The following is a 55112-nucleotide window of genomic DNA, read 5'->3' as shown; positions in this document are numbered from 1 at the left end:
GACCGAAATGCCCGGCCTGATGGCGCTGCGGGCCGAATACGGCGCGGCCCAGCCGCTGAAGGGCGCCCGCATCGCCGGCAGCCTGCACATGACCATCCAGACCGCCGTGCTGATCCAGACACTGGAAGCCCTCGGCGCCGAGGTTCGCTGGGCCTCGTGCAACATCTTCTCGACCCAGGACCACGCCGCGGCCGCCATCGCCGCCTCGGGTACGCCGGTCTTCGCCACGAAGGGCGAGACCCTGATCGAGTACTGGGACTACGCCCACAAGATCTTCGAATGGGCTGACGGCGGCTACCCGAACCTGATCCTCGACGACGGCGGCGACGCCACCCTGCTGTGCGTGCTGGGTCCGAAGGCCGAGCAGGACGCCTCGGTCCTCGACAACCCGCAGAATGAGGAAGAGGAGGCGCTCTACGCCGTCATGAAGCGGTACCTGAAGGAAAAGCCGGGCTTCTACTCGGCCATCCGCGACGCCATCGGCGGCGTGTCGGAAGAGACCACCACCGGCGTCCACCGCCTGTACCAGATGGCCGAACGCGGCGAGCTGCCGTTCCCCGCCATCAACGTCAACGACAGCGTCACCAAGTCCAAGTTCGACAACCTGTACGGCTGCCGCGAGAGCCTGGTCGACGCCATCCGTCGCGGCACGGACGTCATGCTGTCGGGCAAGGTCGCCGTGGTCTGCGGCTACGGCGACGTGGGCAAGGGCTCGGCCGCCTCGCTGCGCCAGGGCGGCGCCCGCGTGAAGGTCACCGAAGTCGATCCGATCTGCGCCCTGCAGGCGGCGATGGAAGGCTATGAGGTCGTCACCCTCGACGACGCCGCCTCCGAGGCCGACATCTTCGTCACCGCCACCGGCAACAAGGACGTCATCACCGTCGACCACATGCGGCAGATGCGGAACAACGCCATCGTCTGCAACATCGGCCACTTCGACAGCGAAATTCAGGTCGCCGGCCTGAAGAACTTCAAGTGGGACGAGATCAAGCCGCAGGTCCACCACATCGAGTTCCCGGACGGCAAGAAGATCATCCTGCTGTCCGAAGGCCGCCTGGTGAACCTGGGCAACGCCACGGGCCACCCGTCGTTCGTGATGTCGGCGTCCTTCACCAACCAGACGCTGGCCCAGATCGAGCTCTGGACCAACGCGGCGAAGTACGAAAACAGCGTCTACACCCTGCCCAAGCATCTCGATGAGAAGGTCGCCTTCCTGCACCTGGCCAAGCTGGGCGCGAAGCTGACCGAGCTGAAGCCGGAACAGGCCAAATACATCGGCGTCCCGGCCCAGGGCCCGTTCAAGCCGGAACACTATCGCTACTAAGAAAACGGATCCGGGCGGCGTCGCCGCCGCCCGGACGTCCGCCTATTTGGCGAGGACCACCAGTTCGGTGCGCCGGTTCTGCGCCCGACCTTCCTCCGTATCGTTCGAGGCGATCGGATTGGTTTCGCCGGCGCCGCTCGCGTCGATCCGCGAGGCGGCGATGCCTTGCTCCTGCATGGCCGCAGACACGGACCGGGCCCGATCCTGCGACAGCTGGAGATTGGCGGCGTCGTCGCCTTCGGAGTCGGTGTAGCCGACGACCCCGACGCGCGCGTTCGGATGCTCCTTCAGGACCACCACGATGGCCCCGACGACATCACGGGCGTCAGCCGCCAGCCGGGCGGAATCGGTTTCGTAGTTCAGATTGTCGAAGATGAACCGGCGCGGGGTCGGCTCATTGCTGTTGAGATAGCCGACCAGTCCGGTGCTGGCGGCGGTCGGAACCTCGATCTTCGGCAGGGCAGGCGTTTCGATCTTCGGAACCTCGATGGCGTCGGCCGCCGGAGGAACCACGACCGCAGGCTTGTTGCAGGTCTTGAACAGCAACAGCGCCAGCAGAAGCGCGGCCAGCAGCAACAGCCATGGCAGCCATTTGCGCATGCCCCCCGCGGCGGCCGGCGCCGCGGTCGACGCCCATGGATCGGCGCGGTCATGCTCGACCCAGCCCTGGGTCGTGGCCGGACCGCTGCGGAAGCGATTGATGCCGTCGTCGTTCAGCGCGAAATGGTAGGCGTTGTCGACCTGCCGCTCGCCGACGATGTTAGAGGTCCCGACCAGTTCGGCCAGCCGTCTGCGGTTGTCCGCCAGGGACGTCTGCAGCCCCGCGGTTTCCTGCAAAATGTAAACCCAACGTGTCACGCCCAATCCTCCCGTCACCGCCCGGGCGAGGATCGATCGGGCTCCTGCGACCCTTCAAGAACGTGTGAACCGCCGTGTGCGATGCGTTCTCAGGGTTTGCACTGAGGCTGGCGCGTCGCCGTGGGCGGGCCTAGAACCACGGCATGGGTATTTTCGACATTCTGATCCTTGCGGCGATCCTCGCCGTCGCCGTCACGCTCGGCTTCGGCCTGCGCGCGCTCTACCAGGACGGGCCGGAAGCGCGCTCGCGCTCCAACAAGCTGATGCGCCTCCGCGTGCTGCTGCAGGCGGTCGCCGTGGTGTTGCTGGTCGCAGGCATGTGGTGGAAGTCCACGCACGGGGCCTGACCCGATGGTCGTGCTCAACCGCATCTATACGAAGACCGGCGACGGCGGGCAGACGCGTTTGGCGTCGGGCGCCACGGTGTCCAAAAGCGACCTGCGGGTCGAGGCCTATGGGGCGGTCGACGAGCTGAACGCCGTCATCGGCGTGGCCCGGCTGCACTCCGGCCAGAACGACCGCATCGACGCCATGCTGGGCCGCATCCAGAACGAACTGTTCGATCTCGGCGCCGACCTCGCCACGCCGCTGGAGCCGGCCCCGAAATGGGAGGCCCTGCGCATCGTCGACAGCCAGGTCGAGCGGCTGGAGCAGGAGATCGACTGGATGAACGAGAGCCTCAAGGCGCTCGACAGCTTCATCCTGCCGGGCGGCGCGCCGCTTTCAGCGCATCTGCATCTGGCCCGCACCGTGGCGCGGCGGGCCGAGCGCGAGGCCGTACGGCTGGTCGAGAGCGGCGAGGCCGTCACCCCGGCGGCCGTCCGCTATCTGAACCGCCTGTCGGATCATCTGTTCGTCGCCGCCCGCCGCGCCAACGCCAACGGCGCCGGCGACATCAAGTGGAAGCCGGGCGCCACGCGCTAGTGGCGTAGACAGGCCTGCGACCGATTTCGACGTAGCCGTCGTCCATACTGCGATCCTCCCCGGCGCGACCGCGCGGCAAGGATTGAGTCCGTTATGTCCGGAAAGTCCGCAATTTTTGAGACCGGACTCCGGACTCTAGCGGCCGCGCTCGGCGGCCAGGGCGGCGCGCTGGCGTTCGGTCTCGACGTCGCGGGCCTTCTGGCGGGCCTCCAGCACGTCCTCGATGGCGATCAGTTCGCGGTTCTTGGCGTCCGAGGCCTCGGCGCGGGTCTGGCCGTTCGGCCGCCCGGTGATTTCGGCGATCGAGATCGGCTTGGCGCACTGACGGCTCTGCGAGTCCCACCACATGCCCGCCGCCTCGCAACGCTCGCCAGGCGCCTTGACCAGCGCCTGCCAGGCGAAGGTAGCACCGACCAGCACGGCGAATGTGCACAGGAACAGGACGCTGAGCCGCTTCATGGTCAGGAGACGGTGCATTGGGGCGTTCCGGGGTTCTGGCGCGTTGACGCCACGTTACGTTGACAGGTCGGGCAAGGGGTACCTATTGCCTGACCCAACATTCCGGCGACTTTGTGGATAGCGCAATGAAGGTTCTCGTCCCCGTCAAACGGGTGATCGACTCCAACGTCAAGGCCCGCGTCAAGGCGGACCAGACCGGCGTCGATCTCGCCAACGTCAAAATGAGCATGAATCCGTTCGACGAAATCGCCGTCGAAGAGGCTGTGCGCATGAAGGAAGGCAAGGAACACCACGCCGCCGGCACCGCCGACGAGATCGTGGTCGTCTCCATCGGCGTCACCCAGGCGCAGGAGACCATCCGCACCGCCCTCGCCATGGGCGCCGACCGCGGCCTGCTGATCCAGTCCGACGCCGACCTTGAGCCGCTGGCGATCGCCAAGCTGCTCAAGGCTGTGGTCGACGAGGAGAAGCCGGACCTGGTCCTGCTCGGCAAGCAGTCGATCGACGGCGACAACAACGCCGTCGGCCAGATGCTGGCCGCCCTGCTCGACTGGCCGCAGGCCACCTTCGCCGGCAAGCTGGTGATCGAGGGCGGCAAGGCTGTCGTGACCCGCGAAGTCGACGGCGGCCTCCAGACCGTCTCCGCCAGCCTCCCGGCGGTGGTCTCGGTCGATCTGCGCCTCAACACCCCGCGCTACGCCTCCCTGCCCAACATCATGAAGGCCAAGAAGAAGGAGATCGCCGTCAAGCCGGTCGCCGACTACGGCGTCGACACGGCTGCGCGCCTCAAGGTCCTCAAGGTCGCCGAGCCGCCGAAGCGCTCGGCCGGCGTGAAGGTGGCTGACGCCGCCGAACTGGTTTCCAAGCTCAAGTCCGCGGGGGTCCTGTAATGGCCGTTCTCGTCATCGCCGACCACGACGGCGCCCACGTTCGCGACACGACGAACAAGACCGTCACCGCCGCCCTCGCGATTTCGGGCGACGTCGACGTGCTGGTCCTGGGCCAGAACGCCAAGGCCGTCGCCGACGCCGCCGCGAAGATCACCGGCGTCCGCAAGGTTCTGCTGGCCGAGAGCGCCGGCCTGGGCAAGATGCTGGCCGAGGCCGTCGAGGCCACCGTCCTGCCGCTGGCCGCCGGCTACGACGCCGTCCTGACCCCGGCCAACACCGACGGCAAGAATTTCGCCCCGCGCCTGGCCGCCAAGCTGGACGTCGCCCCGATCTCGGACATCGTCGAGGTCGTCTCCACCGACACCTTCGTGCGCCCGATCTACGCCGGCAACGCGCTGGAGACCGTCCAGTCCTCCGACGCGAAGAAGGTCATCACCGTCCGCCCGACCGCCTTCGCGGCCGCGGCTGAAGGCGGCTCCGCCCCGGTCGAAACCGTCGCCGGCGCCGACGCGGGCAAGGTCTCGTTCGTCAGCGAGGAAATGGTCAAGTCGGACCGCCCCGAACTGGGCGCCGCGAAGATCATCGTCTCGGGCGGTCGCGCCCTGGGTTCGGCCGAAGAGTTCCACGCCGTCATGGACCCGCTGGCTGACAAGCTGGGCGCCGCCGTCGGCGCCTCGCGCGCGGCGGTCGACGCGGGCTACGCCCCCAACGACTATCAGGTCGGCCAGACCGGCAAGGTCGTCGCCCCGGCGCTTTACATCGCCATCGGCATCTCGGGCGCCATCCAGCACCTCGCCGGCATGAAGGACTCCAAGGTCATCGTCGCGATCAACAAGGACGCCGACGCCCCGATCTTCCAGGTCGCCGACTACGGCTGGGTCGCCGACTACAAGACCGCCGTGCCGGAGCTGATGAAGGCGCTGGGCTAACACCCGCCTGAACGGATTGAGAAGGGCGCGGCGCCGCAGGGGGCCGCGCCCTTTTTCGTGGGCGAGCTTGGCTGTGCGGGATTATGTTCGGTCCGATGACCCCGCTGACCTGGACCCATGGCTATTCCGCCGTTGAGCTCGAAAGAGCGCAGGAGCGGTTCCGCCTGACTTTCCCTCCCGATCTCATCGAACTTCTCCGCGATCGACGTCCCGTCGGCGGGCCGGATTGGAACGACGAGGGGGTGGTGCGGCCTCTACTGGCCTGGCCTTATGAGGGTCTGCTCTTTGATGTCGAGGACAGCGGACTGTGGTGGACCGAGTGGGGCGATCGGCCTGACAGGGCGGAGGAACGCGCAGAAATTCTGAGAGACGTCCTCAGCCGCGCACCGCGGCTAATTCCGATCTTCAGCCACCGGTACCTGCCAGCGACACCCTGCGACGCTGGAAACCCCGTCTTTTCGGTCTACCAATCCGACGTGATCCACTACGGCGCGGATCTTGGCGACTACATCGACCGGGAAGAGAACGGGTCGGAGTGCCAGCCGTGGCCGGAAACGTTCCGGGAGATCGACTTCTGGTCCGAACTCGTCCGACGTAACAATCTTCCACCACTATGGCCCATCTCCCCGTCCGCCTGACCTCCGGCGCATCCGCCGACCGCATCGACGGCTGGGACGTGGACGCTGAGGGCCGTCCCGTTCTCAAGGTCCGCGTGCGGGCCCGGCCGGTGGAGGGCGAGGCCAACGCCGCCCTGCTCAAACTGCTGGCGAAGGTCCTCGGCGTGCCGAAATCGGCGGTGTCGCTGGAGCGCGGCGGTCAGTCCCGCACCAAGCTGATCGCCGTCGCCGGATTGTCTGACGACGACGCGAGATCCCGCCTTACGGACTTGTAATGTTTCCGGCCTTGTCCGGATGACGCCGAGGCCCTTGTAATCCGCCCCGACTTTGCGCCGACGGCGCATCAGGGGAGCTTCCGAATGAGACTTCGCCGCCTGCGGGGCCCAAGCCTCGCCGTTCTCGCCGTGCTGGCCCTCGGGGCCTGCGCCACGACCGGGACCGACACGCCCGCCGCCGACGGATCGTCGAACGCGGAAGCCCGTGAGCCGCTGGCGGCCGGCCTCGACTATGCGGCCAATCCGGATCCCTTCCCCTCGACCTATCGCGGCCTGCCGCGACAGAACATGGCCATCGTCGGCGGCACGGTCTTCGACGGCGCCGGGCGCAAGATCGAGAACGGCGTGGTCATCGTCACCGACGGCCGCATCGCCGCCATCGGCGACGCCTCGACCCCCGTCCCGTCGGGCCACCAGGTCGTCGACGCTCGCGGCCGCTTCGTCACCCCGGGCATCATCGACGTCCACTCGCACCTCGGCGTCTATCCCTCGCCGGGCGTCAGCGGCATGAGCGACGGCAACGAGGCCACCAGCCCGAACACCGCCCAGGTCTGGGCCGAGCATTCGCTGTGGCCCCAGGATCCGGGCTTCAACACCGCCCGCGCCGGCGGCGTCACCACCCTGCAGATCCTCCCCGGCTCGGCCAACCTGTTCGGCGGCCGCGGCGTCACCGTCCGCAACGTGCCATCGGTCACCATGCAGGGCATGAAGATGCCGGGCGCGCCCTACGGCCTGAAGATGGCCTGCGGGGAGAACCCGTCGCGCGTCTACGGCGGCCGCAACCAGAGCCCGGCCACCGGCATGGGCAATATGGCCGGCTACCGCGCCGCCTTCATTGCGGCCCGTGAGTACAAGGCCAAATGGGACAAATGGCGTGAGGACGGCGAGGGTTCGCCCCCGACCCGCAACCTCCAGCTCGAAACCCTGGCCGGCGTCCTGGACGGCACGGTCCTGGTGCAGAACCACTGCTACCGGGCCGACGAGATGGCCATGATGATCGATCTGTCGAAGGAGTTCGGCTACAAGGTCACCGCCTTCCACCACGCCATCGAGGCCTACAAGATCGCGCCGCTGCTGGCTCGCGAAGGCATCTGCGCCGACATGTGGACCGGCTGGTGGGGCTTCAAGATGGAGGCCCTCGACGCGGTCGAGGCCAACGCCGCCCTCGTGGACGCCCAGGCCAACAGCTGCGCCGTCATCCACTCCGACGACGCCGAACTGACCCAGCGCCTCAACCAGGAAACCGCCGCGGCCGTCGCCGCCGGTCGCCGTATCGGCATGAACATCCCCGAGGAGCGGGCGATCAGCTGGATCACGCTGAACCCGGCCCGGTCGCTCGGCATCGCCGACCAGACCGGCTCGCTCGAGGCCGGCAAGCGCGCCGACGTGGTGATCTGGAGCGCCAATCCGCTCTCGGTCTACGCCCGCGCCGACCAGGTCTTCATCGACGGCGGCCTCGCCTTCGACCGTACGAACCCGGCCTACCAGCCGGTGTCCGATTTCGAGCTGGGCCAGCCCGGCTTCGGCGCCTCCGCCGCCAACGTCCCGCAGGGAGCCCGCTGATGCGCCTCAGGAACCTCATCCTCGGCGCCGCCTCGCTGGCCGCGCTCGCCTCTCCCGCCTTCGCCCAGGACCTGACCGCCATCACCGGCGGCCGCGTTCTGACCGGCACCTCGGTCATCGAGAACGGCACGGTGGTGATCCAGAACGGCCGGGTCGTCTCGGTCGGAACCGGCGCCGCCCCGTCGGGCGCCCGCGTCATCGACGCACGCGGCAAGGTCGTCGCCCCGGGCTTCGTGGCGGTCGACTCCGGCCTCGGCGGTTCGGAGATCTCGTCGGTCAACGGTTCGGACGACCTGTCCAACGGCGCCAACTCCATCAGCGCCTCGTTCGACGTCTCCTACGGCCTCGATCCGTGGTCCTTCACCCTGCCGGTGGCCCGCCTCGGCGGCATCACCCGCGCCATCGTCGTGCCCAGCCATCCGGGCGGGTCGGGCGGTCATAACCACCAGGACGACAGCGACTTCGCCGGTGTCGGCGAGGGCGGCTACCAGTCGCCCAGCCTGTTCGCGGGTCAGGCCGCGATCATTCACCTGGCCGCGGGCAACGACATCCTCGTCAAGCCGCGCGTCGCCATGGTCGCCCCGTTCGGCGAAGCCGGCGCGGGCGTCTCGGGCGGCTCCCGCGGGGCCGAGTTCACCCAGTTCAAGGAAACCCTGACCGAGGTGCGGCTCTACGCCCGCAACCGCGCCGCCTACGACCGCGGCGACCTGCGCGACCTGTCGCTCTCGCGCGCCGACCTTGAGGCCCTGATCCCCGTCGCCAACGGCTCGATGCCGCTGATCGTCACCGTGCACCGCGCGGCCGACATCCAGCAGGTGCTGCGCCTCGCTCGCGAAGAGGGCGTGAAGGTCATCCTCGACGGCGCTGAAGAGGGCTGGATGGTCGCCGACCAGATCGCCGCCGCCGGCGTGCCGGTGCTGCTGAACCCGATCTCGAACCTGCCCGGCAACCTGGAAACCCGCGCCTCGCGGATGCAGAACGCCGCCGCGCTCGACGCCGCCGGCGTCCTGATCGCGATCAAGGGCAACGAGGGCTCGATCCACCGCGCCCGCGAGACCCGCTACAACGCAGGCAACGCCGTCTCGCACGGCCTGCCGTACGATGCGGCGATCGAGGCCATCACGGTCAATCCGGCGAAGATCTTCGGCATGGCCGGCCAGTTCGGCGAACTCCGCGCCGGCGCGGCGGCCGATGTCGTCGTCTGGTCCGGCGACCCGCTGGAGCCGCTCAGCATCGCCGAGACCATCTTCATCGGCGGTCAGGAACAGGCTCCCACCAGCCGCCAGTTCCTGCTGCGCGACCGCTATCGCGACGGCGGCGAAGGCGCGATGCCCCCGGCGTACTCGCGCTGATGATCTCCCTCCCCGTTCGGGGAGGGATGTCGGAGCGCAGCGACGACAGGGTGGGGGCGGCTGAAGATCGGTCCTCCCCACCCGGTCGCTTCGCGACCACCCTCCCCGGGACGGGGAGGGAGAGCTATGCTGTCGCCATGACCGCTTCGCCCCGCATCTTCATCGACGCCGACGCCTGCCCGGTGAAGGACGAGGTCTATCGCGTGGCCGAACGCTATGGCCTCCACGTGTTCGTGGTCTCCAACGGCTGGATCAACACGCGCCGCGACCCCTGGATCGAACAGGTCGTGGTCGACGCCGGTCCCGACATCGCCGACGACTGGATCGCCGAGCGGGCCGGGCCGGGCGACATCGTCGTCACCCAGGATATCCCGCTGGCCGACCGTTGCCTTCAGGCCGGCGCCCAGGCGCTGAAATCGAACGGCTCGCCCTTTACGGCGGACTCCATCGGCTCGGCCCTGGCGGGGCGGATGGTCGGCGAACACCTGCGCTCGATGGGCGTCGCCACCTCGGGGCCGCCGCCGTTCGGTCCGAAGGACCGTTCCGCCTTCCTCCAGGCCCTGGATCGCGCTGTCGTCCTGGCGAAACGGGTCGCCCGTTGACCGTCATCCCCGAGAACGAGCTCGAGTTCCGCTTCTTCCGCTCCGGCGGCCCGGGCGGCCAGAACGTCAACAAGGTCTCGACCAGCGTCCAGCTGCGCTTCGACGCCGCCAACTCGCCGTCGCTGACGGACTCCGTCCGCGAACGCCTGCTGAAGCTGGCGGGCAGCCGCGCCACCCTGAACGGCGAGATCCTGATCACCGCCGTCCGCTACCGCACCCAGGAGCGCAACCGCGCCGACGCGATCGAACGGCTTCAGGGCCTCGTCGACGAGGCCTCGATCAAGCCGGTCTATCGCGTGCCGACCCGCCCCACCCGCGCCTCGAAGGAACGGCGGCTGGAGGGCAAGGCCAAGCGCTCGACGATCAAGAACGCCCGCGGCAAGCCGCGTCTGACGGACTGATTACTGGGCCGGGCGGAACAGCAGGGCGGCCACCTTGCCGCTCTCGTCGAAGCCGATGATCCATTCCGTCGCCGCATTGGCGAAGACGACGGCGAACAGATCGGCGCCGTCCTGACTATCGACGAAATCCACGGCCTGAACGGCGCCGAGGCTCTGGATCAGCGGCCGGACCTGACCTTCCTGCTCGCGGACCTTGGTCGCGAGATCGGGGGTCATCACCGAATAGTCGATGGCGCCGGTCTGGGCGCCCGAGATGAAGGCCCGCAGCGTCGCTTCTGCGCGGGGATTGGCCGGAGCCGTGGCCCGGGCGGCCGGCGCCGGCGCTGCAGCAGACGCACGCGCAGGGGCGGCGGGCTGGTCGAATGTGTTGGGCATCGAGCCGGCGGCGACCTGGGCGTGCGCGGCCGCAGGGGCCAGCACGAGGGCGGCGGCGATCAGTAGCGGCTTCATTGAGGGTCGTCTCCGGAGGGGAGTTCAGACGATGGAAGGCCAAAGCGACAGAACAAGGGCGGCGATCGAGGCCAGGGTCGCGACCGTCGCCGAGACGACCAGCCAGGTCGGCGTGTGCGCCTCGCGGATGATAACGGTCTGGGGCTGCGGCGGGTTCTGCGCCATCTTCGACAACGCCCTCAGCGTCGCCCGCAGTTCCTCGATCGCGTCGCGGATCACGGCCTGCGGACCCAGTTCGCGCCGGATCCAGCGTTCGACCACCGGCTGGGCGGCCGCCCACAGGTCGTGGTCGGGGTTCAGACGGCGGGCCACGCCCTCCACCGACACCATGGTCTTCTGCAGCAGGATCAGCTCGGGCCGCAGGTGCATGTCGAACAGGTCTGTGATCTCGAACAGCTGCCCCAGCAGACGGCCCATCGACACCTGTGACGCCTGTTTGCCGATCACCGGCTCGCCCACCGCCCGCAGAGCCTGGGCGAAGGCCTCGACCGAATGCTCGGGCGGCACGTAGCCGGCCTCGAAATGCACCCGCGCGATCCGCTCGTAGTCGCGGCTGATGAAGCCCCACAGGATCTCGGCCAGGTAGCGGCGCTCGGCCAGGCCCAGCCGTCCGACGATGCCGAAGTCGATCGCCGTCAGCTCTGCCGGCGCGTGGCAGAACAGATTCCCCTCGTGCAGGTCGGCGTGGAAGGTGCCGTGATCCAGCGCCTGGCTCAGGAACGACCGCACGACGTTGTCGGCCAGCGCATTGATGTCCAGGCCCGGCTGTTCGATCGCCTTTGGGTCGGTCAGCGTCAGCCCGGGCGCCCACTCCAGCGTCAGCACCCGCTTGCCGACCCCGTCCCAGATGACGGCCGGCGCGGTCATGTGGCCCCCCAGATCGCCGGCGCCCTTGGCCATGATCTCGCCGAGCTCGGAGGCGGCCGCCGCCTCCAGCCGCATGTCCAGCTCCAGCGTCAGGGCGCGGGCGATGGTCTCTACGAAGGCCGACGGCTCCAGCCGGCGCGCCAGCGGCACGAACCTTACGGCCAGAACCGCCCCAAGCCGCATCGCATCCAGCCCGTGCGCCACGCGCCGCTCCACGCCCGGACGCAGCACCTTGACCGCCACCTTGCGCCCGTCGGCCAGCCAGGCCGGGTGGGCCTGGGCCAGCGACGCCGCGGCGACCGGCGGGCCGAAGTCCCTGAACAGCGCCTCGACGGGCCGGCCCAGCGACCGCTCGACCTCCTTGCGCGCCTGTTCGATCGGGAAGGGCGGCAGGGCGTCTTTCAATCGGCCCAGATCGCGGGCGAACTCGACGCCGAAGATGTCGGCCCGGGTCGCCAGCACCTGACCCAGTTTGATCGCCACGGGCCCAAGATGTTCGAACGCCTTGCCGAGGCGCTGCCCCGGGCGGCCTTCGCGGCCTTCACGGCCGGCGAACAGGTGCAGGAAATGCGCGATCCAGCGGCCCCACACCGGCAGCAGCGGCGTGATCTCGCGCGGCGCCAGGGCGTCGTGGCGGATCAGCACGCCTAGCCAGCCCAGCAGGCGCAGGCTCGCCTCCACCGGACGGCGCACCGGCATGGTCGCCGGGGGCGGCGGCGGGGTCGCGGGGTCGATACGCCGGGTCAGATCGCCCATCCGTGGTGGATGGCGGCCACGCCGCCCGACAGATTGGTCACCGTGACGCGACTGAAGCCCACGTCCTCGATCATCCGCTTGAAGGTCGCCTGGTCGGGGAAGCGGCGGATGCTCTCAACCAGGTACTGATAGCTGTCGCGGTCCTTCGCCACCCACTCGCCGATGCGCGGAATGGCGTGGAACGACCAGGCGTCATAGGCCTTGCGGATCGGGCCCGCCGTCGGACGCGAGAACTCCAGGCACAGGAAGCGGCCGCCCGGCTTCAGCACCCGCCGCGCCTCGCGCAGGGCCTGGGACACGTCGGCCACGTTGCGGATGCCGAAACTTATCGAATAGGCATCCACCGAGGCGTCCGGAATCGGCAGGGCCATGGCGTCGCCGACCGTCCAGCTCATCTCCGGCTCGCCGCCCTTGTCGACGCCGGCCATGATCATCTCGGCGTTGTAGTCCAGCACGATGACCGAGGCGTCCTCGCCGCCCATCCGGACCTGGGCGCCGCGCGCCATCTTCGAATAGCGCCGCGCCATGTCGCCGGTGCCGCCCGCGACGTCGAGGATGGTCTCGCCCGGCCGGGGGTTCAGCTTCGCCGCCGCCGCGTCCTTCCAGAGCCGGTGCACGCCCGCGCTCATCAGGTCGTTCATCAGGTCGTAGTTCGACGCCACGCTGTCGAACACGCCGCGCACCATGCGGACCTTCTCCTTCGCGTCGACATCGCGAAAGCCGAAGGACGAGGTCTTGCCCGAAGGCGCGTCTGATGCGTCGGTCATGTCTCGCGGTCTAGCTGGTCAGAAGCCCTGCGTCATCCGTCTGCGTAGCCGCAGGCGCTTGTCTCAGCGTCCGTTTTTCGGACGCGGGAGGCCGAGGTCCTTCATCACCCCCCGAAGCAGGCCGTAGCAGCCGCAGGAGGCGCCTTCCAGCGACTCCCGGTCCAGCACCTCGACCCAGCCGCGGCCGCGGCGGATCAGGCCCTTGTCCTCCAGCTCCGAACCCACCTCCGACACGGTGGCGCGGCGGACGCCCAGCATGCCGGCGATGTCGGCCTGGGTCAGGTTGAAGCGGTCGTGGGCGGCCCGATCGTGCAGGGTCAGCAGCCAACGCGCCAGCCGCTCGTCCAGTCGGTGCTGGGCGTTGCAGGCGGCAGTCTGCTGCACCTGGGCGAACAGGCCCTCGGTGAATTTCGCCAGCGCCTTGCGCATCGGCTCGCTGTTCTCCAGCGCCTCCGAGAACACGTCGGACGGGCAACAGGCGGCGACGCCCTCGATCTGGGCGATGGCGCGGCTGGACGCGCGCGCGTTCAGCGGTCCGCAGGTGACTCCGACCAGCCCCTCGCGGCCGATGGCTGCGGTCTCGACCATCTTCTCGTCGGCCAGCACCGTCATCAGCGAAACCACGCCGTTGATCGGAAACCAGACCTCCGAAACCTCCTCGCCGGCGTCGTAAAGCACCTGCCCCTGCGAGAACGGGCGGCGCCGCATATGAGGCTCCAGCCGTTCGCGGTCGGCGGCGTCCAGCGCGGCGATCCAGAGATTGTCCATGCAAGCGGTCTCCGGTCCGAAAAGGCGACGCTTGGTAACGCTCCGCCCTGACCGGCGTTCCGCCGCTTGTGGCCCCGGCCCGGGCGCGATACGGCGGAGGGAAACCGGAGGCGAGACCATGGAACGACTTGACGTTGCGGAAGTCCTGAAAGGTCTTCCCGCCTGGCATGCACACGCCGGCGACCGGCCCGGGATCGAGCGCAAGTTGGTGTTCGCCGACTTCAACGCCGCCTTCGGCTTCATGACCCGCGTGGCGCTTCGCGCCGACAAGGTCGACCATCATCCGGAATGGTCGAACGTCTACAACCGGGTCGAGGTGCTGCTGACCACCCACGACGCCGGCGGCGTGACGCAACGCGACGTCGACATGGCCGGCTTCATCGACGAAGCCGCCGCCGCGATGGGAGCAAAGGCATGACGGGTCGTGTTTCGGGCAAGGCCGCCCTCATCACCGGCGCCGCCGGCGGGTTGGGCCAGGCCATGGCGCACATGCTGGCGCGCGAGGGGGCGAAGGTCGCCGTCACCGACGTCAATCTGGCGGGCGCCCAGGCCCTTGCCGACGCCATCAACGCCGATCACCCCGACATGGCCTTCGCCTTCGCCCACGACGTCGCCAGCGAAGCGCAGTGGGTCTCGGTGATCGAGGCCGCCACGGCGGCCATGGGCGGGCTCTCGATCCTCGTGAACAACGCCGGCGTCGGCGGCCCCCTGTCCTTCGTCGAGGACGACACCGTCGAGAACTGGCAGCGCCAGTATGAGATCAACCTCCGCTCGGTGATGTTCGGCTGCAAACACGCCATGCCGCACCTGCGCGCCTCTGCCCCGGCCTCGATCATCAACATCTCGTCGATCGCCGGCCTCGCCGCCGCGCCGGGCATGGGCGCCTACAACGCCACCAAGGCCGGCGTCTGGATGTACACCAAGACCATCGCCCTGGAGGCCGCCAAGCAGGAGTGGAACGTCCGCTGCAACTCGGTCCACCCGGTCTTCATCAAGACCCCGATCCTGGACCCCTTCATCGCCATGGCCGGCGGCGACGAGGACAAGGCCCACGAACGCCTCGCCCGCGGCATCCCGCTGAAGCGTATCGGCGAGCCGGACGACGTCGCCTACTGCGTCCTCTACCTCGCGTCGGACGAGTCGAAATTCGTCACCGGCTCCGAGTTCCGGATCGACGGCGGCATGACGGCGCAGTGAACGTGGCCGCGTCGGGTCGAGAAGGCGGAGCCTTCTGACCGCGACCCACTGGAATGCGTGGCGACTAGGGAACCAGGTCCGCCGGCAGGATCTGGCTGCTCAGCAGGGTCTCCATGCCCTGCCAGTGATCCGGCCCCTGACGCTCGACCCACGCCTGCACCACGTCGCGGCCGAGGCCGTAGTTGATGATGTAGCTGCGATAGGTGTCGATGAAGCGCAGGCGCTGGGTCGCCTTGGCGCGGTCGGCCAGGGTGTATTTCATCAACTGCTCGATGGCCTCGTCGCGGCCGATGCGGCCGGCCAGATAGGCGTCGGCGATGGTGTACTCGGCCCGCGCCAGCTGGCGGGTCAGCGCGCCCAGCTGCGCCTTCTTCTCCGCCGTCGACGGATCCAGACCGGCCAGCGGGAACAGCACTTCGCGCTCGAACCGCGTGCCCTCGTCGCCGGGGAAGGCCAGGTCGATGCCGTAGTTGGCGCTGCCCTCGGCCACGAACGACATCGGGCTGAACAGCGGATAGACGCTCATCTCGACCCAGCCGCGGTCGACCACGAAGGTCTTCTCCAGCAGGGCGTTATAGACGTGGTGGCCCGGATAGCCTTCGTGGCAGCCCAGATCGATCGCCCGCTCGGTGTAGATCGGGAAGTCGGTGTTGATCTCGATCTTCGACTGCGAATTGCCCTGGTAGTAGTTGTAGCCCGACCACGGCTTGTCGCTGACGAAGGCCAGGGTGAAATTCTCGTTGGCCGGCAGCTGGATGTGCTCGACCGTGCGGCGGCGGCACTCGGCGATGGCGGCGTCCATGACCGGCTGCAGGCGGTCCTTCGGGATGACGTAGTGCGACTTGAACTCGGTCACCCGGTCGGTCAGCGAGCCGGGCCCGGGCAGCAGGGCGTCGATCTGCGCCAGCACCGGATCATAGGACGACAGCGGCCGCAGTTCGGGGCGGATGCCGAACAGGGCCCAGGCCTCGTCGGCGAAGCTCATCTTCTCGCCGGACAGCATGCGCAGGCGCGCGTCGGCGGCGGACACGTGCGCCAGCAGATAGGCCTTCCGCTGCGCCACGGCCGGCTCGGCGCCGGTGGTGTCGACCGCTTCCAGCCGCTGCGTCAGCGTCGCTGCGCCCTGGATCAGCTGCGGCACGGTGCGCGGGTTGGCCTTCGCCGCCGTCTGCCATTCGGCCGGGCCGTAATAGGCGTCGACATAGCCGGGCTCGCGCTCGCCGATCTCGAGGATCAGGGCGACGTAGTCGCGGGCGATGGCGTCCAGGCTGTCGCCGCCGGGCCCCGAAGGCTGCACGGCCGGTTGCGTGGCGCAGGCGCCCAGCAGGACCAGAAGACCGATCAGAAACGCGCGCATCGCAACCTCCCTCGCCGAAGCGGCGGCACGCTAGACCAGCGAACGCCGCGCCGAACCTTACAAATCGTCCAGAAACCGCTCCGGTTCAGCGTCTGAGCATTCGGGATTGAGAGCAGGCCGCTCCTGCTGTAGACGCCTTCGTCCCGGCGCCTGCTCGCCGGGCAGACGCACCCGTAGCTCAGCTGGATAGAGTACTGCCCTCCGAAGGCAGGGGTCACAGGTTCGAATCCTGTCGGGTGCGCCAGCCTTTTCAATATGTTGGATGACAGGGCTTCCGAGTCCAACGTTCGCCAGTCACCACATAATCACCACCGAGTGTGTTCCTGAAACGGCGACGCTGGCAGTTGCTCTCCGGGGTCGTGCCTGGGACGGTCGACTCGACACATTGGATGGGTTCGGCGAGCGTGTCCCGAACTGGCACTGCGACTGGGGAGTAAGCATTGGACCTTGATGAGGACTACCTTCGGGGTCTGAGCGGGTCGTCGGTTGAGATCCGAAAGTTTTTGGTCGGTAGGTTTACCTCCGCGCTAAAGGCGACGCGGGCGGCAGGGCTGATAGTCGAATTTGACGAAGAGGACTGGGTCGGCGCGTCCATGGCCCGAGTCGTTTCAAGTGTGGCGATTGCTGCAGCAACAGATCTCGAAACCGTCGAGCATCCGTCAGGTGACCACCAAGATGCGGTGGAAACACTGGTAGCGCTCTCGGAGCTTCTGCTTCTGTGGGAGGAGCTAGCCCTGACGAGCCCGCTCGTCGTCCACGAGCCTTTGGCGCGGGTCATGCTGCTGAGCAAAGCGCTCGCGCACGGAGAGGCCGTCCAGTACGTCCAAACCGAAAGGCTCTTGGAGAAGGCGGTAGCCCTTGATCAGGATAGAGCACGCCGCAGAAGCGGCGGTCTCGCAACGACAGCTAGGCGCGCTGAGGACAAACAGGCGTTACTCAAGATTGCCCGGAGTATCGTATCGGCCAACGCCGCTCTGTCGAACGAAGACTTGGCGATCAAGCTTCACGGATCAGGACGGAGAGGCTCTGCCCTGACTGTTCGGACGCTCACTGAATGGGTCCGGTCGTGGCGGCGCGACGGGATGCTCCAAGCGAAGCGCTAGCTTACGCGTGTGGCGCAGCTAGCTGGACGGCGCCGTCCGGCTAGCCGGCTGGGCTTGGCTCTGTTTACCTTCGGGAACTGCTGGATACTTGGTGTGTCACCCCGTCGCCGAACTCTCGGCGTCAAGGATGGAGTGGCTCGATGACCCAGTATTCTCCTCGCATGAACGTCTCTCAGGCCGCCAACTTCCTGGGTGTGTCCTCCAGCATGTTGAACAAGCTGCGAGTGTTCGGAGGCGGACCGGTGTTCCTTAAAATCGGCCGACGGGTCGCTTACGACCCGGCAGACCTCGCGTCATGGCTGGAATCCCGCCGGCGGCGCAGCACCTCCGACGCGGGAGAACTGCCTCGTGGCCTTTAGCCACAGTGCAGAAGTATGGGCCCGTGGAAGTCACATCGACGTCCAAGTGCGCCAAAATTTGTTGGTGTGGAAAGTCTGGATAGGACGTTTCGCGTGAGTAACTCCGTGGCGCCCGTGGTTAGGGTGGAGCAACTACCTGCTGCTCCCAGTCCCCCCGACCTTCCCTTCATCGATCTTCTATCCTGGGTGGGGCGCGACGCCCCGGACCGCAGCTTTCTTGTGCCTGGCCTGATCCCGGATAGCTGCGTGACCAGCCTTTACGGTGACGGAGGCAGCGGCAAGACACTGTTGGCGCTCTCGCTCATGGTCGCTATGGCGTCAAAATACCAAAGCCTTTGGCTCGGCGAAAAGCCCTTGGGCTGGAAGTCGGTTGGCCTGTTTGCTGAGGACGATGAGGCGGAGTTAGTTCGCCGGCTCCAGCGCATATGTCGGGCCGAAAAACTCGAGTTTGCCGCCATCGCCGCGAACGTCACTGCACTTTCCTGCGCCCATATGGACGCCACGCTGGCCACTTTCTCTGGAGGCGGCGGCGAGCTGATCATCACTCCACTCATGCAAGGCTTGCTGGATCGGGTTAGGCACGAAGGTGCCTCTCTGCTGGTGATCGACTACGCCGCGGCTGTGTTTGGTGGAAACGAGATCGACCGCAATCAGGTCTCCGCCTTCCTGCGCTGGCTCAACGCCATCGCTGGTCAGGAGCAAATTTCGATCCTGCTTCTAGGCCACCCGTCGACGAGCGGCATGGCGACGGGAGGTCGAGGCACGTCCGGTTCGACGGCTTGGCGCAATCAAGCGCGAAGCTTTCTACACCTCACCGTCGATGATACTCAAAACGATCCCGAGGATCGCCGACTCCTGACGTTGACGTTGTCAAAGGCCAACTATGCCCGTGCGGGGCGGGTGTTCCGATTGGCAAGCGACGGTGCCCGGTTCGACATCCTGGCTGACGAAGCGTCCGGGCCGAGACGAGTGAAGGGTCCCCGTATCCCAGCATCGCAGAAGGTCGCTCTCAACGCGCTCCACGAGGCGATTTCGAACGCGGGTGAAGCCAGCCCGGGCGGGCCAATACCGGCCGGAGTTCGGGTGGTCAGGGTGGACGCATGGCGACCCTACGCCTATTCGGCGGGCATCTCCGCGGCAGACACTGGCGAGGCTCGTCGCAAGGCGTTTCAGACGGCGCGCCAGGCTCTCCAGGACAAAGGCCTTGTGGGGATCAGCGACCCTTGGGCTTGGGTGGTGGAGGCGGGAGCATGACCCGGAGCAATACTCCCGCCGGGAGCAAAGGAGGCAGGAGGAAAGGGAGTGCCCCCAATAGGGGCACACTCCCACTCCCGCCTGTCTCAATGTTCCGGATCCCATGGGCCGACGAACATCGCTGCCGAACTGGCTGCACGAAATTTGGTGCCGGATAGCCTTCTACGCGGCCGCCACGCGACGAAACAGCCCAGCTCCACGAGAACTCCGAATGGCCCAACCAGCCGATCTGAAATCGCTGCTCGAGAACGTACAGGAGATCGAGGTCGACACGGTGCTGCCGACCTACGTTCTTGCCTCAACTGTCGGCGTTAGGGCGAAAAAGCAACGCGCGCTGCAGCGCCACGAACGGGCTCGGCTCGGAGGGGATCGCCTGCCCTTATCTGGCGCGACGATAGCTGCACTGCTCGCGGCGGGGGTCAAACTCCGCGTCAAAATGCTTCCGATGCGCGGTCTCTGCGGCGCGAAAACGCGGAGGGGTCATGCGTGCCGGTGTCTGGCCCTGAAGAGTGGGCGATGTCGGCTCCATGGCGGACTTTCGACTGGGCCCAAGACGACCGACGGTTGGGCCCGAACGCGCGCGGGATATGCGGCTTGGGTGAATCGAAAGCGTCAGCTCGCTCCAGACAGCAGCGGGACTACGCGTGTTCCAGATGAGAAAAGCTAATCTCAATCGGTCTCGCGCACGTCATGGGGTCAGGCTACACCATTGGGAGGCTGATCCTTGGCTTGTCCGTGGGCCCTCATCACCCCAGCCTATCGCGGGACCGCTCCGGCTCAGAAGCGCATCCAAGTCGCAGGCCGCTTTGACTTACACTCGCGTTGAAGAATAGCCTCGCTTCGCCTTGGGAGGGGCGTGCAATGGGAAGTCTTAGCATCTGGCATTGGCTAATTGTGCTGGCGCCGTTCGTGATTGCGATCCTCGTCGTTCGATGGGCTATGCGCCGCAAATGAGCCGGTTCCTAACCGCGGCGATGGCTGCACTCATCGTGGCTGCTCCCCTCACCGTCGCCGCCCACAGCGGCGGAACCAATGCTCAAGGCTGCCACACGAACCGGAAGACAGGCGACTACCACTGTCACGGCAAGAAAGGCGGCAGCGGATCGGGAAGGAGCCAAGGGCAACGCGCTGCGCCGGCCGCTGGTGGAGCCTACGCCAATTGTGCTGCGGCCAGGGCTGCGGGAGCCGCACCGGTAATGCGTGGCGAGGCCGGCTACGGCCCACATTTGGATAGAGATGGGGACGGAATCGGATGCGAATGAAGGTTATTTGGAGCGCGTTGTGCGTACTCGCCCTGTCAGGCACTGGAGCTCACGCAGACCCACTCGTGGGGCAATACCAGCGGGCGACAGGCGAGCAAAAACTGCTTTTGGACTTCTATGTCTCAGCGGTTGCGGACGGCTATCAATGGGCGAACGCCGCAATGGCGAACAACGGGGACGTACCGCTATTTTGCCTGCCCCCGAGAATGGCGCTCACTGACGAACAACTAACCGACATTCTGGACCGGTGGCTGGAGAGCCTCGCAGGCCAAACGGACGAACAAGACTATTTGGCGATGGAAGTACTTCTCGCACTCAAGAACACGTTTCCTTGTGCTGAGGAACCGTTTGCCAGCGTGCCATGAAGCCCTTGATCACACTCTAATCCGAAAGCCGCCATTCCCACGGCCGCTGAAACTCGCCAGCCCACACCCCCGCCCTCAAACCTTCGGCAATCTCTTGGTCGTCGGCATAGGCGCCCTGGCTATAGCGCGGGTAATCCAACGCATGTCCGCGGAGGACCATATCCCGGGCGATGTCCGTGGTCTCCCAATGATGGAACTGCCCGGCCCGGTTTAGCTGCGCCCTCCGCACCGTGCACCTCGCGACAATCCTGCGGTAGCGATCGGGCCGTCCTTCAGGCACGCAGGCTACTATCGTCCCCCGCACCGCCTGATCTAAGGCGTTCGCCGCTTCTTGGCCGCACCGATATGTTTGCCCATCCCTCGTGCAGGTTTGCCGGCTCTCGGGTGCGTCAACCCCCCAAAGACGGATGCGCTGACCATGGATTTCGAGCGTATCGCCGTCGATCACTGAGGCGCGACCGACGATTGCCGGCGGTTCAGGTGGCAATGCGTAGACAGACATCAGGCAGCCTCGTCGACCGGGTCACGCGAGCCCAAAATGGGTGGATAGCAGACGCTGGCGCGAGGCCCGTAAGCTGACCAGCGAGCCACGGGCAGGCCGGCTGCGTGGTCAGGAATGGCGTCACGCCTCTTGCCAGACGAGCACTGTTGTATTGTCCTGGTGAGGCTGATTCTTCGCCTCGATTGCCGCGATCAGCGCGTCCGCAGAAGATTGCGCGCCGGAGGATCGGGCGAGCACTGTCGCGATCTCAGTCAGAGAGAGTGTGTCGAGACCGTCCGAGGCAAGTATCCAACAGTCGCCTGAACGACGGCGGATCGGACCGACCGTCTCATCTATGCGCATTTGGTCCAGGGGGGCGCCAGTTAGAGCGGAGGTGATGCGATTGCGGCCGGCAGCCAATGCGGCTTCTTCGGCCGCCATTAGGCCCTTTCGAACCGCCGAGTCCAACGCCCCTCCGATTGAATGGTCGGCATTTACTCGCTCCAGTTTACCTCCCCTCCAGCGAAGCAGTAGTGAGTCTCCCACGGACAGGAACATCACGGCACCGGCGGAGGTGGGAGCTAAGGCAACGAGAGTACCGCCCATACCTGCCCGAGAAGGTTCCTGCGCCACTGCCTCGGCGATGGCGGCGTTGGCCGCGTCGCAGGCCTGACGTAGACGTGGGCCGGGCTCAACGCCCACCTCAGACTGAAAAACATCACGCACCGAATGGACGATTAATCGCGCAGCTAGATCGCCGGCGGCTGCCCCGCCCATGCCGTCCGCAAGAACCAGCAGACGCGGGCGTCCGGAAGCATCCATCAGAACGTCCGCAGCGTCTTCCTGGCGCTCGCGGCGCCCCAACGCCTGGGCGACGCCGACGGCGCTCAAGAGGCTGCGACGGGGTTGTCTGCCCAGTCCCACGAAGGTCCGCAGATCTCGACAAAGCGGAGCTCGGTTCCACCCAGCTTGAGAATGTCCCCTGTGTTCAAGATGTGGGAAGAGCCGATCCGGCCGCCGTTAACACGGGTGAAGTTGGTTGCTCCATCTGCTTCGCGCACGTCGAAAACGCGATCCTCGTGATCGTATGAGACAATGCAGTGGACCGACGACATCTGCGGATCGCCGAGGTCGAGCCGCAGGCGGGCCTGCTCGCCTGAGCCGACGCTGTTGCGGCCATAGCTGATTGGTACGGCCATGCCGCGCCCCGGTCCGCTGACCACCAACAACATGCCGCAGACCGGCGCCTGCATGGGATCAGAGGGATAGACCACGTGAATGCCTTCGGCGTCCTTGAACACCTCGACCGAGCTGGATGAGCGGCCTGTCGTTGGCGAGTGGACCATCCCTTTGGGCAAGACAGCCTGCGTTTTCTCGGGCGCAGAGGCTTTCGCGGGCGATGCTCCGGCCAAGCGAGTTTTCTCATCATCGAAGGGTGTGATGGTGATGGTGCCGACGGGCAGGGTCTTTTCTTCTGGTTTAGCCATGGAGGTCCCCTTAGAGGGCTTGGATGCGGAAGGTGGCGTACCGATCGCCCAGAGTTATGAAGTCGCCCTCGACAATGGGCTGGTCGCCCATACCGCGGATGTCACGACCGTTGACGGTCGTGCCGTTCATTGAGCCCACGTCACGAACAACGAACCCTTGGCCGATCCATTTCACGATGGCGTGGCGGCGTGAAGTCGAGTCGCTACCGAAGCCAGGCTGACGGCCCAGTTCAGCGCCCGCCTCAAGTTCCGCTCGCCCGATCGCACGTTGCTGGTCGCGGACAGCGTCGCCTACGCCGACAAACAAGAGGCCCGACGGGCAAGGCTGGGCCCCACCGGCGCGATGGCCGCGTCGGCGCAGGAAGATCACCAGCCCCCCACCGAGCGCCAGCAGGCCCAGCGCGCTAATCCCGGCGAACAGAGCCCAGCCGGGAAAACCCCCGCCCTTTCGAGTCTTCGTCGGGGTGTCCGCCGACACAGGGGCGACGGTGGCGGCGATCGGTTCGACTCCGCAGGCTCCGCCGTCGGTCTCAATTTGAGCGCCCAGTTCACGGGCGAGCCGACGGACGTCGGCCACTCCAATGGCGATGTTGGCCCCGTTTGCCCCTTCCAGAACAGCAGTGTTCAGGCCAACCAGTCGGCCGCAATGATCGACTAGCGGGCCGCCGCTCATGCCCGAGTTCAGGTCGGCGGTGTGGGCAATCTGGTCTACAGCGGAGCCGCCTGAATTTATGCTTTCACGCTCCAGCGCACTGACGCGACCGTTCGTGATCCAAGGCCGCGACTGGACCCGGCGCCAGAGCGCGAGATCAGTGTAAGGGTACCCCAGCGCCCGAACTTCGGCGTCGCGATTGAGAGCGCCATCCAGCACGATGACCGGTGGGCGGTCGAGGCCCGGTACGAAGAGGATTGCGATGTCCTTGCTTCGTCCGGTGTCGCTTCGCCGATACTCCGCCTCACGCTCGATCACGGCAGGGCGGCCGTCCTCGTCCTCGCCGCCGGCGCTTCGGCGAGCGGGTGCCAACACCCGAATGCCGTTGGCGCTACCATTGGCGATCACATGATAGTTGGTGGCTACATACACCCCACCGTCACCGCGCCCCACGACAACGCCCGTCCCCAACGAAATTAGTTCATCACCGCTGAAAACAACAACCCGCAATACGCTGGGATCAAGGCTCTCCATGTTGAAGGTCGCCCCGGGTGCAGGTCGCCCGACAGATGGGGCCGCTGGAACGGAAGCCGTAGCAGGTGGGTTGACCGCCGCGTGTGCGGTTCCGGCGAGCGTTGCGGCGACGGCCCCAGCTAGAATCAATCTGCACATGTTGAGCTCCCCCTCAGATAATGCGGACGCGGTAGTCAGCCCCCGCCAGCCGGACGGTGTCCCCGGTGCTGACGACATCGCCCGTGCGATCCAGCGGAACCCCGTTCAGTAGACTACCGGTAGGACCAGCGAGGATTAGGCGGCCGTCGCGGACCCGCCAGCGTGATTTGCCGGGACCACGCAGGCCGCGGATCAGATCGTTGGGCGAGAGGACAATTGTTTCGGGTCCGATGAGTTCGACCGCTCGCACACCGGCACCACTTCCTCCGCGACGGCGAACCACCAGAGCACCCAAAAGCAGCGTGACTAACAGAACGCCGACGCCCGCGGCGACCACGGCCGCCACAGTCGATCGGGGGCGCACAAGCACCTTCTTAGCCGGAACCGCTGTCACAGGAGTTTTCGCAGGCACCTGGACTGAACGGGATTGGGGTACGGATGCGGCGTCCGAAACCGTTGGGGGCTCGCGGATGACCTTCGCACCGCACGCGTCCGGATTGGCGTCGGCGAAGCTGAGGCTACGGCATCCCGCCGGGCGGGCCTGAGCATTGCGCTTCGTAGGTCCTGTGGCAGGCGGGCCGGGGGTGACGATGATGGGTTGCTGCTCCACCGGATCCGAAGGTCGTTCTGAAATCACCGATACGGATGGCGCAGGCGAGACGGGATCGCCCTCGGCTTGCACGGAAGGCGGATCCTGCATCAGCAGCGCCGCGCTCGCCAGTAGCGCGATCATAGAGCTGCGCCCGTAGAGAACGACACTTCGCGACACTCCGACCGGAACGCGTCGGGGTTCTCCAATCCATTGACTAAGTAGACACCACGCCGCTTGCCGTCGTCGCCGATGCGCACGCCGCAGCCATCAGGATTTCCGTCGCGGACCTGGCCCAGGTAGTAGGGTGCGCCGTTGCGCAGTAAGGCTCCCCACCAGAAACCTTCGCCTTCCGACCGCACGCCGACAAAACTCCGGCCGTCCTCCAGGTTCATGCGCCCGCTAAAGCGCCCACTTGGAGCGCGTCGCCCGAGCGCAAGAACTGTCTCGCCGTTCTTGAACGAGCCAGTCGCGGCGCCTGAGCGCCATTGACCTAAGAACCCCGTGGAGTCCGTTGGCCAAGCAGCGACGAAACCGTCCACGCTTGAGGCGCGAAGTCCATCCTGGCCGAGATTTACCGATGTTTTACCGGCTACATGCCGGTAACTGTCGGCCACACGAACGTAACCAGTACCGACGCCAACTACAGCTGTGCCGTCTACGCTTTCGATGCGCAGCCCCAAATAGCCCTCACCATCGCGCAGGGCACCAGCAGTGACTGGCTGGCCACCATCGACGTGCCCCTGAAACGTTCCGCTGCCAAGATCTATACGCCAAGGTGAGGTTGGACCTGTGTATGTCCCGCCGGCGCGCGTCGTTGTCGCACCCAGATAACGCGAGCAATAATATGTGGTCCGACTGTAAGAACGCGTGAAAGTGCCATTAGGATCAGGGCGGCAATAGCCTGAGTAAACATCAGACCCGTCCGTGATACGAGGCACCCAGTCGTTGTAGGTGACCTTCGGTTTCTCAGCCTCATCTTTCGCGGCCATGTTTCGCACCGCTTCCAGCGAAGCGTCGAACCCTTCTTCCGAGGCTGCGTTAGCTCCCGCCCGTTGTCGTCTGGCCTCAGAGCTGGCGACTTGGGCCAACTCAACGTCAGCCAATGCTGCCTGGTATGCGACATCAGCCTCACGATAAACGTGGTCTGTAGGGCCGCTCATCTGGCCGATCCCCCACACGGCGATAGCGCCAACGACCACCACACCGCCCGCAATTGCCCAATTGCGGGGATTGCGCGCGTGTTGTTCCCAGACCGGGACGGCCCTCGGTTCGGCGCGAAACAGCAGACCGCGCCATTCGGCGACGGACTGCGGTCGAGAGCGGGCATCCATCTGGAGGGCCCGGTCCATGCCTGAGAGGAAGGATGCAGGGGCACGCCCAGCACCCATACTCACCGCACGCGCGCCCGCGATCAGGTCGGTCATCGCTGGCTGCTTGCCGATCAGCATGCGCCAGAACGTGGCGGCTAGGCTGTAGATGTCAGACTGCGGTCCCTGCTCGGAGATGCGATTGTCCTTGAGCTCAGGCGGAGCATAGCTGTCCGTGATGAAGGCAATCGATTTGGTATTTCCCTCTCCTTCATCAATCGCCATGCCGCGCGCCGAACCAAAGTCGATCAGTTGGACGAGAGTGTCGGGGTCAGCGAGGATGTCGCCGGCATCTGCATCGAGCCTGCCGGATGCAGGGCGAACAAGGATGTTCGATGGCTTTATGTCCCGGTGCAGTAGGGTGCGGGTTTCAAAGCCCAGAACGCGCAGGACCACGGCCGGTCCCTCAGTGTGAATGTACTCGACCGCGTCCAGCAGCTGATCGACCAGCGGGCGTACGCGCTCCAAGGTCTGCGTCTCGAAGCGCCCCTCAAGCTCGGACAGGTAGTCGTGAAGAGTGACGCGACGGTGGATCCGCCCCTCCGCTTCGTCGATCACTGCGCGGCCTTCGACCAGATCGGTGACGTAGTAGGCCGTCCCGTTGGCCATGAAGGCGTCTGTCACCCTGCAGATGTTGGGGTGCTGCAACTCTTGGAGGTATTGGGCCTCGTTGCTAAATTTTCGCAACCCCTCCGCGAACAGCTTGCCGTGACTGCCTGTGTCGTCCGGGCGCGGGCTGACTCTGCCGTCGGAGGCGCGTTCCGCAAAATCCTCAGGAAAATACTCTTTGAGGGCGAACACCGCCCCGCCGGGCTCGGCTACGACGCGGTAGGTGATGCCGAATCCGCCGGCGCCGATAACCCAAGCTGGCGTGCGAAGGCGGACACCCTTCCACGTGTCTGCTGGCTCGATCCGGTAGGCCTTACCGCCGGCACCATGCAGCGTCGTACCAGCCTGCAGATAGCGGCCACGCCCCTGACTTCGTGGCATTCTCACCCCCAACAACCCCACTCGAGGCTTAGCCAACTGACTGGCTCGAGTAAACCGAGACGGGCATGGAGGGCCTAACCTATTGGTGACATCGTCCCGCCGTTAGCGAACGGCCGCAATGCCGCGCGCTCGTGACAAGAGGGGGAAGGAGAGTTCCAAACGACGAAGCGAGGGATGCTCGAAGAGCAGCGTCCCTGTTTTCGCCAGGGTCCTAGCGTTTTGAGCGCGACCGCGGCCGAAATCGCGGGGCGGTCCAACAGGCACCGGGCAAAGGGCATCAAATAGAGGCGAGCACCCAGCTCGTGACGCAATCGACCAGAATCCCTGCGGCGACTTTGCCAGCTGTTCCAAAGGCTAGAGCCAGTCGACAACCTCGTTCGGCTGCACCAGTGTTACTAGGCCCGCCGTGGTATGGGCGGTATCTGGACAGCGATGGAGACGGAATAGGATGCGAGTAACGACTGTGTTTTTCAGCGCGCTGATCGCGTTGGCGCTTCCCAGTACGGTACTTGCATCAGCGCCTACCGGGGCTGGTGATTGGGACGCTGCCCCTTTTCCGGACCGCTGCCTAACCGTGGAGGACTTCGATGGTCCAGGTGAAACTCAGCTGGTTCTCGCACTCGAATTGGATGGTAGCAGCAGTCTAATGCTGACAAACGCCGGATGGTCCAGCGTCGCCGATCAGCAGTACCCAAGCCTCGCGGTCCTTGTGAACGGCAATGTTTACGACGGCGCGGGCGGGGTTGGCGTCGAAGTGCTCGGACGCAAGGGATTTGCGATGAACATGCCAGCAGAGTTTCTCAACGACGTCGCCGCGGGACGCGCTCTGGACGTCTATCTGGGCGACCAGGTGGTGGACAGCCTCTCTCTCACAGGAAGTGCAGATGGAGTGAGCGCGCTGCGACGCTGCATCGTCGGCGTGCGGCGCGAGCATGAGGCGGCAGAACGTGAACGGCGGCGATTCGAGGGCCTCCCCCGCGATCCTTTTGCTCCGAAGCATACAGGCAACTAGCTGGCACCACGCCAAGGCAGTGATCTGCTGCTGCCTGGTTAGGTCGGTGCGCTTGGTCGGCAGCCGCGACGGCACCTTGCTACGCGAAGGACCAGGTCCCCGCTTGAGACGGGGCCGCCAGCGGCTGCAGCGCTTGCCTCTCGACATCCAACGTGGACCGATCGTCGCCGCGGGCGGCGGCTTGCCGACATTGCGGTCGCGGAAGCCTGCTTCATAGTGGCGGTCGCTGATCAGGAGAGACTAGGTGCGTTGGCTCATCTTCACACTACTGGCGGCGGTGCTCGGCGTCGCCGGCTGTCAGCGGGAGCGGCTAACGCAGTCCGCCGTCGATCTGGTACGCGCCGGCGCGCCGGAGGCCTGTTCGCATGCGGACGTCCAGTCGGCGCTCGGCGCACGTCTCCCCGGCGACGTGGGGGTCGAGGAGATCATCTTCTCCGGCTTCGACCATGAACGGCTTCGCGTTCGATGCGAAGCCCTGACATCGGGTCGGCCGGTCTCCTTCGAGGTGGCGCAGAACCTCGCCCGACCGGGGCGGGTGACGGTGATATTGAGCGCGCCTGCGGAGCCAGAGGCCTTGGCCGCCGCGGCGGCAGCGGTGCCGTCTCGCCCCTCGGCGTCGCCGCCCCCCGCCGCCGCCGCGCGGGGTTACACCTACGACGTGCCCGAGACCTATCCGGCGGCCTTCACGCTATGGCGCAGACAGGTCCGCGGCCTTCCGCTGGAAGATCGACCCTGGGCGCGGACGCTTCAGGGCACGGCCGTGCCGGTGAGGAAGGCCTATATGGCCGGCGCAGACTACCTGCTGGGCGGAGTGTGCGAACCGCATAACTGCGGGGGCAATGAAGCAATCCTGATGATCAGCCCTGATCAGACCCGAGTCCTAGGTATCATCCGACTGACGGGGCCGGATCGGCGCGTGGTCGATCATCTGGTCGGCTCCCCGAGCGCGCTGGAGGCGCGGTGCCTAGCCTTTTATCTCGAAAACGGCTCGGACGCTCAACGGTGTCCCTGATAGCCTTCCATGGTGCAGCAGGCGGCTCGACCCAATGCGATCTGCTCACGTCACGCTTTGACCTTTGGTGTATTCAACAAGGCTAGGTTGCAGCCGTCCGATCCGAGATCGTATCCATGGCGTTCGGAAGTAATCCCTAGCCGTGCTGGCACCGCGAGCCCAGCGTCGGACATCCGGAGCCGATCATGCCCGAATTTCCCGAGCCGACGTTTCCCATCGCCCTGAAAACGGGACAAATGTTGTCGTTCACGGGCCGGAAAAACCCAGAGGCCCTATGGAACCAGCATGTCTGGGTCTACGAAAGCGACGCTGCGAAGCCAGACCAGCCGACGATGCGGCGAACCAATGACTTTGGCATCGACTACGTCTTCGGCCCCAAGCCAGGCAATGAGAAGAAGGAGGTTCGGTTCCACCTCCGTCATACCCGTCACGATACCGGCCAGGACAATGGCTCAAGGGTTGTCGTGACGGGCAAAGCGCCCAGATGGGTGTTGATCTGCCACGACGCCTGGGGTGACGACAAATGGGACTACATGCTGGAGATCAACCTCCTCAGCGCCGTTGCCTCGCTTGATGCAGGCGGCGTGTTCGAACTCGATACCGCCAGTTCCGCGTAGTTGACGACCAGAATTTTCGCTGGTCACCCTCTCGAATGGGGGACCTATGACCGTCTCTGTTCGCGGGCAGAAGGTCACAGGGCGAAGCAGCGCGGTTCAGCCCGCCATTCCTGAATGGTCAGCCGGTCGTTACCGTTCGCGAGCTTCCCAGTGGCATGTCAGCGGGGCGGGGCCGTCATCGCAATGGGCAACACCGCCCGCGGCGGGTGTAGGTAGAAGGTAACTCGCCCCGGGCAACCGACGCATCGGCATCTGGGCTTGGCGCCCCAAAGGCTCCGAGAGGGGCCCGCGATCTGGGCGATGCGTTCGAGATCGGCGCGGATACGGACACCGCACCGGTCGCACTCGGCATAGACCGGCCAGCCGTTGGCGAGGATCGCCCGCAGACTTGAGGCCGCCTGCCGCCAATCGGCATCGGTGTAAGCGTCGTAGTTCTTGCGACCCATCCGATGGCAATCAGCGAGCCGTCGTTTTGAGTCTGTGGCGCTCGAGTCTTGCTACCATCATCGGCACCGAACCGGGTGCCGCGGCCTCAACCTCTCGCAGCAGGGCCATGATGCCGGCCCGGCCATCAGCGCTGGCAAGGTCCAAGCCGGCCAGCAACTCGCGCAACACCACGGCGCGTTTGTCAGATGTATCCTTCACGGCCCGCTCCGATCTCTGAGCCAACCGACCCCGCAACCCAGATACGCCCGCGGCCATGCGAAGTGCAAGAACATAACGGGAACGCGGTGTGGATGAACGAGGCTTGGAGAGCCAGCATCCAATGCCGCTAACACCGCCAATGGAAGGGGAGCCGAAAGTCGGCAAAGCCTTAGCCCTAGCCGGTAAGGGCGGCGCATCCGGCTGCAAGTAGAGTCTCCACGATGGCGTCGAGCTCGCCGGGCGAGCGGGTTGGATCTTCATCCGAGCCTCGAGGGACAAAGATGACTGTGCCGAGGCGTGCGCGGCTCAGGCACGCGGTAGCCATTGATCCTAAATTGCCGCCGGTCGTCGGGAACCTGAACGCGGCCCGACGCTAGTTCGGGCAGAGGCCAACGTCAGTCCGCACCCGACCTCAAGCGCCTCGCGCGACCGGCTGGCTTCAGCGACGTGGTGGAAGACGGGCGATTTCGGTCGAAACCTTGCCGGCTAGTTTTGGGGCGGCGCTCGCCGCGAACGCGAATGCGACTTGACTTGCGGCCGGCTGATCGGCATCTGACCTCATCGTCTTCGGCAGTTGCCGGGCGAGAAAGATTCCCGCTGGGTAACCCGCGGGTGCGCTCAGGCGCTACAGACAGGGCTCTGGCCCAACTTCTCAAGCCCTCGAAACCCCCGGTTTCGAGGGTTTTACTTTTTGGCCCGCCGGTCGCGCCCGGAGAAGAGACGCGCCTGCACGACATGGGCGGCCTTGGAACTGCGCCCATGGGCCTTGAGCCAAGTGTGGCCCAAGGGTTTCAGTGCTCCCCTCAGGTCGGGCCAGCCGCGCCAAGTGTCGCGGAACACCCACGGCCAGCCCTCCGGACTCGAATCATGGGACAACCAGCGGAGCCCAAGCGCTCCAACCTCTTTCCGTAGGTCGGTGCCCAGATCGACGGACAGCGTGTCCGCCCACAACCCAGAAAAATCATCGCCGTCCAGCGCTGTCGATCTGAGTAGCCGGCAAAGGGCGTCCGCCGCGTATCGCGTTCGGATGTCCTTCGCGCCGGACCGGCGGATGAGCTTCCAGAGCTTGAGCGCCCGCTCGGGCTTTCGCTCCGTATTGAACCGGTCGATCAGCATCCCGGTTTCGTCTGCGGTCAGGCGGCCGCTGGGGCGGTGGCGGGCTATCGCGCCGAGGATGACGGGCAGATCATCATGCCCTGCTTTCGCCGGGCTTAGCCACCTCTCCGCGCGCTCTACGAGAGATGCGGAGAACTCGGATTTTCGCGGAGCATGATGCGCCAGAAACTTCCATACGACCGGCCAGCCCTCGGCCAATGCATTCTCGTCCAGCCAGGCGAGACCGTCCTCCAAGAGGTCCGGGAGCGGTCCGTACTTTTCCAGCGCGGCCCCGAAGACGCTTCCCCAGTTGCGATGCGAACGGGGCGCCGTGCGCATCCACCAGTCGAGATTACGCGAGATTGCCTCCGACCCGGACCAGCGCCGGTCCTTGGTGCGGTGGGTGATAAATACCTTGGACCAGGCGTCCAGCTCAGGCGCGGCCTGGCTCAACCAGGCCGACTCGGCCGCGAGCAGCTCCGGATCGAGGCCGAGTTCCGGGCGATCGATCTTAACCACGTACCAGTTCGCGTCCCAGCGCGGGTGGCTGAGGTGGACCTTGACGAGCCACTCCAACGTACGAGGGGTCAACTCCGCGACCTCCCGGCGCCGACCGGCCTGGATGAGGCAATACCGCCAGCTGGGCCAGATGAATCCCCAAGTCGTCGGAGGCTCCTCATGGCTCGCGCCCCATCGGGTGGCGAGGTCGAGCATGTCCTCAGCCGACCTGAGTGGAGGGTCCGCTCGGTTCACGAGTTGCCAGGCGATGGTCCAGTCCTGATGTGCAAAACTGTCCGGCAGCCACGCGCTTGTCGACTGCAGGAGCGGGGTCTTCAGACTGGCGTCGGGCAGCATTTTGACTACCGCGCGCACGATCTGGGGTCTGAACCGGGCGCCCCTTGACTGCATGCGCCGTGCGGCATCCGTCAGCAGGCCGTCCCTCTGCGTGGGAGTGAGGACTCTGCTCGCAGCCTTGAGCATCGGCAGCCACCCGGCGTCTTCGCTGTGGGTTCGCAGCCAGAGCCACATCTTGATGCCCAAGCGCGGAGCGTCGACGTCGTCTCGCAGAAGAGGCAGCGCCAGCTTGGCGACGGAGGCCCAGCCGGGATGGCTGGGCCTGGCGTCTTCGAGCCAGGCGACCATCATGGCGGTGAGCGGTTCGCGCATTGAAGGGAAGGCGTTGAACAAAACGCCCGCAACAGTGCCCCAGCCATTCTGCTCCGTGCCGGCGCGCAGCCAGGCCATTCCGGCCTCCGCCAAATCCTGGCGGACCTCCTCGGTCGCCGCCTGCTTGAGCAGCGTCTCCCACACGAAGGGCCAACCGGAATGCCTGGCGCTGGCTCTGTCCAGCCAGGTGCGGCCGAGGCGCAGGATTTGTTCCGGCGCCGCAGCGCCCGGCCTTGCGACCAGCAGATTCCATACGAACGACCAGCCGAAGTGCTCCGGATCCGCCTCAAGCCGTCGTATGGCGTTAGCTTCCAGATCCACTCGCTGCGTTTCAGGAAGCTCGCCGTGTTCCCAGAGGCCGGTCCAGATGAACGACCAGCCGTCGTCCGCATCGACCGCAGCCTCCAGCCATTGCAGTGCTAACTCGGTGAGCCTGCTTTTGACCTCGCTCGTTGCGCGCCCGAGCAGCAGGCCCAGCATCCGGTCGAAGCCGAGCGTCCCGGAGTCGACGGCGGGCACTGCTCCCGGAACGACGCCCAGCCACGCCAACCCGAGGCTCACCAACCGCTCCCGGTCTTCCGGTATGAGCTCGTGGAGGAACTTCCAGACGGCCGCCCAATCCCGCGATTGAGGGTTGGCCACCAGAAAACGGTAGGCATGGGCCCCGTGGACCGTCCTCTGTTCCTCGGTGAACGGACCCTCTGCGAGCGCCAAGAGAACTGCGCCCCAGTCCCAGGTGAGAGGCTCAGTAGCGACCATCCAGGCGGACGCGAGGAGCTCGCCGTCCAAGCGGGATCCCCTGCGGATCATGGCGAGCACGCATCGCCTGAGCCCTCTCCATTCCGGCGAGGCGTCAATCATGCGGAGCAGAGGATCGACAAGCTCCGGTCCACCGCCGTTCCGGATGGCGTCGATGGCGACGAACGACCACTCGACCCAAGGCCGGCCGTCGCTCCGCCATTCCGCCAGCCGGTCCAGCAGGTCGACTACCGCGTCGAGCGGTTCTATGCCGCCAGTTGGTTGTCCATATTTCAGGAGCGTGTGGCAGGTCAGACGGAGACCCCTACCCGGAACCGCCGTCGTAGCGAGCGTCTCGATCAGGATCCGGCTCGGCGCCGGGCTGAGGCCCAAGGCGAGATCGCTGTCCAGGATCGCCCAGATCGGCAGATCAGTGAGCGGCTCGACGTCGCGCACAATCTCCGCATAGATTTCCGGCAGAAGCTCGACCAGTTCCGACCGTATGAGGTCGGCGCGCTCCCGTAGATCGGCCTCGACGCCGCGGGACCCGAAGCGGGTCCGCACTAGGCGGGCGATCGCCCAGAGCGGAGCCGTCCTGATCTCGGGCGCAAGATCATGGCGGCCGAGAGCGCCTCGCAAGCCGTCCGCCAAGTGCCGCTTGCGATGGTGCCTGTCCGTCCGCCGCCCAAACCACTGACGGTAGATGGCGTCGGCGAGGTGGGGGTGGGTGAGGCGCACGCCTCCCTCTTCATCCTGAAAGGAGAGGTGATCATCGGCCGAGGCCAACTGATCGAGATCGCGGGCAAGATCGTCGTCCGCCGCACGGGCCGCCTCGAGGGCGATGACCGGGTAGTCTGTGTAGAGCCGCCCGAAGGCGAGGACGCGAGCCACGACCTCGAAAGCCGTAACCGACTGGTTGGGTCGCGACATGCCCTGCAGCCGCTCCCGGAAACGTTTGGCGAAATCGGGGATCTCCCCCCTGTTCCACTCGAAAAAGCGTTGAACAAGGAGCACGTCGCCCTCAAGGTTCGGCGCGGCTCGACCGGTTCGGCTTTCATACCAGTCCGCGAGCTCCTTCAGGTCCGCCACGCTCTCCTTGGGCAGGTCGAAGGGGTGAATGTCCAACTCAGCGAACAGATTTTCCTCGCCGTATTCCCGCTGTTCCGACGGGCCGCAGGCGACGATAACAGGCGGCAGCAAGGGCTCGGTCGTCGCTTGTCCCGAAATCCTGGACCATTCCTCGCTCGCGTTCTGAGCGGCTTCGGCGAATGCGTCCTGGCGGGACGGTGCAAGTGGATCGTCCAGCGCCACGATGATTTGACGCCCCGCGAGGGCGGTATCGCGGAAGCGGGCGACCGCCTCGCTCAACCGTTCCGGCCGGGAGCCGAGCCACAGTATGACACGCTCAGGGTTTTCATGGTGAAGGCTGGCGAGCAGATGCAGCAGGGCTGCGCTCTTGCCGGCCCCGGAACGCCCCCCGACCCAGAAGCACGGCAGCTTCTCCGTGGCCGGCGGAATGTCGGACAGCCAAGCTTCGGCCGCCTGATGGACTTGCGCATAGACGCGGCGGCGGGCGAGGCGACCCGCGACGAGGTCTGGGATACCGAGGCGCTCGCCGATCCTCACGGCTTCCCGCAGATTCGGTTCTAGCTCCACCACGACGGGTGCCCGGTCGTCGGCGCCCCAGATCCTGAAGTCCCGCTTGCGCTGAGCTGCTGTGGCGCGCAGACCCGAAAGATGCAGCCGGAAATCGTCCACGGCGGCCGCAACAAGGGCAGGGTTCTCCGCGCGCAGCAGGCGTCCTGAAAACTCGTCCACCGTACTCTGCGCGCTGCTGTCGGAGAACTCCTCGATAAGGAGCCGGATCGCCTCCAAACGGGGAGCTGCAGACACGCTGGTCGTGAGCCGCCCCTTGAACGCCGTCAGCTCGGCCGCATTGAATGCGCCGGCCGGGGTCCAGCGCTTAATCGTGCCGGCAATGTTGCTCAACTCGCTACGCGCGCCCTGGACTTGGAAGCGGACCAGGTCGAGAATCTCAGGTGCCTCTTTCCGCGTCAGCGCATCGATGCTCCACAGTTCCTCCAAGGCCTTGATCACCGCGCCTGACGATAGGGTCCGTTTGATCTGCGACACGATCAGTCCGCCACCGTCGCTCTCGACGATGTCCGAAAGCGCCTCCATCAGAACGAAGCCCTCGCCGAGCGCTTCGGAACGAATGATCCGATGCAGGGTCTGCGCGATCTGGTAGTCGAAGCCGGCCAAGGCGGTGAAACCCCCGGCGCTTGCGCGGGTGCGCGCCCACGCCCGCTGGATGCGGTCCAGACCCGCCAGAGCGGCGAGGGCGCGCTCTTCTCGTAAAGCTCCAGGCAGGTTCGGACCGATAGGAGGGGGAGGAACGGTGGCCAAGAGTTCCTCGCGCGACTCGGCCGGCGCGACTTCGCCCTGACCCGTTAAATTGGCTACAAGCTGCAGTGGCTCCTTGCAACGTTCTAGAGTGGTGTCTCGAGCCGAAGGTCCTGCGGTGAGCATCCGCGTGGGCCGGCTTTGCGGTCGTGATCGCGGGCAATCGAGTCAGCCCCGTTCCTGAAGGATGATCCGGTGACCGCGGCGTCCCGAAATCCCAATCATGCCGGCGCGCGTCGAGAAATTGGCGAGATCGCAGCGGGTGCTGCCGGACAGCCAGATGACCGATCAGGAGGCGCCTCACAGCATCGCCGCCATCGCGAGTAGGTGCGGGAGGAAACGCCGGGCGCTCAATCGGATTGCTGCAGCATTATCCAACAGCGGCACAGGATCATTGGGTCGGCGGATGTCGAAGCCTTAGACGACCAAGGGGCGCTGAAGCTCTTTAGCGAGGTCTTGGTTTACGGGTCCCAAGCGTCTTCTAAGGATGCACGACCGGCCCCCTTTCAGAATCCATGCGCGCGCGACCCCGTGGGAGGCCCTCTAAAGTCTTGTCCTCGGCCATCAGTGAAGATCCGCTAATGGCGCATTGCGAACCTGGCAAAAGAGACGGCAAGGGGGTCCGTTCGCGTCGTTCACCCACCTCATGAGAAAGTCCGTGACTGCCCCAGATCATGTGGTCAGCACTTAGCGGCTGAAGGCCATGACATTGTCCGTCGCCCCCATCGCACCCGCGACTGCGGCTGCGGTACGGTCGGCGGCCTCGCGCACCGGATCGTCGGCCAAATGCGCATACTGTTGCGTCGTCTTCACGTCGCGGTGGCCGAGGATGGCTGCGATCATTGGGAGAGACAGCCCGCCCGATACGCCGAAGCTGGCGAAGGTATGCCGCAGATCATGGAGGCGGACGTCGGAAAGACCGGCGGTTGCTCGTACTCTGGTCCACACCTTAGGCGTCCCAACGTAGTGGCGATCGGACGCGCTTTCCGAAGGAAACACAAAAACAGATCCGGTCTTTCTCGGAAGGCCTTGGAGACAGGCTAACGCCGCCGACCCGAGGGGCACGCACCTTGCGCCGGTCTTTGAATCGGCAAGTTTCAAGGTAGAGCGCGCAAAGTCCACCTCTGACCAGCGCATGCTCTCAATCTCGCCCTTCCGCGCGCCTGTCAGCGCCAGCAGGCGGATAACGTTCAGCCCGTGAGGATTTAGGCCCGCCGCTGCCGCGTCAGTCAGAGCGCCGGTCAAACGGCCCAACTCCTCGGCACTGAGAAACCGCTGCGACTGGCGATCCTTAAAGCGTTCGACGCCCCGGACGGGATTGTCGGGCCGCAACCCTTCCCGGACCGCAAAGGCGAAGATCGCGCCAAGTAGGCCGACCGTTCGCGTAGCTGTTCCCTTGCCGCCTTTGGACGCCGGATCGGTGCGGCGGCGCCGGTCAGCGTGGGCCAGCGCCTTTCCTTTCAAACCTTGGGCCTTCAGCGCCGCTGTAGTCGGCTTGGGAGTTGTTGCAGTCTTCCCCGCCGCCACATCCTTCAGGAACCGCGCGACGTCGGCAGTGGTGACGCTGGACACGGGGCGTCGGCCGAACAAGGGCAAAATGTGTGCCTTGATGCGCGCTCGGTCGGAGGCCAGCGTGCTTTCCTTTTTCAGGGAGACGCCGTCCTGCAGATACCAATCGCAAAGCGCCGCGACGTTCATTTCGGACCGGGCGCGGTGGCGCTTGCTTTGGGGATCTTCACCGAGCCGGACACGGCTCAGGACATTAGCCGCTTCGTCGCGGGCCTGTTCCGGAGTCATCTCGCCATGACGGGCAATGGTGTACTCGCGCCGTGCAGCCGTGCGGCCCTGTCCCGCTCGATACCACACGAAGTAGGTTTTCAGGCCCCGTGGGGAGACCTTGAGCCCGAACCCCTTCAGGTCCGCGTCCCAGACTCGATAGGCCACCGCCGCGGGCCTTGCCGCGTCCACTGATTTCTTGCCCAGCCGTTCCACACGCCGATCTCGTTCCACCCGACTCTCCGGTAGTGGTGAGTGCGGCGACCCAGTCACCACTTAGTCACCACCAATACGGAAACGAGATGTATCAGGAGCATGCTCCTGACAAGCTATCGAGCGGATTTTGCTTCATAATTGACACTCCCGGAAAGAAGCGGAAACATGGAGCACTCAGCGTCTTTAGCCCTCCGAAGGCAGGGGTCAGAGGTTCGAATCCTCTCGGGTGCGCCACTTCCTCATATCATGGCGACGACGGCGGGCGCCGCCGCTCAGCCCTCCCGCGCCACCACATCCTCCAGCGCCGCCAGGAACTGCTTCCAGCCGGCATGGGCGCCGCCGAAGGCCTGCTTCTGGTCGGGACGGAACCCGGCCTGCTCCATCCGCAGGTGCGTCCCTTCAGCCGACGGCGTGAGGGTGAAGGTCACCACGCTTTCGAGGGCGTAGGCGGGATCGTCGTGGGCGAAATTCCAGCTGTAGGCCAGGGTCCGGTTCGGCTCGATCGTCAGGACCTCGCACTCCAGCACCCCGCCCCATTCGCCGCGCAGGCTGAAGCGGTGTCCGACCGCGGGCTGAAAGTCGTTCTTCATCAGCCACTCCTCCATCAGGTGCGGCTGGGTCAGCGCGCGCCACAGCTTTTCGGGCGGGAAGGGGATGTCGCGTTCGACGACGACGGTGCGGGTGTCGGTCATGATTCAGACTCCGGCCGGCTTCTTGCGGGACCGTGCGGCGGTCCGTTCGGTGTTCAGCGCCACGGCCGTGCCGATCAGCGCCTTGAAGGCCGCAGCATCCACCGTCTCGCCCTCGCGGATGTCGATGGCGCGGCGCGTGTTGCCCTCAAGGCTGGAGTTGAACAGGCCTGTGGGGTCCGGCAGCGCGGCGCCCTGGGCGAAGGTCAGCTTGACCCACGCCTTGTAGGTCTCGCCGGTGCACAGGATGCCCGCGTGCGACCATACCGGCACGCCGCCCCACTTCACCTCCTCGACCACCTCGGGGTCCGCCTCGCGGATCAAGGCGCGCATCCGCGACAGGGTCTCGCCGCGCCAGTCAGCCAGCGCCTCGATCTTCGCGTCGATGACGTCCGCGGCGGCGGCGCCGTCGGGGGCGGGGGAAGCTGTCGATTTCATCGCATCCGTCCTCTTCACATCTTCTCGCCGGGCAGTCGGCTGGCCTGTTTCACCCAGTCCTCGAACTGCGCCTCGTCCAGCTCGCCCTCGCGCAGGTTCAGGTAGCGGACGTGCTGCTGCTTCGACGGATCAGGCGGCGGCGGGTCCAGCTCCGAACCCATGAAGAAGGCCAGCTTGATGTATTTCTCGAACACGTGGACGCCCAGGAACCAGCGGTCCTTCTCCATCCCGTACAGGGGCGAGTTCCACTTCACCGCCTTCTGCACGCCCGGGACCGCCCGGGTGACGATCTCATCCAGTCGTCGCCCGACCTCGCTTTTCCAGCCCGGCATGGCGTCGATATAGGCCTGCACCGGCGCGTCGCCGTAGCCCTTGGCGATCTGCGGATTGCCGCCCGACAGCAGCTTCGGTTGGTCGGCGGGCGTCTTGCTCACTGGTCCATCCTTCCCAGCAGGTTTTCGAGCTTGTCGAACCGGTTCTCCCAGAAGCCCGACATCTCCTTCGTCCAGTCGTTCAGCGGCCCCAGCGCGTCGGGCCGGGCGCTGTAGTGCGTCTGGCGACCCTCGTGCCGGTCATGGACCAGGCCCGCCAGCTTCAGAACGCCCAGATGTTTGGAAACGGCCGGCTGGGAAACGCCGGCGCGCATCGTCAGCGCCCCGACCGTCTGCTCGCCTTCGCGGCACAGGCGTTCGAACAGGGCCCGCCGGGTGGGATCGGCGAGGGTCCGGAACAGCACGTCATGGGCGTCGGTGAAGGACAATCGATAACTCTCCGGCTATAGGTTGACCTATAACCCCGGAGCTATGAGTCCGTCAAATTGATCGTCAGGCCGCCGGAGCGAAGGCGCCCAGGACGCTCCTCAGGCCCTGCAGCAGCACCGCCGCGTTATCGTCCGCCTTGCAGCCCCCGGCGTGGATCAGGCGCAGCGCCTTCACATGCACCTCCACCGCGGGCCATTTCCACACGCCCGCACCGCGCATCCTGTCGCTCAGTTCGCACAGGCTGTAGCCCGCCTCGTACAGCGGTCCGGTGTCGAAGAAGCCGGCCAGGTCGATCAGGGTGGCGGCGCGCTCATACACATGCGCCTCCTGGCCCGCTTCGGCGGCGGCGCAGGCCTGTTCCAGTTCGCCGATGATCCGGCCGATGGCGACCAGCGTGTCCTCGCGGTGCGACGCCAGACCCTGCGCGGCTCGGCGCTCGGCTTCGTCGACTGTGCGGCCGCCGGGGCGCGCCAGTTGTTTGGCCAGTCCGCTCTGGACCTTGAAGGTGCGCGCTTCGCTCACAGCGCCACCCGGCGGGGCTTCATCAGCATGTCGATGTCCGACTGATCCATATTGGCTTCACTGGCCACGCCGACATGGGTCGACAGGTCGCCGGAGCGACGTCCCGACATGCCCAGCGGCGGGCCGAAATTGCGTACGCGCCGGTCGGGGCCGACGTAGCTGTCGCACTCGACGAACTCCCGCTCGTCAGCGCCCAGCCACATGATCCGCTTCAGCAGCACGTTCGGCGTCAGGGGCTTGGCGATGACGAAGCTGGCCCCGCAGTCGCGGCTCTTCTGCACGCCCGAGGTGGCGGCGTGGCCGGTCAGCATGATCACCGGCGTGTAGCGCACCGGCGCCGGCGTCTCGCGGCGCAGCCAGCGGGTGAAGTCGTAGCCGTCCATGTCGGGCATCGAGCAGTCGACCAGGATCAGGTCGATGGTCCGCCGCTTGACGATCTCGGTCGCCGCGGCGGCGCTCTCGCACTTGATCTGCTCCTTCACGCCGAAGCCGTGAAAGATCGAGCTGAGCATATCCAGCGACTTCGGATTGTCGTCGATCAGAAGCACGGTCGAGTGCTCCAGGTTGACGCGGGGTTGGACGGCTCCGGACATGGCGTCAGTCGAACAGCATCAGGTCTCCGGCCGCGTCGGCCGGGGTTGCAGGGACATCTCCTCCGAGGCGGGCGGCCACGTCGGCGAGGCTTACGCCGCGAACCGCCTCGTCCGCCGGTTTGCCCGCGGCCAGCGCCTGCAGCACGTCCGACAGGGCGTCCAGCCGCTGGGTCAGGGCGTCCAGCGCCTGGGCGCCCGTCAGGGCCTCCGCCCGGTCGTCGACGGGCAAGCCGCGCACCAGTCCGGACAACAGGGTCGACAGGCCGTCGACGCCCGCCCGCACGTCGGCCAGTTCGACCGCCACGGCGCCCAGCAGGGTTCGGTCCGGCGGCGTCATCAGAACAGCTCCACCATCCCGCTCTCGACGATCGGCGGCGGCATGACCGGCATCGGCGCGACGGTGTCGTTCACGCCCCGCTGCATGGCGCGGCCGCTGACCGGCCAGTAGTGCAGGCGGCGTCCGCCGGCGCCGCGCAGGCTGCCGCCCACGACGCGGATGCCTTCGTCGCGCAGGAAGCGTTCGGCGAAGTCCGCATTGGCCATGCCGACGTCGCGCAGCGAGTCGAACATGCGCCCGCCGCCGAACAGCTTGGCCTCCAGCCGGTCGCGCCGCGCGCCCGCCTTCAGCACCTCGTTGATCAGCAGCTCCATCGCATAGGCGCCGTAGCGGCGGCCCGCGTCGGTCCCTGCGCCTGCGCCGTCCGGCAGCAGGAAATGGTTCATGCCGCCGACGCCGGCCAGCGGATCGCACAGGCAGGCGGCGACGCAGGAGCCCAGCACGGTGGTCAGCATCACCGACGGATCGGCGGTGACGTGGTGTTCGCCCTGACCGACGTGAATGCGTGTTTCGGGGGGGTGGGAGGAGGACATGGCGGTCAGGTCAACGGGCCGAACACGCCTTCCAGCTTCTCTTTCAGCTGGGCGACGGTGAAGGGTTTGACCAGGTAGTTGTTGACCCCGAACTGCACCGCGCGCTGCACCAGCTCGCGGTCGGCGCGGCCGGTCAGCATGATGAAGGCGGTCGACTTGATCGGCGGGTGGGCGCGGATGGCGCGCAGCAGGCCGAGGCCGTCGAGGTTCGGCATGTTGAAGTCCGAGATCACCAGGTGGACCGGCTTGGTCACCACCTCGCGCAGGCCGATCTCGCCGTCCGCAGCCTCGCGGATCTCGCGCACGCCGAGCTGCTGAAGGCTGTTGCGGACGAGCGATCGCATGGTCGACTGATCGTCGACGACCAGAACATGAAGCGCGGAGGCGGCAGGCATGGGGGGAAGTCCTTCAGGCGGCGGTCTGGTCTGCGCGGTTCGCGGCGCAGAGATCGAGGATGGCGGGGCGGAGGCGGTGGAGGGGCAGCTGGCGCTCGACGGCGCCCTGTTCGAAGGCGGCGCGCGGCATGCCGTAGACGACGCTCGACGCCTCATCCTGACCCAGCGTGCGGCCGCCGGCCTCGCGCATGGCCAGCAGGCCCCTGGCGCCGTCCTTGCCCATTCCGGTCAGGATCACGCCGGTCATCGGCTTGCCCGAGCGGGCGACGGAGTCGAACAGCACATCGACCGACGGCCGGTGGCCGTTGACGGTCTCGGTGCGGATCAGGCGGCAGCGCGGCACCGCGCCGGTCACTTCCAGATGGGTCTCGCCGCCGGGGGCGATGTAGATGCAGCCCGGCTTCACCGGCGCGCCGTCCTCTGCCTCCGACACCTGCGGGGTGCAGACCTTGTCGAGGCGGGCGGCGAAGCTCTTCGTGAAGGTCGCCGGCATGTGCTGGGTGATGACGGTCGCCGGACAGTCGGCCGGGAAGCCGGTCAGGATGGTCAGCAGGGCCTCGACCCCGCCGGTCGAGGCGCCGATGGCGAGGATGTGCTTCGGATCGGGGCGATAGTCGGCGTCGACCGGCGGCGCAGTCGGCGTGTCGCTGCGGGCGCGCACGCGGGAGCGCCCGGCGGCCTTCACCTTCTCGGCCAGTTCGGCGAAGGCCACGGTGGCCGGCACGCCCGGCGCCGGCTTGCCGATGGCGTCCACCGCGCCGATCTCCAGCGCCGCCACGGTCACTTCCGCGCCCGCCTGGGTCAGGGTCGAGACCATCACCACCGGCATCGGCCGCAGGCGCATGATCTTCTCGAGGAACTCCAGCCCGTTCATATTGGGCATCTCGACGTCGAGGGTGATGACGTCGGGGTTCAGCCGCTTGATCGCCTCGCGGGCCTCCAGCGGATCGGCGGCCGAGCCGACCACCTCGATTTCCGGGTCACGGCGCAGGGCGGCCGTGATCAGGCCGCGCATCGTCGGGCTGTCATCGACCACCAGCACGGTGACGGGGCGGCTCACGCGGCGACTCCCAGCGAATAGGTCGTCAGGCCGCTGGTCTGCAGCCGGTTCGCCGCCGGCCCGGTCACGCGCTCGGAATGGCCGATGTACAGCGTCCCGCCCGGGTTCAGCAGCGGCGTGAACCGGCCCCACACCCGCTCCTGCGTCGCGTCGTCGAAATAGATCACCACGTTGCGGCAGAAGATGACGTCGAACTTGCCCTTCATCGGCCAGTCGCCGATCAGGTTCAGCTCCTTGAACGAGCACAGACGGCGTAGCGCCGGACCGGCGCTCCAGCGGTCACGCCCGGCCCCCGGCGCGCGGTCGAAATGGCGCCGCCACAGGGTGGCCGGGGCCGCGTCCAGCAGTTCCTCGGAATAGGTCCCGGCGGCGCCCTCGGCGACCATGTTGGGGTCGATGTCCGTGGCCAGGATGCGCACGTCCAGTTCGGCCGCCTCGGGCAACACCGACAGCACCGTCAGGCCGATCGAATAGGGCTCCTGCCCGTTGGAGCAGGCCGCCGACCAGATGCGCACCCGGCCGCCGGCGCGGGCCCGCTCGGCCAGCTTCGGCATCACCTTGTCGCGCAGGTGGTCGAAATGGTGCGGCTCGCGGAAGAAGCGGGTCACATTGGTCGTCAGGGCGGCCGTCATCGCCTGCCGCTCGTCCACCCCGTCGACGCCCTCGATCAGGGAGCAGTATTCGCGGAAATTGCGCAGTCCCAGGGCGCGCAGCCGCTTGGCCAGGCGCGAATAGACCAGCGCGGCCTTGCCTTCACCCAGCGCGATGCCGGCGTGGGCGTGCAGGACATGGGCGATGTGGCGGAAGTCCTCGGCGGTCAGGGCGAACTCGCCTTCGACCAGGGACGCCGCGCCGGCGACGGAGGTCATGCCGCTTCGGCCTCCGCCTGCGGCAGGATGAGGTCCAGTTCGATCAGGCTGATCATCCGCCCGTCGACGGCGAAGATGCCCTTCACGAAGGTCTTCACGTCGTCGCTGGCCACGTCCGGCGTCGGCTGCACGTCGCCCTCGGTCAGCTGGATGATGTCCGACACCGCGTCGACCAGCAGGCCCACGGTCCGGCCGCCGACGTGGGCCACCATGATCACGTGGCGCGCCGTCGGATCCGAGGTGCGCAGGCCGAAGCGCGCGCCCAGGTCGACGATCGGCAACACCGCGCCGCGCAGGTTGATGACGCCCTTCATATAACCCGGCGAGCGGGGCAGGGGCGTGGCCGGGGTCCAGCCGCGGATTTCCCGCACCGACATGATGTCGACGCAGAATTCCTGCTCGCCGATGCGGAAGGCGATCAGTTCACGGGCGGCGGCGTTGCTTTGCACTTCGGTCATGGATCAGCTCGCGAGCTTGAGTTCGGGTGCGGCCGGACGGCGGCGGGCGTTGGCGACGATGGCGTCGACATCGAGGATCAGGGCGACGCGGCCGTCGCCCAGGATGGTGGCGGCGGCGACGCCGGGGACCTGCTGGTAGTTGGTCTCCAGGCTCTTGATCACGACCTGGCGCTGGCCCTGGATGGCGTCGACCATCAGGGCGGCGCGCTGGCCGGACTCGGTCTCCACGACCAGGGCCACGCCCTGTCCCGGGGTCACCGGCTCGTCGCGGAAGCCCATGGTCTGGGCTACGTCGACCAGCGGCACGAAGGCCTCGCGGAAGCGGATCACCGCATCCCGGCCGCCGACGTAGTGGATGTCCTGCGCGCGCGGCGTCAGGCTCTCGACGATGTTCGACAGCGGAGCCACCAGCGTCTGCTCGGCGGCTCCGACGACCATGCCGTCCAGCACGGCCAGCGTCAGCGGCAGGCTGAGGGTGAAGGTGGAGCCCTTGCCCGGAACCGAGCTGATCGAGATGCGGCCGCCCAGCGCCTGGATCGAGCGCTTGACCACATCCATGCCGACGCCGCGGCCCGAGACGTCCGTGATCGTCTCGGCGGTCGAGAAACCGGGCAGGAAGATCAGGTTGTCGACCTCCTCGTCGGTCAGTACGGCGTCCTCGGCGATCAGGCCGCGGCTGACGGCGATGCCCCGGACGCGCTCGCGGTTGATGCCTTTGCCGTCGTCGCTGATCTCGATGACGATCCGGCCCGAGCGGTGCAGCGCCGCCAGACGAACCGCGCCCTCGGCGGCCTTGCCGGCGGCCAGGCGTTCGTCCGGCGTCTCCAGCCCGTGGTCGATGGCGTTGCGCAGCATGTGCGTGATCGGCTCGGCCAGGCGCTCGACCACGGTCTTGTCGACCTCGGTGTCCTCGCCGGCGGTGACCAGGCGCACGCGCTTGCCGGTCATGTCGGCGACCTCGCGCACCAGGCGCGGCATGCGCTGGAACACCGACTTCACCGGTTGGGCCCGGATGGCCATGACGCTGTCCTGGATCTCGCGGGTCAGCAGCTCGAGGTCCTCCAGACCCATCAGCACGCCGGACGACCGCGTCAGGCCGCTCTCGGCGACGCGCTGGGCCAGCATGGCCTGCTGGATGACCAGTTCGCCGACCACATTGATCAGGCGATCGACGCGATCCAGATCTACGCGGATCGTCGCCGGGGCCGGCGCGGTCGGCGCAGTCGGCGCGGCTTGCGCCGGAGCCGCCTGGGCCTGAACCGGGGCAGGGGCGGGCGCCGCGACCGGGGTCGGCTCGACCGGGGCCGGCGCGACGGCTTTGACGATGGCGGGTTCCTGTGCGGCCGCCAGCAGGGCGGACAGGTCGAACGCTTCGGCCGGCGCCTCAAGGCTCGGAAGTCCCAGGTCCGGCAGGGCCGGGAGATCGTCGGCGGGTCCGGCGCCGAGCGGCTGGATGCTCAGATCGCAGTCGGATTCCACGAAGTCGAACACGTCGCGCACCGCGACCTCATCGACGGCGGCGGCCAGCTCGATGGTCCAGACCAGTTCGTTCTCTTCGGCGATCAGCTCTTCCAGCGACGGCACGGCGCTATCGTCCAGGCTCACGGTGACCGGACCCAGACGGCCCAGTTCGCGCAGCAGCAGGCCGGTCTCGTTGGCGTTGGCGTACATCCGGCCGTGCGGCCGGAACACGATGCGCCAGCCGGTCGCCGGAGCCGCGGCCAGCGAGGGCAGGTCCAGGGAAGGCAAATCCAGCGAAGGCAGGTCCAGCGACGGCAGGCCGATGGTCAGCGGGGTGAAGCCGAAGTCGTCCTCTTCCTCGACGACCGGGGCGCCGCCCTCGCCGTGGGTCAGGGTCTCCAGCTCGGCCACCAGGCCGGCGGAGCGCGCCTCGTCGACCTCGGGCGCATGGCCCTGGGCGGCGGCGACATGGTCGGCCAGCACGTCGGACGCGCGCAGCAGGGTGCGGACGGTGATCTCGTCGCACGGTTTGCGGCCGGCGCGCAGCTCATCCAGCAGCGTCTCGAACACGTGCGCGAACCGCACCAGGGCCTCCAGGCCGAAGGCGCCTGCGCCGCCCTTCACCGAATGCACGGCGCGGAAGACGGCGTTGATCGTCTCGCTGTCGGTCTGGCCGGATTCCAGCACCAGCAGCTTCGCCTCCAGGTCGGCGAGCAGCTCGTCGCATTCCTGGAAGAAGGTCGCCTTGATCGCTTCGAACGCGTCCACGTGAACCTCTGATCTCAGGCGGCGACGCGGCGGACGGCGTCGACCAGTTTGACCGGGTCGAACGGCTTCACGATCCAGCCGGTCGCGCCGGCGTCGCGGGCGCGCTGCTTCTTGGCGGCATCGCTCTCGGTGGTCAGCACCAGCACCGGCGTCTGGCGGTGCTTCGGATCGGCGCGCACGCCCTCGATGACGCCGAAGCCGTCCATCCGGGGCATGTTGATGTCGGTGATGACCACGTCGACGTCGGCGCCGTGGGCGGCCAGCGTCTCCAGTCCATCCACGCCGTCGACGGCCTGGATCACCGTGTAGCCGGCGGACTCCAGGGCCATCATCAGCATGTCTCGCATGGTGCGGGAATCATCGACGGTCAGGACGGTCTTGCTCACGCGGGTTCTCCCAGGGCTTCGGCGAGGGGGGCTGCGCCGAATGCGGTCCATTGTTCGGAAAAGGCGGCGCTGTCGGGCGCCAGGGTCAGGCTCTGGCCGTCTGCGGCCCAGGTCCGTTGCGCGGACACCAGCACCTGCAGGCACAGACCGCCGAGACGCTCAACCTGCGAGGCGTCCAGCGTCACCGCCTGGCCGCGCAGGGCCATCAGGCTCGTCTGCAGCGGTTCGGCTGCGCGGATGTCCAGCACGGATGCGAGGGCGAGGACGGTCATCAGAACTCTTCCCAGCCGTCTTCGACCGCCTGCGGCTTCAGGGCGGCGCCGCCGCGACCGACCGTCTTCAGGGCCGGGATCGGGCGCGACGCCGGACGCGGGGCCGGGGCGCGGCCGCCGGCGCGCGGCGTGTCGCCGACGCGGAAGCGGGCGACCGAGGCGGCGAGGCTTTCGGCCTCCTGCGCCAGCGAGTGGCTGGCGGCGGTCGATTGCTCGACCATGGCCGCGTTCTGCTGGGTGACCTGATCCATCTGGTTCACGGCTGTGTTGACCTGCTGCAGGCCCGTCGCCTGCTCCTGGGCGGAGGCGGCGATTTCCGACACCAGGCCGTCGATCTCGGCGACGCGGCTGACGATGCGTTGCAGGGCCTCGCCGGTCTGACCGACCAGGTCCACGCCGGCGCCGACCTGGGTGGTCGAGGCCGAGATCAGGGTCTTGATCTCCTTGGCCGCATCGGCCGAACGCTGGGCCAGCGCCCGCACTTCCGAAGCGACGACCGCGAAGCCGCGACCGGCGTCGCCCGCGCGCGCCGCCTCAACGCCGGCGTTCAGCGCCAGCAGGTTGGTCTGGAAGGCGATCTCGTCGATCACGCCGATGATCTGGCTGATCTTCTGGGCCGACTGCTCGATGGCGCTCATCGCGGCGACGGCGTCGCGCACCACATTGCCCGAGGTCTCGGCGTCGCCGCGCGCGGCCAGCACGACGCTGGAGGCCTGACGGGCGCCCGAGGCGGTCTTGTTCACCGTGGCGGTGATCTGGTCCAGGGCGGCGGCGGTCTCTTCCAGGCTGGCGGCCTGCTGTTCCGTGCGGCGCGACAGATCGTCGGCGGCGTGGCTGATCTCGCCCGAGCCCGAGCGGATGGCCGAAACGTTGGTGACCACCACGCTGACGGCCTGCTGCAGCTGGCTGATCGCGGCGTTGAAGTCGGACTTCAGCTGCTCCGCCTTGGGCGCGACATCGATGGTCAGGCGGTGGGTCAGATCGCCGTCGGCCATGGCCGACAGGCCTTGGGCCAGGGCGGTGATGGTGACGCGGTCTTCCTCGGCCGAGCGGGCCTTTTCGGCCTCGTTGGCGGCGCGCTCCTGTTCGCTCATCGAGCGCTGGGCGAGGGCCTCGGCCTCGATACGGTTCTTCTCGATGGCGGCGTCGCGGAAGGCCAGGATGGCCACGCCCATGATGCCGAACTCGTCCTTGCGCTGGGCGCACGGCACTTCCAGCGAGGTGTCGCCGCTGCGCAGACGGTTCATGTGGGAGACCATGGTATGCACCGGCCCGCCGATGGCCCGGGTCAGCACCCAGCCGCACAGACCGGCCATCAGGGCGGCCAGGGCGACGCCGGCGAACAGGGCCGTGTGGCCGATGGCCGAGGCGCTCTCCTGGACCTTGCTGTAGGACTCCAGCGCGGCTTCCTGGTCCGCCTGCAGCTTGTCCAGAACCGCGTCGATCGGGTCCATCCACTTCTGCGAGGTGCCGTCGGCGATCATGGCGACGGCCTGTCCGTTGGTGGCCGGATTGGCGGCAAGGCGGACTGCGGGGTCGACGAAATTGGTGCGGTAGTCGGCTTCCGCCTTCACCAGCGCATCCAGCTGGGCCGCCTTCTCCGGATAGACCTTCAGCAGGTCGCGGATCTTGACGATGTTCTCGTCGAACCGGCCCTTGTGGGCGGCGATGCGCTCCAGATTGTAGGGCTTCTGGACGCTGATGTAGGACAGCGCGTGGGCTTCCTGCTGGTCCACCGAACGCTTGACGACCATCAGGGTCTGGATCGTCGTATCGGCGCGGTTCACATCATCCGCGGCCCTGTCCATGCTGGCGAGCTGGAAGAATACGGTCACGCCCAGGGCGGCGATGATCGCGACGACCAGGGCGAAGCCGACGAACAGCTTCTGCGAAATCTTCAGATTGGACAGGAAAGACACGAGCAGATCCTTCTGGCGGGGTCCGCCCTCTGCGGCGGGGCGGTTCAGGGATGGCGTTTAGTCAGGGACGGAAGGTCAGAATTCCTCCCAGCCGTCCTCGTTGGCGTGGTGCTGGTGCTGCAGGGCCGCGCCGCCACGACCGACGGTCTTCAGCGCCGCGACCGGGCGAGCGGCCGGACGGGCCGGCGGCGCGGCACGGCGCGCGACCGCGTCCTCGCCGATCCGGAAGCGCGCGACCGACGAGGCCAGGCCTTCGGCTTCCTGCGTCAGCGAGTGACTGGCGGCGGTCGATTCCTCGACCATCGCCGCGTTCTGCTGGGTCACCTGGTCCATCTGGTTGACGGCGGTGTTGACCTGCTGGAGGCCCGTCGCCTGCTCCTGCGCCGAGGCGGCGATTTCGGAGACCAGGCTGTCGATCTCGGCCACGCGGCTGACGATGCGCTGCAGCGCCTCGCCGGTCTGACCGACCAGGTCCACGCCCGCGCCGACCTGGGTGGTCGAGGCCGAGATCAGCGTCTTGATCTCCTTGGCCGCTTCCGCCGAACGCTGGGCCAGGGCCCGGACTTCCGAGGCCACGACCGCGAAGCCGCGACCGGCGTCGCCGGCGCGAGCAGCCTCAACACCGGCGTTCAGCGCCAGCAGGTTGGTCTGGAAGGCGATTTCGTCGATCACGCCGATGATCTGGCTGATCTGCTGGGCCGATTGCTCGATCGCGCTCATGGCGGCGACGGCGTCGCGAACGACGGCGCCGGACACCTCTGCATCACCACGCGCGGCCTGCACGACCGTCGAGGCCTGGCGGGCGCCCGAGGCGGTCTTGTTGACCGTGGCGGTGATCTCTTCCAGCGCGGCGGCGGTCTCTTCCAGGCTCGCGGCCTGCTGTTCCGTGCGGCGCGACAGGTCGTCGGCGGCGTGGCTGATCTCGCCCGAGCCCGAGCGGATGGCCGACACGTTCGACACCACCACAGACATGGCGTCCTTCAGCTGGCCCATGGCTCCGTTGAAGTCGCTCTGCAGCTTCACATAGTCGGCCGGGAAGGTCTGGGTCAGGCGGTAGGTCAGGTCGCCGCGGCTCAGGGCTTCCAGACCCTCGGCCAGGGCCTCGACCACCATCGCCTGTTCGCGGGCGGCGGCTTCGCTGATCGACTGGTTGCGGGTGCGTTCGGCGTCGGCGGCGGTGCGCTGCTCGGCGGCGGCGCCCTCGACGCGGATCTTCTCGATGGCGGCGTCGCGGAAGGCGAGGATGGCCACGCCCATGGCCCCGAACTCGTCCCGGCGCTGCGCGTCCGGCACCTGCAGCGAGGTGTCGCCGCCCATCAGGCGCTTCATGTGGGCGACCATGGCCATCACCGGTCCGCCGATGGCCTTCGTCAGGATCATGCCGACGATGAAGGCCAGCAGGCAGGCCACGGCGATGCCGATGCCCAGGGTCCAGCGCGCCGCGTCATTGGCCGAGGCCTGGTCGGCGCGGGCCTTGTCGAGGATTTCCTGGTTGCTCGCCTTGATGGCGTCGATGGCTTCCTCGACCGGCTGCATCAGGCGGTCGGCCGAGCCGTCGCGGCCCACCATGGCCAGGGCCTGGGCCCGCGTCGCAGGGTTGCGCGCCAGCACCTGGCCGCCGGTCACGACGTGCTCGTACCAGGCGTTGGCCGTCTTGTCGGCGGCGTCGAACTGGGCGACGCGATCCGGCTGGATCTCGCGCAGCTCGGTCAGCTTGCCCTCGAACGAGGCGTGGTGGGCGGCGGCGCGCTCCAGGTAGTAGTCGTCGTTCGAGACCAGGAAGCCGCGGTAGCTGTTCTCCTGACGCGCCAGGTAGAACTCGGCGGCCGAGGCGGCGCGGACGGCCTGGTTGGCGATCGACCGGGCGTCGCCGGCCTTCTCCAGCGCCAGCAGCTGCATGAAGACGATGACGCCCATCACGGCGATGCCGGTCAGAACCGAGGCGAAGGCCAGAAACAGTTTCCGGCCGACGGGCATGTTGTTCAGAAAGCTCACTGCGCGGTCTCGATCGTTGGGGGGACGAATTCGGACAGCCTGGGCGGTGAGTGACCTGCGACGCGCTGGGCGGCTTGGCGAAGGACTTTCGGCACCCCGACTGACTGACCGCAATGTTCGGGGTAACGCTAATATTCTTCGTAAACCGCGCTGTACGTAAAAATGCGTACGACCACGTATGACTACGTAGAATCGCTGTACTGATCAGATGAACGGGGCGACTCTAAAGTTGTTATTTGTTGCTTGTTTTGCGTGTGTTGGGCCGGAGCGCGCCGTCATCGGCGAACGCCTTTCCGTGACCGCCGCGGCATGCATTTTCCCGCCTGACGAACATTGCTATGCCTGAGGTCGCCGGCATGACTCGTCCGGTGCGGGGAGACGTCGATGATCCCGGAACGGGGCTCGATCTGGGGGCGATGACAGGTGCGCGTGTAGCGGCGGAAAGCCTTCTGGCCTTGGCCACGGCCCGGACCTATCGCGGGTGGCGGGCCTGGCTGCTGGCGGTCGCCTCGGTGCTGGCCGGCTTCACCGTGCGCGCCGGCCTCGAGGTCTTCGGACATTTTTACTATTTGCCGCTCGTGCCGGCGGTGGTGGTCACGGCCATGCTCGCCCATCGCGGCCCCACTGCGCTCGCCATCGTCCTGGCGGTTGCCGGCAATGTGGCCCTGGTCGACCGCGAGAGCGTGATGGACACGGCGACCAACGCTATCCTGTTCATCTTCGTCAGCTGGCTCATCGCTGAAATCTGCTGGGCCCAGCGGCGCCTGCATCGCCGGTCGGCCGAGCTGGCCCGCACCCTGGCCTGCCGCAACTCCATGCTGGAGACCGTCCTGACCGCCGTGCCCGTGGCCATCCTCGACCGCGAGGGCCGGGTGCGCCGTCTCACGCCCGCCGCGTCCGCCCTGTTCGGCCTCGGCGACGGGGAGGCGGCCGGCCATCCGTTCGCCGATCTCGTGCACGGTTTCACCCTCGCCCATCTTGAAGACGGACCGCCCAGCGGCCCCCTCGAGGCGCCCACCGGCCTCTGGATCGGCCGGCGCCCCGACGGCGAGCCTCTGCTGCTCAGCCTCCAGAAGGGCGTCGTGCCCGAGGCGGGCGAAGGCGACTACGCGGCCATCAGCATGACCGACCTGACCGGGGCGGAGACCGCCACCGAACGCGCCCGCGAGCTGGACGACCAGCTCAACCGCGTCTGGCGTCTCAACTCGCTCGGCGAGATGGCCGCCACCCTGGCGCACGAGCTGAACCAGCCCCTCAGCGCGGCGACGATCTACATGCACGCCAGCCAGCGCGACATCGAACGCACCGGCCTGATCGGCCAGAGCGCCGGCCGCACGCTCGAGCTCGCCAAAACCCAGGTGCTGCGGGCCGGCAAGATCATCCGCAGGATGCGGGATTTGCTGACCACGGGTACGCGACAACTGGAGGAAGAGCGAGTTTCTTCCATGATCGAGGATATGGGTCCATCTTTCGCCCTTATTGCTCGCGATAGCGGGGTCGAGATTCGCATAGATGTCGACGAAACAGACGATATCGTGCGTGCCGAACGCATCCAATTCCAGCAGGCCATGATCAATCTGGTTCGAAACGCGGTGGATGCAGTGAGCGACCGGCCCGATCCGGTGGTGCTCATCACCGGCTGCTCCATGGGCGCCGAGGGCTATCACATCACGGTCGAGGACAGCGGTCCGGGCATCGCCGGCGAGCAGATGGAACGCATCTTCCAGCCGATGACCACGACCAAGTCCGCCGGCATGGGCCTCGGCCTCTCGGTCACGCGCACCATCGTCGAAAGCCACGGCGGCAATCTCGCCGTCCGCCGCAGCGCCTTGGGCGGCGCCGCCTTCGCCGTCGAACTGCCCCGGGAGTTCGAGGACGCATGACCCGGCACTCGGTCTTCATCATCGACGACGACGCGGCGGTGAGGGACTCGCTGCTCCAGCTGTTGCGCGGTGAAGGCTTCCGCGCCCGCGGATTCGCCAGCGCCGCCGACTTCCTCGCCAATCCGCCCGAAGACCGGTCCGCCTGCATCATCTCCGACATGCGCATGCCGGGCGTCGACGGCGCCGAACTGGTCCGCCGCGTCTCGGCCATGCCGGACCGCAACTGGCCAGTCATCGTCATCACCGGCCACGCCGACGTGCCCATGGCCGTCCAGCTGATGAAGGCCGGCATCATCGACTTCATCGAAAAGCCGTTCGACCCGATCCGCATGCTGGAGACCGTCAGGGGCGCGCTGGAGCGGTTGAACGACATCTCCGCCCGCAACGAGCAACGGCTCGAGGTCGATCGCCGCCTCGCCCTGCTGACCCCGCGCGAACGCCAGGTCTTCGACGCCCTCATCGAGGGCCGCTCGAACAAGGAGATCGCCTTGGAGCTGGCCATCAGCCCGCGCACGGTCGAAATCTTCCGCTCCAAGGTCATGGACAAGATGCAGGCCGACAGCCTGTCCGCCCTCGTCCGCATGGGCTTGTCCGCCGGCCCGGCTGAACACGGCGCCTGACGCGATCCGGTGAAGTGCGTTGCGCCCGGCGGCGCGAAGCCGGATATGACGCCTCACGCGTCTCCCGGAGTGCATCGTGACCCAGCAAGACCTTCCGACCCGACCCTCCGGCGAGCCCGTCGGTCGCGTCATCGCCATGCCGGCCGACACCAACCCCGAGGGCGACATCTTCGGCGGCTGGCTGCTGGCCCATATGGACCTCGCCGGCGCCACACCCGCCTTTGAACTGGCCCAGGGCCGCTGCGCCACGGTCGCGCTGGACGGCATGGTGTTCCACCAGCCTGTCTCGGTCGGCGACGAGGTCTCGATCTATGCGAAGGTCCTCAAGACCGGCCGCACCTCGATCCGCGTCCACGTCGAGGCCTGGAAACGGCCCCGCAACCAGGCCCAGGCGACCTCGTCGCGTGTGACCGAGGGCGTCTTCACCTATGTCGCCATCGACCAGGACCGTAAGCCGCGCCCCCTGCCGGGGATCGACAGCGTCGCCGGATAACGCCAGGTTCGCCCGGATTTCGGGGGAAGCGATATGTGGTTCATGGCGGGCATCGGCGCGATCGGCGCCGGGGTGTTTCTGACTCTGAGAGAGTTCCTGCCGTGGCTGGAAGCGAACCGGACCGGCGCGGTCCGGACCCGCGGCGCCCGTCCCCAGCTCGTACGCCGCGATGAGGATCCCGAGCGCTTCAAGGACCTGACCGGCCGCCGCCTGAAGGCCGCGGGACCCGGCCTCCTGATCCTCGCCGCCGGCTTCGGCTGGCTGTTCTGGAACGTCCTCGCCATCGCCGTTTCGACTGCGGCATAACCCAGCAGGGTAGTCGGAAATCTTGACCTTGAGGCCCTTCGCGACTACCTCGCGGGCATGGCTATCCGACGCATCCTGACCATCGATAACGCTGCCGACCTGGCGGTTCTCAAGCAAATCTCGAAGCCGGTCGAAGGACCGGTGACCGACGAGCTGCGCGGTCTGATGGATGACATGCTGGAGACCATGTACGACGCCCCGGGCATCGGCCTGGCCGCCGTGCAGATCGGCGACACCCGCCGCGTCATCGCCATGGATCTCGGCGACGGCGAGCCGGATGGCGAGGCGGCCGAGCCCGCCGAGGGCGAGGAAGAGGCCCGCACCCCCAATCCCCGCTTCTTCGTGAACCCGGAGATCGTCTGGTCCTCGGACGAGCTGTTCGCCTACGAGGAAGGCTGCCTGTCGGTGCCCGAGTATTTCGACAGCGTCGAACGTCCGGCTCGCGTGCGCATCAAATACATGAACTACGCCGGCGACACGGTCGAGGAAGAGGTCGAAGGCCTCTATGCCGTCTGCATCCAGCACGAGATGGATCACCTCGAGGGCGTCCTGTTCATCGACCACCTGTCGCGCCTGAAGCGCGAACGCGCCGTGGCCAAGGTCAAGAAGGCCGCGAGGCTCGCCGCCTGATGGCCCGTATCAAGCGCAGGCGCGATCGCATCATCGACACCAACGGTCGTCGTCGCCTGACCCGCAATGAACAGGTCGGCGTCGCCAGCGTCGCCGCCCTGCT

Annotated in this window: 62 protein-coding genes and 1 tRNA gene (2 of these 63 cut by a window edge); 30 read left to right on the top strand and 33 right to left on the bottom strand. The window is 66.9% G+C overall.

Features of this window, described 5'->3' with window-relative positions; all coding sequences use genetic code 11:
* Positions 1-1324, top strand: the 3' portion of a protein-coding gene (ahcY, locus tag GGR12_RS01460) for an adenosylhomocysteinase (RefSeq protein WP_183202113.1). 68 nt of this gene lie to the left of the window's left edge; the window shows 1324 of its 1392 coding nt (coding positions 69-1392); its start codon lies beyond the left edge, outside the window; its stop codon occupies positions 1322-1324.
* 42 nt (positions 1325-1366) lie between these two features.
* Here the strand turns inward: ahcY and GGR12_RS01455 are convergent, their stop codons facing one another.
* Positions 1367-2182 (bottom strand): OmpA family protein, encoded by an 816-nt coding sequence (locus GGR12_RS01455; RefSeq protein WP_183202111.1) that lies wholly within the window; start codon positions 2180-2182, stop codon positions 1367-1369.
* Positions 2183-2325: 143 nt separating this feature from the next.
* Here GGR12_RS01455 and GGR12_RS01450 point away from each other — a divergent pair, with 143 nt between their 5' ends.
* Both GGR12_RS01450 and GGR12_RS01445 read left to right on the top strand, forming a co-directional pair.
* Positions 2326-2529, top strand: coding sequence for a twin transmembrane helix small protein (locus tag GGR12_RS01450; protein ID WP_183202109.1), 204 nt, complete (start codon positions 2326-2328; stop codon positions 2527-2529).
* Between the two features lie 4 nt (positions 2530-2533).
* Positions 2534-3106 carry a cob(I)yrinic acid a,c-diamide adenosyltransferase gene (locus tag GGR12_RS01445; protein WP_183202107.1) on the top strand — a complete coding sequence of 191 codons (573 nt, stop codon included), beginning with the start codon at positions 2534-2536 and terminating at the stop codon, positions 3104-3106.
* 135 nt (positions 3107-3241) lie between these two features.
* Here GGR12_RS01445 and GGR12_RS01440 read toward each other — a convergent pair whose 3' ends face one another.
* On the bottom strand, positions 3242-3583 hold the full coding sequence (locus tag GGR12_RS01440; protein WP_183202105.1) for a hypothetical protein: 342 nt from the start codon (positions 3581-3583) through the stop codon (positions 3242-3244).
* 107 nt (positions 3584-3690) lie between these two features.
* On the opposite strand from GGR12_RS01440, the gene GGR12_RS01435 reads away from it, so the two are divergent.
* The 8 genes from GGR12_RS01435 to arfB all read left to right on the top strand — a co-directional run bounded on the left by GGR12_RS01435 (position 3691) and on the right by arfB (position 10194).
* Positions 3691-4455 (top strand): electron transfer flavoprotein subunit beta/FixA family protein, encoded by a 765-nt coding sequence (locus GGR12_RS01435; RefSeq protein WP_183202103.1) that lies wholly within the window; start codon positions 3691-3693, stop codon positions 4453-4455.
* Positions 4455-5384 carry an electron transfer flavoprotein subunit alpha/FixB family protein gene (locus GGR12_RS01430; protein ID WP_183202101.1) on the top strand — a complete coding sequence of 310 codons (930 nt, stop codon included), beginning with the start codon at positions 4455-4457 and terminating at the stop codon, positions 5382-5384. The genes GGR12_RS01435 and GGR12_RS01430 overlap by 1 nt, the downstream gene beginning before the upstream one ends.
* 95 nt (positions 5385-5479) lie before the next feature.
* Positions 5480-6022 carry an SMI1/KNR4 family protein gene (locus GGR12_RS01425; RefSeq protein WP_221212179.1) on the top strand — a complete coding sequence of 181 codons (543 nt, stop codon included), beginning with the start codon at positions 5480-5482 and terminating at the stop codon, positions 6020-6022.
* A complete protein-coding gene (locus GGR12_RS01420) occupies positions 5998-6276 on the top strand; it encodes a DUF167 family protein (protein WP_183202097.1) in 279 nt (92 codons plus the stop codon). Before GGR12_RS01425 ends, GGR12_RS01420 begins: the two co-directional genes overlap by 25 nt.
* 84 nt (positions 6277-6360) lie before the next feature.
* Entirely contained in the window at positions 6361-7839 is a 1479-nt protein-coding gene (locus GGR12_RS01415) for an amidohydrolase (RefSeq protein WP_183202095.1), read from the top strand.
* On the top strand, positions 7839-9191 hold the full coding sequence (locus GGR12_RS01410) for an amidohydrolase family protein (protein ID WP_183202093.1): 1353 nt from the start codon (positions 7839-7841) through the stop codon (positions 9189-9191). The genes GGR12_RS01415 and GGR12_RS01410 overlap by 1 nt, the downstream gene beginning before the upstream one ends.
* A 137-nt stretch (positions 9192-9328) precedes the next feature.
* Positions 9329-9793 (top strand): YaiI/YqxD family protein, encoded by a 465-nt coding sequence (locus tag GGR12_RS01405; RefSeq protein WP_183202084.1) that lies wholly within the window; start codon positions 9329-9331, stop codon positions 9791-9793.
* On the top strand, positions 9790-10194 hold the full coding sequence (arfB, locus tag GGR12_RS01400; protein ID WP_183202081.1) for an alternative ribosome rescue aminoacyl-tRNA hydrolase ArfB: 405 nt from the start codon (positions 9790-9792) through the stop codon (positions 10192-10194). The genes GGR12_RS01405 and arfB overlap by 4 nt, the downstream gene beginning before the upstream one ends.
* On the opposite strand, the gene GGR12_RS01395 is transcribed toward arfB, so the two are convergent.
* From GGR12_RS01395 to GGR12_RS01380, 4 genes are all read right to left on the bottom strand, one after another.
* Complete coding sequence (locus GGR12_RS01395; protein ID WP_183202079.1) at positions 10195-10644, bottom strand: hypothetical protein; 450 nt, start codon at positions 10642-10644, stop codon at positions 10195-10197.
* Between the two features lie 24 nt (positions 10645-10668).
* Positions 10669-12267, bottom strand: a complete 1599-nt coding sequence (ubiB, locus tag GGR12_RS01390; protein ID WP_183202078.1) for a 2-polyprenylphenol 6-hydroxylase — start codon at positions 12265-12267, stop codon at positions 10669-10671.
* Complete coding sequence (locus GGR12_RS01385) at positions 12255-13034, bottom strand: class I SAM-dependent methyltransferase (protein WP_183202076.1); 780 nt, start codon at positions 13032-13034, stop codon at positions 12255-12257. The genes ubiB and GGR12_RS01385 overlap by 13 nt, the downstream gene beginning before the upstream one ends.
* A 63-nt stretch (positions 13035-13097) precedes the next feature.
* Positions 13098-13802, bottom strand: coding sequence for a Crp/Fnr family transcriptional regulator (locus GGR12_RS01380; RefSeq protein ID WP_183202074.1), 705 nt, complete (start codon positions 13800-13802; stop codon positions 13098-13100).
* Positions 13803-13920: 118 nt separating this feature from the next.
* Here GGR12_RS01380 and GGR12_RS01375 point away from each other — a divergent pair, with 118 nt between their 5' ends.
* Complete coding sequence (locus GGR12_RS01375) at positions 13921-14220, top strand: 4a-hydroxytetrahydrobiopterin dehydratase (RefSeq protein WP_183202073.1); 300 nt, start codon at positions 13921-13923, stop codon at positions 14218-14220.
* Positions 14217-14999: an SDR family oxidoreductase gene (locus GGR12_RS01370; RefSeq protein WP_183202071.1), complete on the top strand. Its 783-nt coding sequence runs from the start codon at positions 14217-14219 to the stop codon at positions 14997-14999. Before GGR12_RS01375 ends, GGR12_RS01370 begins: the two co-directional genes overlap by 4 nt.
* 64 nt (positions 15000-15063) lie before the next feature.
* Here the strand turns inward: GGR12_RS01370 and GGR12_RS01365 are convergent, their stop codons facing one another.
* Positions 15064-16356: a hypothetical protein gene (locus tag GGR12_RS01365; protein WP_183202068.1), complete on the bottom strand. Its 1293-nt coding sequence runs from the start codon at positions 16354-16356 to the stop codon at positions 15064-15066.
* Between the two features lie 167 nt (positions 16357-16523).
* Here GGR12_RS01365 and GGR12_RS01360 point away from each other — a divergent pair.
* The 7 genes from GGR12_RS01360 to GGR12_RS01335 all read left to right on the top strand — a co-directional run bounded on the left by GGR12_RS01360 (position 16524) and on the right by GGR12_RS01335 (position 20699).
* A tRNA-Arg gene (locus tag GGR12_RS01360) sits at positions 16524-16600 on the top strand.
* A 196-nt stretch (positions 16601-16796) separates the two neighbouring features.
* Positions 16797-17459, top strand: coding sequence for a hypothetical protein (locus GGR12_RS01355; protein WP_183202066.1), 663 nt, complete (start codon positions 16797-16799; stop codon positions 17457-17459).
* A 140-nt stretch (positions 17460-17599) separates the two neighbouring features.
* Entirely contained in the window at positions 17600-17818 is a 219-nt protein-coding gene (locus tag GGR12_RS16895) for a helix-turn-helix transcriptional regulator (protein WP_183202064.1), read from the top strand.
* Between the two features lie 15 nt (positions 17819-17833).
* On the top strand, positions 17834-19072 hold the full coding sequence (locus GGR12_RS01345; RefSeq protein ID WP_246328706.1) for an AAA family ATPase: 1239 nt from the start codon (positions 17834-17836) through the stop codon (positions 19070-19072).
* Positions 19073-19175: 103 nt separating this feature from the next.
* A complete protein-coding gene (locus GGR12_RS16890) occupies positions 19176-19739 on the top strand; it encodes an HGGxSTG domain-containing protein (protein WP_425486200.1) in 564 nt (187 codons plus the stop codon).
* Positions 19740-20004: 265 nt separating this feature from the next.
* Positions 20005-20334, top strand: a complete 330-nt coding sequence (locus GGR12_RS16805; protein ID WP_183202060.1) for an excalibur calcium-binding domain-containing protein — start codon at positions 20005-20007, stop codon at positions 20332-20334.
* A gap of 65 nt (positions 20335-20399) precedes the next feature.
* A complete protein-coding gene (locus GGR12_RS01335) occupies positions 20400-20699 on the top strand; it encodes a Rap1a/Tai family immunity protein (protein WP_183202058.1) in 300 nt (99 codons plus the stop codon).
* Positions 20700-20715: 16 nt separating this feature from the next.
* On the opposite strand, the gene GGR12_RS16885 is transcribed toward GGR12_RS01335, so the two are convergent.
* The 6 genes from GGR12_RS16885 to GGR12_RS01305 form a co-directional block, all read right to left on the bottom strand.
* Positions 20716-21201 carry a thermonuclease family protein gene (locus GGR12_RS16885; protein ID WP_183202056.1) on the bottom strand — a complete coding sequence of 162 codons (486 nt, stop codon included), beginning with the start codon at positions 21199-21201 and terminating at the stop codon, positions 20716-20718.
* Positions 21202-21321: 120 nt separating this feature from the next.
* Positions 21322-22071 (bottom strand): PP2C family protein-serine/threonine phosphatase, encoded by a 750-nt coding sequence (locus GGR12_RS01325; protein ID WP_183202055.1) that lies wholly within the window; start codon positions 22069-22071, stop codon positions 21322-21324.
* Entirely contained in the window at positions 22068-22667 is a 600-nt protein-coding gene (locus GGR12_RS01320; protein ID WP_183202053.1) for an FHA domain-containing protein, read from the bottom strand. Before GGR12_RS01320 ends, GGR12_RS01325 begins: the two co-directional genes overlap by 4 nt.
* Before the next feature lie 10 nt (positions 22668-22677).
* Complete coding sequence (locus GGR12_RS01315) at positions 22678-23853, bottom strand: trypsin-like peptidase domain-containing protein (RefSeq protein WP_183202051.1); 1176 nt, start codon at positions 23851-23853, stop codon at positions 22678-22680.
* A 151-nt stretch (positions 23854-24004) separates the two neighbouring features.
* Positions 24005-24724 carry a hypothetical protein gene (locus tag GGR12_RS01310; RefSeq protein ID WP_183202049.1) on the bottom strand — a complete coding sequence of 240 codons (720 nt, stop codon included), beginning with the start codon at positions 24722-24724 and terminating at the stop codon, positions 24005-24007.
* Entirely contained in the window at positions 24721-26940 is a 2220-nt protein-coding gene (locus tag GGR12_RS01305; protein ID WP_183202047.1) for a serine/threonine-protein kinase, read from the bottom strand. The genes GGR12_RS01310 and GGR12_RS01305 overlap by 4 nt, the downstream gene beginning before the upstream one ends.
* 302 nt (positions 26941-27242) lie before the next feature.
* Between GGR12_RS01305 and GGR12_RS16880 the strand changes: the two genes are divergently transcribed.
* From GGR12_RS16880 to GGR12_RS01285, 4 genes are all read left to right on the top strand, one after another.
* Positions 27243-27398 (top strand): excalibur calcium-binding domain-containing protein, encoded by a 156-nt coding sequence (locus GGR12_RS16880; protein WP_183202045.1) that lies wholly within the window; start codon positions 27243-27245, stop codon positions 27396-27398.
* Positions 27399-27514: 116 nt separating this feature from the next.
* The gene (locus GGR12_RS01295; protein WP_183202043.1) at positions 27515-27952 is read left to right on the top strand and encodes a hypothetical protein; all 438 of its coding nucleotides are present in this window, start codon (positions 27515-27517) and stop codon (positions 27950-27952) included.
* Between the two features lie 244 nt (positions 27953-28196).
* Positions 28197-28964 carry an Ivy family c-type lysozyme inhibitor gene (locus tag GGR12_RS16800; RefSeq protein ID WP_183202041.1) on the top strand — a complete coding sequence of 256 codons (768 nt, stop codon included), beginning with the start codon at positions 28197-28199 and terminating at the stop codon, positions 28962-28964.
* Positions 28965-29149: 185 nt separating this feature from the next.
* Positions 29150-29581: a hypothetical protein gene (locus GGR12_RS01285; RefSeq protein WP_183202039.1), complete on the top strand. Its 432-nt coding sequence runs from the start codon at positions 29150-29152 to the stop codon at positions 29579-29581.
* A 456-nt stretch (positions 29582-30037) separates the two neighbouring features.
* Here GGR12_RS01285 and GGR12_RS01280 read toward each other — a convergent pair whose 3' ends face one another.
* From GGR12_RS01280 to GGR12_RS01185, 20 genes are all read right to left on the bottom strand, one after another.
* On the bottom strand, positions 30038-30226 hold the full coding sequence (locus tag GGR12_RS01280; RefSeq protein WP_183202038.1) for a hypothetical protein: 189 nt from the start codon (positions 30224-30226) through the stop codon (positions 30038-30040).
* 684 nt (positions 30227-30910) lie between these two features.
* Positions 30911-35488, bottom strand: coding sequence for a hypothetical protein (locus GGR12_RS01275; RefSeq protein WP_183202036.1), 4578 nt, complete (start codon positions 35486-35488; stop codon positions 30911-30913).
* Positions 35489-36316: 828 nt separating this feature from the next.
* Entirely contained in the window at positions 36317-37621 is a 1305-nt protein-coding gene (locus tag GGR12_RS01270; RefSeq protein ID WP_183202034.1) for a tyrosine-type recombinase/integrase, read from the bottom strand.
* Positions 37622-37893: 272 nt separating this feature from the next.
* Entirely contained in the window at positions 37894-38313 is a 420-nt protein-coding gene (locus GGR12_RS01265; RefSeq protein ID WP_183202032.1) for an SRPBCC family protein, read from the bottom strand.
* A 3-nt stretch (positions 38314-38316) separates the two neighbouring features.
* Positions 38317-38748: a DUF1801 domain-containing protein gene (locus GGR12_RS01260; RefSeq protein WP_183202029.1), complete on the bottom strand. Its 432-nt coding sequence runs from the start codon at positions 38746-38748 to the stop codon at positions 38317-38319.
* Positions 38749-38762: 14 nt separating this feature from the next.
* A complete protein-coding gene (locus GGR12_RS01255) occupies positions 38763-39182 on the bottom strand; it encodes a DUF1801 domain-containing protein (protein WP_343053050.1) in 420 nt (139 codons plus the stop codon).
* A complete protein-coding gene (locus GGR12_RS01250) occupies positions 39179-39508 on the bottom strand; it encodes an ArsR/SmtB family transcription factor (protein ID WP_183202027.1) in 330 nt (109 codons plus the stop codon). The genes GGR12_RS01255 and GGR12_RS01250 overlap by 4 nt, the downstream gene beginning before the upstream one ends.
* A gap of 64 nt (positions 39509-39572) precedes the next feature.
* Positions 39573-40031, bottom strand: coding sequence for a chemotaxis protein CheE (locus GGR12_RS01245; RefSeq protein ID WP_183202025.1), 459 nt, complete (start codon positions 40029-40031; stop codon positions 39573-39575).
* Positions 40028-40624, bottom strand: a complete 597-nt coding sequence (locus tag GGR12_RS01240; protein WP_183202023.1) for a response regulator — start codon at positions 40622-40624, stop codon at positions 40028-40030. The genes GGR12_RS01245 and GGR12_RS01240 overlap by 4 nt, the downstream gene beginning before the upstream one ends.
* Before the next feature lie 4 nt (positions 40625-40628).
* Positions 40629-40961, bottom strand: coding sequence for a hypothetical protein (locus tag GGR12_RS01235; protein WP_246328705.1), 333 nt, complete (start codon positions 40959-40961; stop codon positions 40629-40631).
* Positions 40961-41494, bottom strand: coding sequence for a chemotaxis protein CheD (locus GGR12_RS01230; protein ID WP_183202021.1), 534 nt, complete (start codon positions 41492-41494; stop codon positions 40961-40963). Before GGR12_RS01230 ends, GGR12_RS01235 begins: the two co-directional genes overlap by 1 nt.
* Positions 41495-41499: 5 nt before the next feature.
* Positions 41500-41889: a response regulator gene (locus GGR12_RS01225; RefSeq protein ID WP_183202019.1), complete on the bottom strand. Its 390-nt coding sequence runs from the start codon at positions 41887-41889 to the stop codon at positions 41500-41502.
* Positions 41890-41902: 13 nt separating this feature from the next.
* The gene (locus tag GGR12_RS01220; RefSeq protein ID WP_183202017.1) at positions 41903-42949 is read right to left on the bottom strand and encodes a chemotaxis-specific protein-glutamate methyltransferase CheB; all 1047 of its coding nucleotides are present in this window, start codon (positions 42947-42949) and stop codon (positions 41903-41905) included.
* The gene (locus GGR12_RS01215; protein ID WP_183202015.1) at positions 42946-43818 is read right to left on the bottom strand and encodes a CheR family methyltransferase; all 873 of its coding nucleotides are present in this window, start codon (positions 43816-43818) and stop codon (positions 42946-42948) included. The genes GGR12_RS01220 and GGR12_RS01215 overlap by 4 nt, the downstream gene beginning before the upstream one ends.
* Positions 43815-44276 carry a chemotaxis protein CheW gene (locus tag GGR12_RS01210; RefSeq protein ID WP_183202014.1) on the bottom strand — a complete coding sequence of 154 codons (462 nt, stop codon included), beginning with the start codon at positions 44274-44276 and terminating at the stop codon, positions 43815-43817. The genes GGR12_RS01215 and GGR12_RS01210 overlap by 4 nt, the downstream gene beginning before the upstream one ends.
* A gap of 3 nt (positions 44277-44279) precedes the next feature.
* Positions 44280-46505, bottom strand: a complete 2226-nt coding sequence (locus tag GGR12_RS01205; RefSeq protein WP_183202012.1) for a chemotaxis protein CheW — start codon at positions 46503-46505, stop codon at positions 44280-44282.
* A gap of 14 nt (positions 46506-46519) precedes the next feature.
* Entirely contained in the window at positions 46520-46891 is a 372-nt protein-coding gene (locus GGR12_RS01200; protein ID WP_183202010.1) for a response regulator, read from the bottom strand.
* On the bottom strand, positions 46888-47163 hold the full coding sequence (locus GGR12_RS01195) for an STAS domain-containing protein (RefSeq protein ID WP_183202008.1): 276 nt from the start codon (positions 47161-47163) through the stop codon (positions 46888-46890). Before GGR12_RS01195 ends, GGR12_RS01200 begins: the two co-directional genes overlap by 4 nt.
* Complete coding sequence (locus tag GGR12_RS01190) at positions 47163-49082, bottom strand: methyl-accepting chemotaxis protein (protein WP_183202006.1); 1920 nt, start codon at positions 49080-49082, stop codon at positions 47163-47165. The genes GGR12_RS01195 and GGR12_RS01190 overlap by 1 nt, the downstream gene beginning before the upstream one ends.
* A gap of 75 nt (positions 49083-49157) precedes the next feature.
* Positions 49158-51059: a methyl-accepting chemotaxis protein gene (locus GGR12_RS01185; protein ID WP_183203712.1), complete on the bottom strand. Its 1902-nt coding sequence runs from the start codon at positions 51057-51059 to the stop codon at positions 49158-49160.
* A gap of 356 nt (positions 51060-51415) precedes the next feature.
* On the opposite strand from GGR12_RS01185, the gene GGR12_RS01180 reads away from it, so the two are divergent.
* The 6 genes from GGR12_RS01180 to GGR12_RS01155 form a co-directional block, all read left to right on the top strand.
* On the top strand, positions 51416-52960 hold the full coding sequence (locus GGR12_RS01180; protein ID WP_246328704.1) for a sensor histidine kinase: 1545 nt from the start codon (positions 51416-51418) through the stop codon (positions 52958-52960).
* Positions 52957-53580 (top strand): response regulator FixJ, encoded by a 624-nt coding sequence (gene fixJ, locus GGR12_RS01175; RefSeq protein WP_183202004.1) that lies wholly within the window; start codon positions 52957-52959, stop codon positions 53578-53580. Before GGR12_RS01180 ends, fixJ begins: the two co-directional genes overlap by 4 nt.
* Positions 53581-53716: 136 nt before the next feature.
* On the top strand, positions 53717-54073 hold the full coding sequence (locus tag GGR12_RS01170) for an acyl-CoA thioesterase (protein ID WP_183203710.1): 357 nt from the start codon (positions 53717-53719) through the stop codon (positions 54071-54073).
* 42 nt (positions 54074-54115) lie between these two features.
* A complete protein-coding gene (locus tag GGR12_RS01165) occupies positions 54116-54379 on the top strand; it encodes a hypothetical protein (RefSeq protein ID WP_183202002.1) in 264 nt (87 codons plus the stop codon).
* A 57-nt stretch (positions 54380-54436) separates the two neighbouring features.
* Entirely contained in the window at positions 54437-55009 is a 573-nt protein-coding gene (gene def / locus GGR12_RS01160; protein WP_183202000.1) for a peptide deformylase, read from the top strand.
* Positions 55009-55112: the beginning of a hypothetical protein gene (locus GGR12_RS01155; protein WP_183201999.1), read on the top strand. It continues 124 nt past the right edge of the window; only the first 104 of its 228 coding nucleotides appear in the window; its start codon is at positions 55009-55011; its stop codon lies off the right edge, out of view. The genes def and GGR12_RS01155 overlap by 1 nt, the downstream gene beginning before the upstream one ends.

The sequence above is a fragment of the Brevundimonas lenta genome, from assembly GCF_014196335.1.
GTDB classification, from domain to species: Bacteria; Pseudomonadota; Alphaproteobacteria; order Caulobacterales; family Caulobacteraceae; genus Brevundimonas; species Brevundimonas lenta.
Note: the sequence above shows the minus strand (reverse complement) of the source record. Positions and strands in the feature narration are given on the sequence as shown.

Excerpts from the sequence above, each read along its gene's own strand:
- GGR12_RS01395 (WP_183202079.1), bottom strand. The coding sequence starts at position 10,644 with ATGAAGCCGCTACTGATCGCCGCCGCCCTCGTGCTGGCCCCTGCGGCC.
- GGR12_RS01435 (WP_183202103.1), top strand. The coding sequence starts at position 3,691 with ATGAAGGTTCTCGTCCCCGTCAAACGGGTGATCGACTCCAACGTCAAG.
- GGR12_RS01185 (WP_183203712.1), bottom strand. The coding sequence starts at position 51,059 with ATGCCCGTCGGCCGGAAACTGTTTCTGGCCTTCGCCTCGGTTCTGACC.
- GGR12_RS01380 (WP_183202074.1), bottom strand. The coding sequence starts at position 13,802 with ATGGACAATCTCTGGATCGCCGCGCTGGACGCCGCCGACCGCGAACGG.
- GGR12_RS01240 (WP_183202023.1), bottom strand. The coding sequence starts at position 40,624 with ATGTCCGGAGCCGTCCAACCCCGCGTCAACCTGGAGCACTCGACCGTG.
- GGR12_RS01375 (WP_183202073.1), top strand. The coding sequence starts at position 13,921 with ATGGAACGACTTGACGTTGCGGAAGTCCTGAAAGGTCTTCCCGCCTGG.
- GGR12_RS01365 (WP_183202068.1), bottom strand. The coding sequence starts at position 16,356 with ATGCGCGCGTTTCTGATCGGTCTTCTGGTCCTGCTGGGCGCCTGCGCC.
- ubiB (WP_183202078.1), bottom strand. The coding sequence starts at position 12,267 with ATGGGCGATCTGACCCGGCGTATCGACCCCGCGACCCCGCCGCCGCCC.
- GGR12_RS01450 (WP_183202109.1), top strand. The coding sequence starts at position 2,326 with ATGGGTATTTTCGACATTCTGATCCTTGCGGCGATCCTCGCCGTCGCC.
- GGR12_RS01170 (WP_183203710.1), top strand. The coding sequence starts at position 53,717 with ATGCCGGCCGACACCAACCCCGAGGGCGACATCTTCGGCGGCTGGCTG.
- GGR12_RS01235 (WP_246328705.1), bottom strand. The coding sequence starts at position 40,961 with ATGACGCCGCCGGACCGAACCCTGCTGGGCGCCGTGGCGGTCGAACTG.
- GGR12_RS01180 (WP_246328704.1), top strand. The coding sequence starts at position 51,416 with ATGCCTGAGGTCGCCGGCATGACTCGTCCGGTGCGGGGAGACGTCGAT.
- GGR12_RS01420 (WP_183202097.1), top strand. The coding sequence starts at position 5,998 with ATGGCCCATCTCCCCGTCCGCCTGACCTCCGGCGCATCCGCCGACCGC.
- GGR12_RS01320 (WP_183202053.1), bottom strand. The coding sequence starts at position 22,667 with ATGGCTAAACCAGAAGAAAAGACCCTGCCCGTCGGCACCATCACCATC.
- GGR12_RS01260 (WP_183202029.1), bottom strand. The coding sequence starts at position 38,748 with ATGAAATCGACAGCTTCCCCCGCCCCCGACGGCGCCGCCGCCGCGGAC.
- GGR12_RS01265 (WP_183202032.1), bottom strand. The coding sequence starts at position 38,313 with ATGACCGACACCCGCACCGTCGTCGTCGAACGCGACATCCCCTTCCCG.
- GGR12_RS01370 (WP_183202071.1), top strand. The coding sequence starts at position 14,217 with ATGACGGGTCGTGTTTCGGGCAAGGCCGCCCTCATCACCGGCGCCGCC.
- GGR12_RS01225 (WP_183202019.1), bottom strand. The coding sequence starts at position 41,889 with ATGCCTGCCGCCTCCGCGCTTCATGTTCTGGTCGTCGACGATCAGTCG.
- GGR12_RS01315 (WP_183202051.1), bottom strand. The coding sequence starts at position 23,853 with ATGGAGAGCCTTGATCCCAGCGTATTGCGGGTTGTTGTTTTCAGCGGT.
- GGR12_RS01385 (WP_183202076.1), bottom strand. The coding sequence starts at position 13,034 with ATGACCGACGCATCAGACGCGCCTTCGGGCAAGACCTCGTCCTTCGGC.
- GGR12_RS01215 (WP_183202015.1), bottom strand. The coding sequence starts at position 43,818 with ATGACCTCCGTCGCCGGCGCGGCGTCCCTGGTCGAAGGCGAGTTCGCC.
- GGR12_RS01445 (WP_183202107.1), top strand. The coding sequence starts at position 2,534 with ATGGTCGTGCTCAACCGCATCTATACGAAGACCGGCGACGGCGGGCAG.
- GGR12_RS16885 (WP_183202056.1), bottom strand. The coding sequence starts at position 21,201 with ATGTCTGTCTACGCATTGCCACCTGAACCGCCGGCAATCGTCGGTCGC.
- GGR12_RS16895 (WP_183202064.1), top strand. The coding sequence starts at position 17,600 with ATGACCCAGTATTCTCCTCGCATGAACGTCTCTCAGGCCGCCAACTTC.
- GGR12_RS16805 (WP_183202060.1), top strand. The coding sequence starts at position 20,005 with ATGGGCTATGCGCCGCAAATGAGCCGGTTCCTAACCGCGGCGATGGCT.
- GGR12_RS16890 (WP_425486200.1), top strand. The coding sequence starts at position 19,176 with ATGGGCCGACGAACATCGCTGCCGAACTGGCTGCACGAAATTTGGTGC.
- GGR12_RS01415 (WP_183202095.1), top strand. The coding sequence starts at position 6,361 with ATGAGACTTCGCCGCCTGCGGGGCCCAAGCCTCGCCGTTCTCGCCGTG.
- GGR12_RS01440 (WP_183202105.1), bottom strand. The coding sequence starts at position 3,583 with ATGCACCGTCTCCTGACCATGAAGCGGCTCAGCGTCCTGTTCCTGTGC.
- GGR12_RS01210 (WP_183202014.1), bottom strand. The coding sequence starts at position 44,276 with ATGACCGAAGTGCAAAGCAACGCCGCCGCCCGTGAACTGATCGCCTTC.
- GGR12_RS01310 (WP_183202049.1), bottom strand. The coding sequence starts at position 24,724 with ATGATCGCGCTACTGGCGAGCGCGGCGCTGCTGATGCAGGATCCGCCT.
- def (WP_183202000.1), top strand. The coding sequence starts at position 54,437 with ATGGCTATCCGACGCATCCTGACCATCGATAACGCTGCCGACCTGGCG.
- GGR12_RS01410 (WP_183202093.1), top strand. The coding sequence starts at position 7,839 with ATGCGCCTCAGGAACCTCATCCTCGGCGCCGCCTCGCTGGCCGCGCTC.
- GGR12_RS01285 (WP_183202039.1), top strand. The coding sequence starts at position 29,150 with ATGCCCGAATTTCCCGAGCCGACGTTTCCCATCGCCCTGAAAACGGGA.
- GGR12_RS01165 (WP_183202002.1), top strand. The coding sequence starts at position 54,116 with ATGGCGGGCATCGGCGCGATCGGCGCCGGGGTGTTTCTGACTCTGAGA.
- GGR12_RS01425 (WP_221212179.1), top strand. The coding sequence starts at position 5,480 with ATGACCCCGCTGACCTGGACCCATGGCTATTCCGCCGTTGAGCTCGAA.
- GGR12_RS01345 (WP_246328706.1), top strand. The coding sequence starts at position 17,834 with ATGGGCCCGTGGAAGTCACATCGACGTCCAAGTGCGCCAAAATTTGTT.
- GGR12_RS01430 (WP_183202101.1), top strand. The coding sequence starts at position 4,455 with ATGGCCGTTCTCGTCATCGCCGACCACGACGGCGCCCACGTTCGCGAC.
- GGR12_RS01405 (WP_183202084.1), top strand. The coding sequence starts at position 9,329 with ATGACCGCTTCGCCCCGCATCTTCATCGACGCCGACGCCTGCCCGGTG.
- fixJ (WP_183202004.1), top strand. The coding sequence starts at position 52,957 with ATGACCCGGCACTCGGTCTTCATCATCGACGACGACGCGGCGGTGAGG.
- GGR12_RS01305 (WP_183202047.1), bottom strand. The coding sequence starts at position 26,940 with ATGCCACGAAGTCAGGGGCGTGGCCGCTATCTGCAGGCTGGTACGACG.
- GGR12_RS01195 (WP_183202008.1), bottom strand. The coding sequence starts at position 47,163 with ATGACCGTCCTCGCCCTCGCATCCGTGCTGGACATCCGCGCAGCCGAA.
- GGR12_RS01230 (WP_183202021.1), bottom strand. The coding sequence starts at position 41,494 with ATGTCCTCCTCCCACCCCCCCGAAACACGCATTCACGTCGGTCAGGGC.